Consider the following 57,671-nt stretch of genomic DNA (forward strand, 5'->3'; position numbering starts at 1 on the left):
ACGCCCGCGGTCGCGCTTTGGTAGGAACTGACAGAGCAGCTGCCCAGCGGCGTTGCCACAAAAACCTCGGAGCCAGTCGAAGTCAATGCGTCGGATGGCGTTGCAAGGGCCCCCATGATTGACGCAACGCTCAATACACCGCTTAACCACTTAAACATCATCCATCCCCATCAATCTCACAGCACGCCTCGGTCTGGACACGCACAATTTTCATCACAAATGGGTTAGAATCTTCACAGATGAACAACAACTCATTTTCAGGTTGAGTACGGGTTTCTCCTTTGTTGCGGCAAACGCGCCACATTTTGCGGGGGCGGGTCCTGCTGACACAGACGCTGCGACTCCTTGTCGTAAAGCCGCGTGAAAGGGGCGACGGCATCAAGATTCCCCAGTGGGGCAAAGGGAATTGCCCGCTGAGCGTCTGGGTGTATCTGGCGATGGCCTGGCGGCGTGACGTAATACCCGGCGTCAAGGATGCCCGCGAATAGGGTCGTTGCAGAATGCGAATCTGCGCGCTGGCTTGCATAAAATCCCGCGCACGCCTTCAGCCAAACCAATTGGCCGAGTCGGAAAATCAAACTTTATCCACAGAACGGTATTGCGGGACGCGGGCGTTTTTACCGTCTGGCACTAAGCGCAGAGGGCTTCGGACAGACAGCCAACCCTGTTGTCATTGGTTTCCGCGCGCGGATCACCGCCGGTGCGCGTGTGAAGGCCCGAGCTGAGACGGGCTGCCTGATCAGCGCGGCGGCCTGCAACGAGCGCTTGTTCTTGCGGCAAGCTTGGTGAAGATAGCGCCATGACCTGTGCCCCCTATTCTCCCGGCCTGCACCTGATCCTTGATCTTTTCGGGGCCGAAGCGCTGACAGAGTCCGAGCGGCTGGAGACGACACTGACCGAGGCGGCGCGGCGCGCCGGTGCCAGTGTGCTTGCCACACAGTTTCGCGCGTTCAGCGGCGGCGGGGTGACGGGAATGGTGTTGCTGGCCGAATCCCACATCTCGATCCACACCTGGCCCGAGATGGATTTTGCCGCGGTCGATATCTTCATGTGCGGCGCGGCGAAGCCAGAGGCGGCTCGCGACTGGATCGAGGCGTGTCTGCGCCCCAAGCGGGTTGTCGTGCACCGGATCGCGCGCGGCGCCGTTCAGTTGAACCAGGCGTCCCAGCCGTCGTTGTAATAGCCCAGAAGCGGCTGCGTTTCGAGCTGGTTCACGGCGGCTGGCAGATCGGCCATGTCGGGGGCAAAGACCTGTGACGCCTGCCATGTCGCGGCACTGGCATAGCGCAGCCCGTCGGGGAAAGTCGGCGGGCGCGACGCAAGCGGGTGAAACGTGACCAGCGTGAAGCCCCATTCGCCGAAGCTGGGGATGTAGACGTGATACGGCAGTACTGAAAGTCCCGCACCCGGCACCACCGGATTGCGGGTCGCGGCGAGGGTGTGGACGACGGACCAATAGGCCTGACGGGCAAACAGCGGCGAGCCCGATTGCACCACCATGATCCCCTGTGCCGACAGCCGTTCCGCCGTCAGAGCGTAGAATTCCTGTGAGTAGAGGCGCGACAGCGAAACCGACTTCGGGTCCGGCAGATCGACGATGATGAGGTCAAAGGCCGTGGTGTCATGCTCGACAAATTGCCATGCGTCCTGATTGAGCACCCTCAGGCGCGGATCGTTCAGCGCGCCGTGGTTCAGGGCAACCAGATCGGCGTTGGTCTGGAACAGCTGCGTCACCATCGGGTCCAGATCAACCAGCGTCACCTGTTCGACATCGGCGTGGCGCAGCACCTCGCGCGCGGCCAGACCATCGCCGCCGCCCAGGATCAGGATGCGGTTGCGCCGTGGGGCGAGTGCCATGGCCGGTTGCACCAGCATCTCGTGGTAGCGGTACTCATCCTGACTGTCGAACTGGACCGAGGCATCCAGAAACAGCCGCGTCCGGTCGCGGAACCGGGTCAGGGTTATGTGCTGATACGGGCTGGCGGCGCTGTAGATCACCGAATCGTCGTAAAGCGCGGATTCGGTGACCGAGACCATACGCTCGGCCTGCACCAGCCCGCCCAAGGTCAGGACCAGCGACAGTGCCCAGGTGATCACGATCCCGCGCCCCAGCCAGCCCCGAAACAGCCACAGGGAAAACCCGGCGACCGCGAGGTTCATCAGCCCCACCGCCAGCGACCCGGTCATCAGCCCCAGTTGCGGCACGATCAGCAACGGAAATGCCACCGAAGCGACCAGCGCGCCGACGTAATCGACGCTTAGAACATTCTCGAAGCGGAAAACGGGCGCGCCGATGTCCTTGAGCACGCGCGCGATCAGCGGGATTTCCATGCCACTCAGCGCGCCGGTAAGGATGAGCAGCAGATAGAGCGGCCCCTGCACCACCCCGGCAAAGGCATAGCTGGCAAAGAGCATGGGCGCCATGAAGCCGCCAATCAGCCCCAACGCGATCTGGATCCACACAAAGCCCGCGACGGGCGCGGCCACGAACCGTGACGCCCAGGCCCCCAGCCCCATGGCCGCAAGATACACCCCGATCACCAGCGAGAACTGGCGCACGCTGTCGCCCAGCAGGTAGCTTGAGGCGGTCGCCGCCAGAAGTTCGTAGGTCAGGCCGGCAGCGGCGACCAGAAAGGTTGCCAGCAACAGCCAGACCTCGGCACCGCGCGGTGCCGTGGCGGGCGTCATGACAAGATGACAGCAGAGATGATGAGCGCCAGCGACACAAAGACCGAGCCGATCAGGATGGCGAGGGCAATGTTCTGGTCCTCTTCGATTTCCTTGATGATCGAGAACGGGGCAATGCGGGTGATTGCCCACCAGCTCAAGCCCATCAGCGCAACACCGAGCAGGGAAAAGACGATGGTCGACACGAACTCGGCCGGGTTCAGGGTGGAAAAGAACGACATGGCTGCTCCCTCATTTGACGTTTGAATTGTAAAAAGAATTGCCGCCGCTTCCGACACGGATCGAGCGGTCGAGATCGGCGCTGACGCCGCCGATCCCCCGGTATCCCAGGTATCCCGCCCCGCCAAAGCTCAGCACCGACAGCACCACGAAGAGGACGCGCGCAAGGGTCATTGGTCAGTCCTCCTCGGTCCAGTCCGAGCCTGAAAACCGCTTTGCCCTGCGCAGCGAGCGCCGGGCGAACAGCAGACCCGCGATGATCGCAAAGATCAGGCCCACGACCACGGCGGGTACGATCGACGTCAGGCCCTCGCGGATTTCGATGCTGACCGTCTCCGGGGCAGGCCCGCCCGACTGCTCGCCTTGTCCAGCTTCGGGCACGTCGATTTCGAGCGTGTAGTCACCCGCCACTTCCGGGCGGAAATACACCGAGGTTCTGGTGTTGTTTTCGACCCACGAGCCGTCGTTGTCACGGCCGAAATAATACCCGATCTCACGCCCGGCACCGAACAGCGGGACACCGTCAGGGTCTTCGAGCTCGATGTCGTACCACGCCCAGGAGTTCGGGCGCAGACGGCTTTGCAGATGGATCACCGCCAGCCTGTCGGGCTCGGCCAGCGTCACGGTCACACTGGCCGGCAGGGTTTCACTGCGCGCATAGACCAGACCGCCGCGCGCGATCAGGCCAAAGAGCGCCAGACCGATGCACAGCGCGGCAGTGGTGCAGGCCCCGTACATGATGAAAGGCTCATCGCGCGAGACGGGGATGGGTGTCAGCGGGTGCGACGACGACGCGACAGGCGGTTTGGCCACGCCGAACGACGCCCAGAGCGCGGCCTGATCGGGGTAGCGGCTCATTTCCACTTCGCGTTCGGTCGCCGTCGCCACATAGGTCAGCATTCGCTCGGGACCAAGAAGCGAAACCACCGTGGCCTTGTCGCCCGGATGGGGCCGCCAGGTGAATTCGCCTTCGATCGAGACGATCTCTTCGGTCGATGTCTCGTAATAGTCGAAAATCTCGCCATCGGCATCGCAGTACGGGCGTGTCTCGGCGCTTTCAACCGTGACCGGCGTGATGAAATCAGGGGATACGCCGCTGCGCCAGCGCCGGGTGAAGATCAGATTGCCGTCCTCAAGCGTCAGCCAGGCGTAGCCGTGGGTCGGCGAATAGATCAGGTGATCAACCCATTCCCAAACCCTGCCCTGATAGCGCTCGCGCATGCCCAGGATGCCAATGATCTGGTAGCGGATGCCGTCAACCTCACCCTCTTGCCCCAGCTCAAGCGGGGATCGCGCGCGGGGCATGTCGGTATAGATCTTGATCAGCCGGTAGCTTTCCAGCGCGTCCAGAACGCTGCCGCAGTTCGGACAGATATGGGTGGTCACCCTGCCCCCGCCCAGCACGTTCAGCCCGGCGCCGCAGGTGACGCAGCGGACGGCCTCGCGCTGGCCCCCGGCCCTCATGCTGCGCGCACGCGGAACGGATCGACCCAGCGGCCGAGGAACCACGCCCAGCCATCGGCGCTGACTTCACCGGACAGCAAGGTGCCGCGCGGGCCGGTGCAATTGACGAAGCGGTAGGTCTGGTTCAGGGCAAGCACCTCACCAAAGAGCCCGCGCAGGGCGATGCAGCGCGCGGTTTCAATCTCGCTGACAGTATAGTCGGTCTGGCCGATGCCGATCGTCGTCCCCATGAACGGCATATCCGTGAGCGTCGGGGCGAGGCTGGGCTCAACGGCGCGCTGGATGGCGACGTCTCCCTCATCAACCGAGATCCACGCCGGGCCGCCCTGATCGGTTTCAACCCAGTATTCATCCCATTCACCACGGCCATAGCTGAACCGGGCATGGCCGATTGGCAGGTAAGCGGTGCCATGGATCACGACGCGGGTGCCCAGGGAAATGAGTTGCGGCGCCTCGTGCATCTCGCCGGTGCCGCTGGTCGCCTGCGCCGCCTTGTCGCTGAGAAACGAGGTTGTGCCACAATACGGGCACGAGATCATCCGGATCGCGGTTGACCCGTCTCCGACATACGCACCACAGCTGGGACAGTTCACGCTCGACATAGGCGAAATGTCGCGGAAAACCGGGACAGGTCAACCCGGATTCACGCAGCAACGTCCGAACACGGCAACCGGTCCCGCGCAAACACCAGCACGCGGTGAGCCGACACGGGGGTGTTGCACTGACACCGCACTGGATTTGACAGGGGCGCGATTTCTTAAGTATCTCCGCGCCTTACCCCGAAACACCGCCGAAACGCACACCGCTGAGATCCGCCATTTCGCGCTTCCAGGTGGTCAGGTCGCGCGGGCTGAAGTCCGACAGGCTGGCGTGCCCGCAGGCCCGGGCGAGCACCTGCATCAGATCGACGCTTGCGCCGAAATACCGTGCGAGGCGGTCTGCGCCGACCTGAACATCCAGCCGCTTGCGCAGCTCGGGCTTTTGCGTGGCGATGCCCACCGGGCAATTGTTGGTATGGCAGATGCGCGCCGCGACACAGCCGACCGCCTGCATCGCCGCATTGCTCAGCGCCACCGCATCGGCCCCCAGCGCCAGGGCCTTGGCGAAATCTTCGGCCACCCGCAGCCCGCCGGTGATAACCAGCGTCACCTCGCGGCCCGTTCGCGCGTCCAGATGACGGCGCGCGCGCGCCAGCGCGGGGATCGTCGGCACCGAGATATGGTTGCGGAAAATCAGCGGCGCGGCCCCTGTCCCGCCGCCACGACCGTCGAGAATGATGTAATCGGCACCGGCCTCGAGCGCGAAGTCGATGTCATCCTCGATATGGTTGGCCGACAGCTTGAAACCGATCGGGATGCCGCCCGAGCGTTCGCGCACCTCATCCGCGACGCGGCGGAAATCGGCCGGCGTGTGCAGATCGGGAAAGGTCGCAGGCGACACGGCTGCCTGCCCCGGTTCAAGCCCGCGCACCTCGGCGATGCGGCCCTGAACCTTGTCGCCGGGCAAGTGCCCGCCGGTTCCGGTCTTCGCCCCCTGCCCGCCCTTGAAGTGAAACGCCTGCACCCGTTCCATCAGGGCCGGATCCCAGCCAAACCGCGCCGAGGCGAGTTCATAGAAATAGCGGCTGTTTTCCTGCTGCTCTTCGGGCAGCATCCCTCCCTCGCCCGAGCAGATGCCGGTTCCTGCCAGTTCCGCGCCCCGGGCCAGCGCCGTCTTGGCCTCTTGCGACAGCGCGCCGAAGCTCATGTCCGACACGAACAAAGGGATGGTCAGGGTCAACGGCTTGTTCGCGCGGGGCCCGATGGTCACCGAGGTCGCCACCAGCACATCATCGAGCAGCGGTTTGCGCGCCATCTGCGCGGCAAGGATCTGGATATCGTCCCACTGCGGCAGGTCTTTGCGCGGCACCCCCATCGCGCCCATCTCGCCGTGGTGGCCCAGCTTTGACAGCCCGTCGCGGGCCAGCGCATGAATGCGGGCGACGGTGGGTTCCTCAGGCGTCGGTTGTGCGGTGGGTGTCTCGCTTTTGGTCTGAGGCGAGGCGTCGCCGACCGCGCGGTCGCCAAGCCGGGTGTGCGTCCCGTCACAGAACGGCGCATCGCCGGTCGCCTTGCAGCGGCACAGCACCGCCGATCCGGTCTTTTCAGCGGTGAAGCTGAGCGGGGTGATCCCGGTCCCGGCATGCGAGCCATCGCAAAACGGTTGCGATGACGAGCGGCCACAGCGGCACCACGTATAGGTTTTGCCCGCTTCAAGCTCTACCTTGGCGGGCGATTTGGCAGCGATGATCGGCACGGCGTCGGGCATGGGTCTGTTCCTCCTGTCCGGTGTCCTGTGGACCCGCAAGCCCTGCGCTTGTACCAAAACAACGGCAGTGTCGCAAAGACTGTCCGGGCGCGGCTCGAACCCGCCCCGCCCGGTCGCCCGGTGCTGCGCCGGTCTGCTGTTATCGCCCCGAGGCGATCTGACCCGACGCGAAGGCGAGCAGCGCGGCAGACGAGCGGGCGGTGCGCTGCGCTTCAACCCGTGACAGCTGGGCGTCGTAGAGCATGCGCAGCGCGGTATCGACCTCGCCCACCGTGGCCAGCCCGCGCCCGGCCATCGACCGCGCGGCGTCATAGGTGGTCTGCGCGGTCGAGACCATTTCAACCGCCGCCGTGTTCGCCGCAAGCGAGGCACGCAGCGCCTCATAGGCGGCGATGATCTCGCCCTCTGCCATGGCGCGCAGGTTCTCGGCCTCGGCCAGCGCGGCCTGATGCCCGGCCTGTGCTTCGGCCAGCCGCAACTGGCGGGCGTTGCCGTCCCAGATCGGGATCGACACGCCCAGATAGACGCCCGCGACATGCTGCGAGCGCTCGATCCCGGCGCTGCCAAGGCGGGAGTCATCGATGGTGCCGCTCAGCACCCTCTCGCCCAGCGTGGCGGACGCGACGATACGCGGCCGGAACGAGGCTTCGACGGCCGCGACATTGGCCTCGCTGACGCGGGCGCGGGCAAAGGCGGCTTGCAGATCGGGGCGGCGCTGAAGCGCGTCTTGCAGGAAGGCATCGACCGCCGCAGGCGGGCGCGGCGGCAGGGCCAAGGTACTGCTCAGGCTTACGCGGATCGGCTGGCGCGGCGACAGCCCGCAAAGCGTAGCCAGCCGGGTCGAGGCCGCCGTGGTTTCCGACCGGGCACGGGTCAGATCGAAGCGCGCCTGCGCCACAACCTGTTCGGCCTGCGCCAGTTCGGTCACCGTGGCAACCTGCTGTTCGCGGCGCGCGCGGGCCATACTGGCGATCTCCAGCGCGGCGTCCTGACGCTGGCGCTGGATAGCCTCGCGCTGGGTGGCCGCCTGCAGATCATAGAAGGCCTGCGTGACGTCATGGATCAACGTCTGATGCGCGCCCACAAAGGTCACGTTGCTGGCAAAAGACGCTTCCTGTGCCCCGCGCCGCAGCGCCGACCGGCGGCCAAAGTCGAACAGCAGCCATTGCACCGACAGCACCGCCGCATCCGCCCCGGTTCCCGTCGCCACCGAGCCCGCAGGCAGAACGCCCAGCGGGTCATTGACCGCCGTGCTGTCCGAGGCATGCCGCCCGGCCAGAATTTCGGCGCTGATGCGCGGCAGGTAGGTTGCCTCGACCAGCCCGACTGCCAGCGCGGCCTGCCGCGCCCTGAGCCACGCGGCGCGGGTCACCGGGTTGTTGGTCTGGGCGATGTCGATGAGGCTCGGCAGGTCATAGACCTGACCGGGCACCGCCGCGCGGCTGGCGGTTGCCGCCGGAACGCGGGTATCGGCGGCCAGCGTGAAGCTGCTCATCCCGGCGGGCGGGGCCGAGGGATCGGCGGGGGCAAGACCTGCGGTGTCAACCTGCGCACAGGCGGCGATCAGCAGCATCAGCGGGAACGGGCGAAGTGCCTTAGGCAGCGGCATGCGCAGTGCTCCTGAGAAAGGCGTGATACCGCGCCTTGGCAGCGGCAATCTGGGGGGAAAGATCGGCCAGCCGCTCATAGCGGGCCATCTCGGACAGGCGCATCGCCTGCGCCAGCGGGGCGCGCAGCCGGGCGATGTCGCGCCCTGAGCGCGGCGGCGGGGCGGTGGCAAGGGCGGTGTCCATCTCGTCGATCGCGGCCAGCGCATCATCGCGCGCGGAATCGGGCCAGACCACGGCAAAGACCACCATGATCACCGCGCTGCCAAACAGGATGCCGATCACCCGGCTGACCGCCGCGCCGATCCCGGTCGGCGGGCCAAAGCCGGTGAGCACCACAAGGAAAAAGCACAGCGCAAGCTGCCATCCGGCATAGGAAATCCGCTCGCCGCCCAACCCGATCCACGCCGCTACAAAGGTCGGCACGGCCAGCAGCAGCAACAGCCCGCCGATGTCATCCACCAGCGGCATCAGCCACAGCATGGTGGCGAACCCGGCCACCGCGCCCATCACCGCGCCCGCAAAGCGCAGGGCGATGCGATGATGCGTCTCGCCGCGTGTGCCCAGCGCGACGTAGAAACAGGTGATCATCGCCGTGTGGATCTGGAACAGGCCAAAGGCGGTGTAGAAGGCATAGGTGATCACCACCGCCAGCGAGACCTTCAGCGCAAAGCGCACATGCCGGGGGTCGGTGAACGCGTTGGGCAGCAAGAACGGCACCGGCTCGGGCGGGGGTGCCGCGTGGCTGCGCTGCGGGAAGACCCCGGCCTCGGCCAGCGCGAGCTGGTAAAAGCTGTCATCGGCGCGGTAGGCAAGGCGCGCTGCGTCCTCGCCCCGCGCCTCACCCAACATGCGGGCGAATTTGCGGTAGTCATCCAGCGGTCCCATGCCCTCATCCAGCAAGGCCTGCGCGGATGCCCCCTGCGGATCGGCCAGCGCGCGGGTGCGCGCGGTGATCCGTTCCTCGGCGCAGTGCAGGGGCCGTTTGCCCGCCAGCGCCGCCCAAAACGCCATCAGGCCCAGCGGCAGCGCCAGCACGACCCACATCCATTCCAGCGCGCGGTTCATCAGTTCGGGCACCGGGATGACATCGGCCAGCGTCAGCAGGAAGGCAAAGACGAACCCCGCCGTGCCCGCCAGCGGCCCCAGTTTCGATGCCTGCGACAGAAACATACCCAGAAAGGTGAACCCCACCAGCGCGGCCAGCCGCAGCATCGGTTCCTCGATCACGCCGCGCAGCAAGAGCACGCCGAGGAAAATCCCCAGCGAGGCGGCGATGGTCAGCTTGATCGCGGTAAAGATGCTGTCGCCCGCGTTGTCGCGGTGGGCGAAGAAGATCAGGTAGCATGACAGCGCCGCTTCGGGGACGCGCAGCGCCATGGCGATGGCGCTGGTGACCAGCACCAGTCCGGTGATCGTCAGCGCGCCGGAAAGCCGCCCGTCGCGCGGGGCCAGGTCGGCCAGCAGGGTCTGTGCCGAGGCGTCGGTCATTGCGCCGCGTCCGCGTCCACCCCCAGAATGCGCACCGAGGCCGAGGCGCCAAGCCGGACCAGCCCGGCGGGCGCGTCCTCAAGCTCGATCTCGACGGGGAAGCGGCGCGCGGCGCGCACCCAGTCGAGTTTGCTCGCCACCAGCGGCAAGCCCAGCAGCTGCGCCTCGTCATTCGAGCGCACGCCCCAGCCCACACCCGTCACCCGGCCCCGGATCGGTGTCGACGGGGCGGCCAGCAGGAACACCCGCACGCTGTCGCCCAACGCGATCTGCGGCAGGTCCGTCTCGCGGAACAGCGCGGTCACCCGCCATTCGCTGTCGTCGATCAGCGAGAAGAGCGGAGCGGCGGTGACGACAAACTCGCCCGTCGTCATCGTCAGCCCGGCGATATAGCCCGCGCGCGGGGCGTGGATCTCGGTGTTGCGGCGGTTGCGTTCGGCCAGCGCCACGGCAGCACGGGCGGACTCCACCTGCGCGCGGCGCGTATCCAGCGTGCCGACAAAGGCACCCGTGCCGCTCGCATGGCTGCGCGCCTGTTGCAGCGTCACCTCGGCATCGCGGACGGCGGTGCGGGCGCTGTCCACCTGTTGCGCGGTGACATAGCCCTGCTCCAGCAGCGGTTCGAGCCGCATCAGCGTTTGCCGTGCAAGGGTCAGGTTGGCCTCGGCCCGGTCGATCTGGCTCGAGGCGACATCGGCGTTGGATTGCTCCAGCGCGCGGTTACCCTCGCCCTGACGCAGCTCGGACTCGGCGGCTGCCAGCGCTGCGCGGGCCTGCTGCAGCTCCAGATCATAGACCTCGGGGTCCAGCCGGAACAGCAGCTCTCCGGCCTCGACATGGTCGTTGTTCTCGACCGCGACCTCGATCACCAGACCGGGCACGATGGCGGCAATCTCGACCACCGGCGCGTCCACCGTGGCCGCATCGGTCATCGGATGGCTTTCCGACTGCTGCCAGGCCCAAACAGACAGCCCCCCGGCACCCAGCGCCAGAACCGCAACACCGACCCGAAGAAAGGCGCGCAGCGTCATTGGTAGCCTCCGATCCACAGAACATAGAGCCCGACGCCCGACAGAACGGCGGTCGACAGATGGAAAACCGCCGGGGCAGGCAGATGCCGGGACAGACCCGTGGCGATGAGCACTTCGCGCAGCACCAGCGCCACGACCAACCCGGCCAGAGCCGCGAACAGCCAGACCGGGAAGGACGATCCATACAGGGCTATGACAGGCGCTCGCGGGGTCATGGCGTCCTCATGTCGGGGTCATCCGGCGTCGAAATCTTGAAGACTTGGTTTTGCGCGATCATGGGCGACGGCGCAAGGCAAGCCGCACGCCGGTTACGCGCCGTAACGGGTGCATCGGCTTGCTGACCGGGGGCAAGGGCGCTTTCTCAAGCGCCCTGTTCAGAATGTTTCTCTGTCATTTCCCTGCGTTACGCCGTCGGGAACAGGGGCCTGACGGGGTGCCAGCGGCATGGACCGGGTCCGGTATCCGTTTGGGCCGGGTCCGCCCGGTTTCCCACCCCTCCCCCGCGCACCACAGCGCCGTTGGCGGCACCGTCCCGACGCGCCGCCCCATCGCCCCGGTGCGGACCTCAGGCGCGACGTTCGGCGTGACCGGCGGGTGGTGGGGCGCTTTTGGCGCGTGGCCAGGATGACGGGGGTGCGAAACCATGATCAACGGTCTGTTCGGCATGTTCGGGGATGTCCGCCACCGGGTCGTCAACCCGCCCAGACAGGTCTGCAGTGACGGAAACAGTGATCGCCTCTTCTTGCGCGACAGACAGGCTCAGATGCGCCGCGTCGTGATGAGCGCAGACGCTCAGCTGCACGCCCGGCTGAGCGCGGATCGGGTGATCCAGCAAGAACGCGGTCCGGCCCCAATGGCCGTCAGCCTGCACGCTGTTCGTCACCCGGATACCCGGTGCCAAGCGCATCTCGAAGAACACGAACACCGCGTGGATGGTGCCGGTTGTGGTGCTTGACAGAACCTCGATCCGGTGCGCGGGTTTTGTGTCTGGCCGGGTGAAATCAAACGAAAACAGCGGCTTTGCAGGCCCAAGCGGTTTGAGTCCGCAGGTGGCAAAATCATTCGGGGTAATCTGGGCGATGGTGGCGAAGTGGTGGAACGCCGACAGATCGAACCCCTCGGCCTGATGGGGCCGCCACAGACGCATGAGGGCATCGCTTTCCACCAGCTGCGCCTTGAGCACCCCTTGCTCGGGGATGGTGCGCGCCTCGGGTTTGGCCAGCCGGTGCATGGCGTGAAACAGCGTGTCAAGCGCCCCTTCGCCCAGCAACAGGGTATCGACGATCTCGGAGATCACGGCGTCGGCGGGTTCCGGCAGATCGACGCCAATGACAAGATTGTGCGACATCTTGGGGATCACCGTGATCCGGTCCGCAAGCCCGTTCTCGGCGATCACGCGCGTGGCGGCTTGCGCGATCAGGGGCTGTTGTTCGCAGGTGTAGACGTGCTTGGCCCCGGCCCGCGCCGCCAGCATGGCCGTCAGCCCCGCGCCACAGCCGATGTCGAGCACGATGTCGCCGGGCTTGACCTTTGCGGCGATGGCGGCGGCATAGGCGCGGTTGCGGGCGCTGTCGGCGAGCATGGGGAAATGCCAGCGCGGCACGAACATCTGATAAAGCCGCTGTTGCAGGATTTGCGCCTGATGATGATGCGGCGCGAGGGCGAGCGCATCGGCCAGCAGCTGCGCGGTGCGCAGGCCGCCATCGGTCAGCGGCTCAAGCGTGGCGCGCTGGACGAGGCGATCCGCCTCTTGCAGGCGAAGATAGGCAAACGCCTGTAAACCCTGATGTTTTGCCAAAGAGGTCAGCGCAAGATCTTTTGCCATAGGTCCGATATCCTCGTTCTAAGGAAGGGGTCCGAACAGGCATAGCGGGCGGGCGAATAAGATATGGTAAACGCCCGTCGCAATTGTGGTGGGTGCGGTGCCGACCGCCGGGATCGGCACCGCACCGACGCTCAGTTCGTCGCCGGCTCTGCGCGCAGGGCCGAGACATCGGCGGCGGACACCGGGCCTGCGTCATTGGTCCAGCCCTGTCGCAGGAAACTGGCCAGCGTGGCGACCTCGTCATCCGACAAACGGTGCGCGAAGCCCGGCATGCGCAGCCGCGCGGGGCGTTCGGCGGTCGAGGGCAGTTCTCCGCCGTGCAGGATCATCGAGATCAGGCCGGTCGGGCTGTTGGCGGTGACCAGCGACGAGCCGTCCAGTTCCGGGAATACCTCATCCGCGCCGCGCCCGGTGACAAAGTGGCAGGCACCACAATTGTCGAGGTACAGCCGTGGGCCCAGATCCATCGACGGGTCAGCCGACGTCAGCAGCTGTTCGGTGGCGGTTTCCGTCGGGGCCGCAGGAGCCTGTTCACCACTGTTGAGATGGACCAGATAGCCCGCCACAGCATCGAGATCCTCGTCACTGAGGAACTGCGTGGAATCGCGGATCACCAGCTGCATCTCGCCATTGACGGCGGAATGCGCGTTGCGGCCCGTCGCCAGGATCAGGCGGATGTCTTGCGCATTCCAGCCCCGGATCGCGCTGTTGGCACCGCGCAGGGCGGGTGCGGTCCAGCCTGCGATCTCGCCGCCCGACAGGAACGCGTCGTCCGCGCCGGTCAGCGCGGCTTGCGTCATGATCGGGCTGCGCGGCGTGTGACACGCACCGCAATGGCCCGGGCCGGTCACAAGGTACTCACCGCGCGCAAGCTCGGCGTCGCTGAGGGTGCTGGTGAAGCCCGGATCGCCCAGCGCCAGCCAGTTCCAGCCCCGCAACGCCCAGCGCTGGTTGAAAGGGAAAGACAGCTCGGTTTCCGGGGTCGGGTTGCGGACCGGGTCAAGTTCGTCGTGAAAATACGCGTAAAGCGCGCGGATGTCTTCCTCGCTGAGCATGCGGTAATTTTCATACGGCATGGCAGGATAAAGATGCGTGCCATCACGGCGCAGGCCGTCCACCAGTGCGGCGCGGAAATCGGCCAGCGTGTAATTGCCGATCCCGGTTTCGGGGTCTGGCGTGATGTTGGAGGAATAGATCGTGCCCAGCGGGCTCTCGATGGGCCGTCCGCCCGCGAAGGGCACGCCGTCATCCGCCGTGTGACAGGCAGCGCAGTCAGCCAGCCGCATGGCGTATTCGCCCTGCCCTTCGGGCACCGTATACGTCGCCGCAAGCGCGGTTTGCGGCTCGGTGCGCTGCACCGGGATGAAGATGAAGGCAATCAGCGCCACGACGCCGATGACCGCCAGAACGAGGATGAGACGCAGGAAGGTTTTCATGATGCTCTCCTCACACCAGCGGCCGGGGGTTGGGCAGATAGTCGCGCCGGATCGCATCGGCGGCCCAATAGGCCAGCGCGCCGACCGCACCCGTGGGGTTGTACTGGATGTTCTGCGGGAAGGCCGAGGCCCCCATCACGAAGACATTGTGCTGGCCCCAGGTCTGCAGATAGCGGTTCAGGGACGAGGTTTCGCGGTCCTCGCCCATGATCGCGCCGCCGACATTGTGCGTGGTCTGATAGGGGCGCACGTCGTATTGCGCGCCCTCGCTTTTGTAGGACGAACGCCAGCTGTCGGGCTGCATGGCTTCGGCAATCGGTTCGATCTTGGCGCGCATGAACTGCGTCATGCGGATGTCGTTGTCCTTCCAGTTGAAGGTCATGCGCATCAGCGGGCGGCCATGGCGGTCGGTATAGGTAGGGTCGAGGTCCAGATAGCAGTCGCGGTAGGCCATGTTCGAGCCATGCGAGCCGATGGACATCGAATGCCCGTACCAGTCACCGATCCCCTGTTTCCAGCCCGCGCCCCATGACGGCGTGCCCGCGGGAAGCGAGATGCCCCGGATCGGCTGCCCGTTCGAGATCCCGGCGGTGATATAGCTGCCGCCGATGAAGCCCTCGCGCGCAAAGTCGATCTGGTTGATGGCGTAATCGTCGATGGACACGCCGTTCGAGCCCGCAGCGGCGAAGGGGTTGAATTCGACATCGCGAAAGAACATCGAGGTGCCGCCGTTCATCTGATACGAATAGTTCTTGCCGGTGGTGCCGGTCTGCGTGACCGGATCCCACGGATCACCGATGCCCGAAAGCAGCATCAGGTGGACGTTGTGCAGCGAATATGCGGCAACGATGACCAGATCGGCGGGCTGAAACACCTCCTCCTGCGCGGCCTCGTCGAAATAGGTGACGCCGGTGGCGGTGGCGCGGTCTTCGGCCAGGTCGATCTTCAGCACTTCGGAATTCACCTTGTAGCTGAAATTCGGCATCCGCTTGAGCGCGTCCAGAACGCAGGTCTGCGGGCTGGATTTCGAGTAGTTCAAACAGCCGTACCGCTCACAGAACCCGCAGTAGTTACACGGGCCAAGCTGCATGCCGTATTCATTCGTGTAGGCTTGCGTTGCATTGGCAGCCGGGCGCGGGAACGGGTGCAGACCCATGGCGCGTGCCGCCTGCTCGAACATCTGCGCATCGACGCCCTGTTTCATCGGCGGCATCGGAAATTCCCGGCTGCGCGGGGCCTCGAACGGGTTGCCCCCCGGCTGGATCTCGCCGTTCAGGTTACCGGCTTTTCCGGCGATCCCGGCCATATACTCGAAACGGTCGAAATGCGGTTCCAGCTCGTCATAGCTGACGCCCCAGTCCTGAATGGTCATGCCCTCGGGGATGATGTCGGCGCCAAAGCTTTCCTCGACATAGGATCGCAGGCGGAACTCCTCGGCCATGGGACGCCATGTCTGGCCGTTCCAGTGGATGCCCGCGCCGCCGACGCCATCGCCGGGCAGGAACGACCCCAGACGGCGATAGGGTTGTGCGGTTTCGGTCAGCGAGCGGCGCACCGTCAGGGTGGAGTTGCGCGGCTTTTGCATGAAGCCCATCCGGATGCCGTATTTCAGCTCGTCAATCACGTTGGGATACTGGAAATCCGGCACCGTCTCGCGGTCTGGTCCGCGCTCGAGGGCAAGGATTTCAAGCCCTTCCTGCGCCAGTTCCATGCCAAGGATCGAGCCGGTCCAACCCAGCCCGATGATGACGACGTCTTTCTTGGGATCTGTGCGTGCCATGGTTCAGGCCCTCTCACCAGCGATGTTGACCGGGCCGAGCGGATACGCCTCATCCCGTCCCACCCATTCAAAGAAGCTGCCCCGCGCGCCGGGAAAGCCGATATAGACCCAGGACGCCATCCCGGCATTGCCACCGTATTGCGGGTCGGAAAAATACCCCTCGCGGGTGTTTTGCAGCAGCAGATCCCAGAACTCGCGCAGTTCGGGGTCAAGCGGGACGCCGCCGTCGGACAGCGCGGTGATCGCGGCGTCCTGCGTTTCGGCGTCGAGATCGGCGAAGCTGGCGTTGTGGGTCTGCGCACACCACGCGTCAAAGGCCGCGATCCCGCCGCGATAGATCTGCGCCGGGGTCAGCGGCGACTGCGGCCCGAGGAAGGGATCGGCTGCAGCGTTGAACGGCCCCTCCATGTAAAGATCAGCCGCGGTACCAAAGTCGCCCGCAAGCTGGCGGTCGATGAACACCGGGACGCGGGTTTCCAAGGCACCGGGGCCTTCACCGTCTTCGGGGATGATCCGGTCGGTCGCGGCCATGATGAAGGCGTATTCGGCGGCGGTGAAGTAGTCAGGCTGGTATTGATCCAGCGGCACTTCGCGTGCGGCCTGCGCGCGGGCGTGCATGGCAAAAACGCTCAGCGCGGCCCCCGCAGCGGTTCCGGCAAGGAAGGTGCGGCGGCTTGGTTTGGTAAAGTCTGGTGGCATGACGGTGCGGCCCCTGTTGTGTTCCCGACGCATGATCTGGCTGTCAGGACAAACGCGCGTGGCGCGCTGCGGCACGAAGGGCCGGTGCGGTCGAGGCAGCCACAGAGGCCGCATGCGCGCGAAATGCCCGCGCAGGGGCGGCCCTCATGGGGACTCAACCGGCGGGACGCGCAAGAGTTCCCATAATTGTGCAAAACATGCGGGGAACCCAAGGGGGCGACGGCCTGCGATACTGCGAAGAACCGCCCGCAACCCGCTGACTTTACGGCAATAAGCTGCCCGATCTTACCGACCGGGCCGCCTCATCAAAAGCCAGCGTGTCATGGCTATCGGATACTGTCAGGCACCAAAAACCTGCGTTCCCTCGAACCAAGTCTGACGCGGCTGCACCGCGCCCAGTTCCGCCGCCGTCAGTGTCTCGAGCGGCGCGTCCAGCACGATGAAATCCGCCGACAGACCGGGCCGCAACGCGCCGGTGGTTTGCTCAAGCCGCAGCGCCCGCGCGCCGTTCACGGTGAAAATCGGCAAAGCGCGGTCAAGCGCGATGGCCTGCTCCGCCCCGACATGGCCGGCAAACAGACCCGCCGGGTCGGCGCGCGTGACCATGCCGGCAATCCCGGTCCAGGGGTTGGCATCGGGGGCGGCGGCGGGCCAGTCCGAGCCGTAGATCACCTCGGCCCCGGCATCGAGCAGACTGCGCACCGGATGGCAGCTTTCGGCCCGCGCATCGCCCAACACGGCGCGCTGGCCGGGCGTGACGGGGTTGGGGAACCACAGCTTGGGGGACATCTCGGCCACCGCGCCCAGCGCGGCGAAGCGCGCAAGATCCTGCGGCCGGATGAAATTGGCATGCGCGATCTCATGGCGTAGCCCGCTGGCCCCGTTCGCGCGCCGCGCCGCTTCGATCGCGTCGAGCCCCGCCTGAATGGCGCGGTCCCCGACGGCGTGCATCTTGACGGTCAACCCTGCGGCATCCAGCGCCGTGACATCGGCATTCAGCCGCGCGGGCGGGACCAGCAGCATCGCCTCGGGGTCGTGCAACGCCGGATCTGTACCGGGATACGGATCGCAAAACGCAGCCGTTCTGGCCACCGGCACGCCATCAAGGAACAATTTGGCAAACGCGGTGTGCAGATGCGGGCTGCGGTAGCGCGCCCGCAGGGCCGCGATGTCCTCCATCGGGACCCAATCGCCGGTGATCGCCGAAAACCGCGTCAGATGCGCGCCGACATGCAGGTTCAGCGTGCCCGCCAGATCGGCCTCGGCATAGGCCGCGAGTTCGGGCGCGAAGGCCATCGGCTCTTTGAAGCCGGTGATGCCCTGCGCGTGAAAGTACCCTGCCATATGCAGCACAGCTTGCGACAGTTGCGCGGCAGTCGGGGCGATTTGTGGATGAACCGGCGCCGTGGCCGCCTCGATCAGGATGCCGGTCGGCACGCCGCTGGCGTCGCGCTCGATCTCGCCCCCCGGGATTGCCGGGCTGTCGGGGCCAAAGCCGATACGGCGCAGCCCCTCGGAGTTGAGCCACATGTTATGTTGCGACAGATCCTTCACGACGACCGGATGGTTCGGCGCGATCGCGTCCAGCAGGGCGCGCGGCACGGCCCCCAGCGAGGGGCGCTCGAACGGACGCCACGGTCCGGCGACGATCCACTCGCCCGGCGGGGTCTGCGCCACGCGCGCGGCGATGCTGTCGAGCAGCAGGCGAAGCGATCCGCTGAGGCCGACATAGACCTCGAACAGATCGCGGCACGCCCCCCACAACCCGTGCGTATGGCTGTCGATCAGACCGGGCATCACCGCCCTGCCCCCCAGCCGCACGGTTTTTGTCCCCGGTCCGGCCAGCGCCTCGACCTCATGCGCCGGACCGACCGCGACCAGACGCCCGGCGCAGACCGCCAAGGCCTCGGCAAAGGGGCGCGCGGGGTCCATGGTGCGGATCCGGGCATCGGTCAGTATCAGCGTCGGGGTCTGGGTCATTCGGACGTTTCCTCGGTTACGGGCATGGTCAGCGGGAGTGGCGGCATGGCATCGACAACTTCGCGCAGGCGGTGGAGCATGCGGACCAGTTGCTCCAGCTCTTCGCGCCCATAGGCGTCTTCGATGTCGCGGTAGACCGCTTCCGAAATAACGCCGATACGGGCGAACAGCTCCTGGCCCTTGTCCGTCAGGGTCACCTTGCGACGGCGGCTGTCTTCGCCGGGCAGCACATCGACCAGATCGCGATCTTGCAGCGACTTGAGCAGCCGCGAGACCGAGGGCTGCAACAGCGCACAGCGCGTGGCGATGGTGCCGATGTCCAGCGCCTCGCCATCGCCGAGGGCACGAATCACCTGCCATTGCGGCGGCGTGAGACCGACAGCATGGGTGTGGACCTGAAACTTCTGTGCCGTTGCGGCGCGCGCGCGCGCCAGCGACAGCGGCAAAGCGGATTCAAAACCGCGCATTTTCATAGCCGTTGCCTCCTTGGCTTGCTTCTCATTCTTGCCCGGCATCGCGATCTCCAACGCCATTCCTGAGGTGCCGATCATAGCACTTGACTTGTTCTTGGCTATATATAACGTGTTATATAAATCAAGATCAACAGCCGCAGGAAGCGGTGCAACCCCACGGGAGACTTGCATGAAACCCTTTAAGTACGGGACGTTAGCGGCTACGCTTTTGGCGTCCCAACCCGCCTTTGCGGACACCACCATCCTGTTCAACAACTTCCTGGGGTCGAATGACGCCTTGTGGACAGACGTCCTTGCCCCCTGGATCGGCGACATCGAAAGCGCCACCGAAGGACGCGTGACCTTCTCGGTTCCCGCAGCGTCGCTGGCGCCGCCGCCGGGCCTGCTGAACGCGGTTCAGCAAGGCGTGGTCGACGGCGCATTCCAGATGGTCGGTTTTCTGCGCGAGTCTCATCCTGAGCTTCAGTTGCCCCTGCTGCCGATGACCTATTTCGGCAATGAAGAGACCTCGGTTGCGCTGTGGCGCACCTATGAGCGCTACTTCGCCGGTCACAATGATCTGGAAGACGTGGTGCTGCTGGGGCTGGTCACCACACCGTCGGGCAGCTTCTTCAACATGGCACCTGAGCCGTTCGACAGCGTCGAGGATCTGCAGAACGTCAAGATATGGTCCCTGCCCGGCGTCACCGCCGAGGCTCTGGCGGCGCTGGGCACCGTGGTAACCCCCGGACCGGCGGTGCGGATGTATGAGGTGATCTCGGGCGGGGTGGTGGATGCGTTCTGCTGCATCAACTTCCAGTCGCTCGAAGTGTTCAACGTCGCGCAATACATCGGGTCGGTCACCGAAGTGCCCGGATCGCTCTTTGCGCCCGCCTTTGCCATCTTCGTGCGTCAGGATGTCTGGGACTCGATCGGCCCCGCCGATCAGGAGGCGATTCTGGCCGTTTCGGGCGAGTCTCTGGCGCATCGCGGCAGCTTTGGCGACGCCCCCGAAGCCGCAGCGCGCCAGCGGGCCCTTGATGCGGGCATTCCGGTGATCCAGGCCGATGACAGCTTCACGCAGACCATGACCGACGCCTTTGCGCCGATCCGTCAGGAATGGATCGACTCTGTCGCGGCCCATGGCATCGACGGGGCCGAAGCGCTGGACTTCTACCTGTCCGAACAAGCCAATGTCGTGACCGGGAACTGACCTATGAAACGTTCATGGCGATGGGTCGAGGTCTTCCTGGAGATGGTGATCAGCCTGTGTCTTGTCGCCATGACCGCCCTGACGGTGATTGATGTGGCGGGCCGTTACTTTTTCGGCATGCCCCTGCAAGGCGCGTTTGAAATCTCGGAACTGCTTATGGGGATGACCGTCTTTGCCTCGCTGCCGTTGGCGACGCGCTCGGAAAGCCACCTGACGATCGGGCTTTTCACCGATCAGCTCTACGGTCGCACGCGGCAGATCCACCGGATCACCATCCAGATCATCAGCTTCCTTGCGCTGGCCTTCATCGGCTGGCGCATGGGGATCCAGACCAGCATCTTCTACCACTCACAGATTGCTACCGGCTCGTTGCGGCTGGCGCTTTGGCCGATTGCTGCGGTCATGTCGGCGCTTGGCTGGCTGTCGGCCCTGGTCGCGTTGGTCCTTGTGATCCGCGCGCTTGCCGGGCGCGATCTGGACACCAAACCCGCAAGAGGGACTCTCGAATGATCGTGTCGCTGATCGGCTTTGCCGTCCTTCTTCTGATGATCTTTGTCGGCGTCCCGCTGGGCTTTGCGCTGATGTTCGTCGGGGTCATCGGCTTTGCCTATGTCCGCGCCGATATGGTCGGACAGGCCCTGATGTCCTGGGGCGACGGCGGCCTCGTCTTCAACATGCGTGCGATCAACGGCGCGCTCGTGATGACCGGCCAGCAGATGTACGATCAGGTCGCGTCTTACGGCATGACCGTGATCCCGCTGTTCGTGCTGATGGGGGCGTTCATTCACCGCAGCCAACTGGCGCAAGAGCTTTACGACGCCGCCAACGCCTTTCTGGGACACCGGCGCGGCGGGCTGGCGATGGGCACGGTTGCGGCCTGCGGCGGGTTTGCGGCGGTCTGCGGCTCGTCTCTGGCCACGGCGGCGACGATTTCCAAGGTCGCGATGCCCTCGATGCGGCGCTATGGCTATGACGACAGCCTGTCGACCGGGGTGATCGCGGCAGGCGGCACGCTGGGGATCATGATCCCGCCCTCGGTGCCGATGGTGATCTTTGGCCTGTTGTCCGAAACCGATGTGGCCAAACTGTTCATCGCGGGCATCATCCCCGGCCTGATCCTGATGGCTCTGTTCCTTGCCACCATCGCGATCCAGACCTACCGCAATCCCGACATCGGCCCGCGCGGCGACAAGGTCGCCTGGCCCGAGCGGTTCCGGCTGTTGCTCAAGGTCTGGGGCGTGGTGGTGATCTTTGTCGTCATCATCGGCGGTATCTATTTCGGCATCTTCACCCCGACCGAGGCCGCCGGCATCGGTGTCGCCACCAGCTTTCTGTTCGCGGTCGCGCGCGGAAAAATGGGGCTGCGCGAGCTGCGCGAAAGTCTGGTGGAAACCGGCATCACCACCGGCATGATCTTTGTCATCGCCTTCGGCGCGACGATCTTCTCGAACTTCGTCAATCTTGCCGGCTTCACCACCGCGATCTCGGAAGCGCTGATCGCGCTCGACGTCTCGCCCCTGCTCTTCGTCGCCGCGATCTGCGTCATCTATCTGATCATGGGCTGTGTCTTTGACAGTCTGGCGATGCTCATCCTGACCGTGCCGATCTTTGCCGCGATCCTCAAACCGATGGGCGTGGACATGATCTGGTTCGGCATCGTTGCGGTGATCGCGGTCGAGCTGGGACTGATCACGCCGCCGGTGGGGATCAACGTGCTGGTGGTCAAGTCGGCGGTGCCCGGGGTCAACATCTGGACCGTGTTCCGCGGCGTGTGGCCCTTTGTGATCGCCATGGTGATCGCGCTGATCTTTGTGCTGCTGGTGCCGCAGACGGCGACCCTGCTGCCGGACCTCATGAACCGTTGAGCCGACATTTCGCCTCGGCCCGACGCGGTATCGGTGGCCTGCCCTATTGAAACGGAGAGACGACGTGGCGAGAAACATTCTGTGGATCATGTGCGACCAGCTCAGGTTCGACTACCTGGGCTGCGCCGGGCATCCGACCCTGAAAACGCCCCATATCGACGCGCTCGCCGCGCGGGGCGTGCGCTTCACCAACGCCTATGTGCAATCCACGATCTGCGGCCCCTCGCGCATGTCGGCCTATACCGGCCGCTATGTGCGCTCGCATGGGTCGACCTATAACGGCGTGCCGCTGCGGGTGGGCGAACCGATGCTGGGCGACCATCTGCGCGAGGCGGGGATGGACTGCGTGTTGCTGGGCAAGACGCATATGATCCCCGATACCGACGGCATGGCGCGGCTGGGGATCGAGGCGGACTCCCTGATCGGCGTGCGCAACGCGGAATGTGGTTTTGACCCGTTCGACCGCCACGACGGCCTGCACCCGTCAGAGCATCCCGGCGGCGGTGGCGAGGCCTATCAGGCCTATCTGCGGGCCAAGGGCTATGAGGGCGACAACCTGTGGGAAGAATGGACCAACAGCGCCGACGGCCCGGCGGGCGAACGGCTTAACGGCTGGCTCTGGGCGCATTCCGACAAACCGGCGCGGGTTGCCGAAGAGGATTCCGAAACCGCCTATCTGACCGACCGGGCAATGGCGTTCATCGACAGCGCCATCGCCAAGGGGAAACCCTGGTGCGCGCATCTGAGCTATATCAAGCCGCACTGGCCCTATTTGGCCCCTGCCCCGTATCACAACCTCTATGGCGCCGAGGATCTGCTCGCCCCCGTCCGCAGCGAGTCCGAGCTGGCCGACCCGCACCCGCTCTACGAGGCCTTCACGCAAGAGCGCCACGCCCTCACCCTGTGCCGTGAGGGCGGACGCGAGCGTGTGATCCCGGCCTATATGGGCCTGATCCAGCAAATCGACGACCACCTCGGGCGGCTCTTTGCCTTTCTAAAGGACCGCGGCATCGCGGATCAGACGGTGATCGCCTTTACCTCGGACCATGGCGATTACCTCGGTGACCATTGGCTGGGCGAAAAATACCTCTTTCACGACGCCTCGGTCAAAGTGCCGCTGATCCTGTACGATCCCGCGCCTGAGGCCGATGCCACGCGGGGCACGACCTCGGACGCGCTGGTCGAGATGATCGACATGGCACCGACGTTTCTGGATCTGGCAGGCGCGCCACCCAAGCCGCATGTGCTGGAAGGTCACTCGCTGCTGCCGTTGCTGCACGACCCCAAGGCCGTGCTTGCGCGTGACTATGTGTTCTCGGAATACGACTTTGCCGCCGATCAGGTGCGCATAAAATTGGGCACCAGCGTGCAGGAGAGCCGGCTGACCATGGTCTTTGACGGCCGCTGGAAGATGATCGACTGCCGGGCGTTGCCGCCGATGCTGTTCGACCTCGAAAGCGACCCCGATGAGCTGTTCGATCTGGGCCGGGAACCCGGCTATGGCATGATCCGGGCCCGCCTCTTTGACGCGATCCGACGCTGGTATCACGACGGCCGCAACCGGATCAGCTGCGCGGATACCGATTTTACCCAAGCCGATGATCTGCTGCGGATCGGGGCCGATCCGGTGCTCAAACAGGGCGTTGTCATCGGGTATTGGGACGAAGCCGAGCTTGCCACCGCGCAGGCGTTGTTTGCCCGGGCGGGTGGCTGAACCAAGGTCAGGACACGCACAAAGCCTGCCCAAGGTGCCGCCGGATCAACATCGCGTCGTTTAGCCTAACGCCCGCGACACCGCCCTGCCCTGCGCCGTTGCGACCAGACGCGGCCCTCAACTGATCGAAAAGACGCAGATCCGCCCGTCAGGCGGATCGCGGTCCTGTCTTATGCAAAAAATAGCATTGAACTGACCGGTCCGCAGGGTCATTGTGAGATCAAGGTCAAGACAGTCAGGGAGTGTCGGTTGCAGCGTTTCCTCCGTGTAACCAATATTCCAGCCGCAATTTCCCTTGCGGTCGTCGTGCTGATCTGGACCTTTGCCGAGCTGCAAAACCGCCACGTCTACCAAGAAAGCCTTCGCCATGAAGTTCTGGGCAGCGCCAGCGTGGTGCGCGCGCAGATCGAGGGCACACTGTCGTCCAACATCCAGCTGGTGCGCGGCCTTATCGCCACGCTGATCACCGAACCGGACATGAGCGCCGAGCGTTTCGCCGCGCTTTCCACCGGGCTGATGAGCCAGAACTCGTTGCTGCGCAATCTGGCCGCCGCGCCCGATATGGTGATCCGCTACGTCTATCCGCTTGAGGGAAACGCAGCGGCGCTGGGTCTGAGCTACCTTGACACCCCCGAGCAACGTGAGGGGGCCATTCTGGCGCGCGACAGCGGCGGTCTGGTGGTGGCCGGACCCGTCGCGCTGGTGCAAGGCGGTTCCGGCTTTATCGGTCGCTTTCCGGTGTTTATCCCCGACGGCACAGAACAGGGCCAGTTCTGGGGGCTGGTGTCAGCGGTGATTGATGCGGATCGGTTTTACGCGGAAGTCGGTCTGAACGATGACACCCTCTCGATTGAGCTGGCCTTGAGCGGCCATGTGGGACAGGGCTCGCAGGACGCGGTCTTCTTTGGCGACGCCGCGATCCTTGAAAACGACCCCGTACAGGTGCTTGTCAATCTGCCGTTCGGCACCTGGGAGATCTCGGCGATCCCGCGCGGCGGCTGGCGCGATACGCCATCGAATGCCTGGGGCCTGCGCCTGTGGCTGCTGCTCGGCGCGATGCTGATCGTCATTCCCAGCCTGATCATGGGGCGGTTGCTGGACGAGCGGGCAAGCAATGTGAAACGCTTGCACGTTGCCCTTCGGCGGCGCGGCGAGGCACACAGCCGCTACCAAAGCGTCTCACGCGTGAGCCGGACTTTCGTGTGGGAACAGGATGCCGAACGGGGGCTGACCTATCTGTCGAGCAGCTATCAGCATATTACCGGCCAGCACCGCCAGTCGCTGTTGGGTCACGGGCTTCAGGATCTGGCGAAGAACAGCCCGCATTTCGAGCCAAGGCCCGACTGGGCGGCGCTGGCGGCGCGCATGAGCGCAGAGGAAGACTTCAGCGATTTCGTCTGCCTTGCCGCCACGGCGGACGGCAGCGAGGTCTGGCTGCAGTTGTCAGGCAGCCCGGTCTTTGACGAAGCGGGCGTCCTGCGCGGGTATCGCGGCGCGGGAATGGATATCACCACCGCGCAGCGCGCGCGTCAGGCCGCCGACGATTCCAGCCGCGCCAAGTCGATTTTTCTGGCCAACATGAGCCATGAGATCCGCACGCCGTTGAACGGGGTGCTGGGCATGGCGCAAGTGCTTGAAAGCCTTGTCACCGATCCTGACCAACGGGCCATGGTGACAACGATCCGTGAAAGCGGCCAGAGCCTGCACAATATCCTGAACGATATTCTGGATCTCTCAAAGATCGAGGCAGACAAGCTCGAGCTGGAAAACAACCCCTTCCAGCCGGAATCGACGCTGCAGCGCATCGTTAATCTGCATCAGCTTGGTGCCGAGGAAAAGGGATTGCAGCTGACCACCCACGGCCTGACCCGGCAGGGCCCGGCACGACGCGGCGACACCCATCGCTTTGCGCAGATCCTGCACAATCTGATCGGCAACGCGGTCAAGTTCACCGAGTCCGGTCAGGTCAGCGTCGACATGTCGAACCGGCCGGGCGAGGCCCTGACGGTGCAGATCACCGATACCGGCCCGGGCATGACGGACGAGGCGCTGAACCGGCTCTTTGACGCTTTCGTTCAGGGCGACGGCTCGGTCGCGCGGCGGCATGGCGGAACCGGCTTGGGCATGTCCATCGTGCAACGGCTGATCCAGTTGATGCAGGGCGAAATCGACGTGCAATCCTCCCCCGGCAAGGGCACCACGATCCTGATCACGCTGCCTTTGCCGGAACATGACATGGTCCGTAAGGCCGAGATCGAAAGCGGCGTCGTGCTGAACCTCAGCGGGCTGCGCCTGCTGACGGCGGATGACAACGCCACCAACCGGCGCGTTCTGGAGGCCATGCTGCGTGGCACGGGGATCGTTTTGACGCTTGTCGAGGATGGCCAGCAAGCGATCGACGCCTGGCGCGCGAGCGACTTCGACGTGCTGATGCTCGATATTTCGATGCCGGTGGTGGGCGGGATCGCCGCGCTGAACCAGATCGCCCAGGAGGCTGCCTTAACCGGGCGCCCTATGCCGCCGGCAATTGCCTTTACCGCGAATGTCATGGCGCATCAGATCACCGAATATCTGAACGAGGGTTTTGTCAGCTGTGTCGGCAAGCCGTTGAACAGAGCCTTGCTGCTTGATGCACTCAAGATGGCGAGCCAGCACCAGAACACGCCGCCGACGCCGTAAACCTGCAGCCTCGCCACGGTGGCCGACCTGCGACGTGACATCGTGGTAAATCGCGGGCACACAGAGCAGAGGCCCAACCAGCAAGCAGCAGTAAGCCGCTGTTCTTCCTTATCTTTTATGCGCGTCACGGCCAATGCGCCGTTGCGCCGCCCGACCTGAGCACAAACGCCGCGGGTCGATTCTTCCTGAACAAAGCGTCAAGTTTCACTGGAAAAAGACACAATCCCCTCGTACCAGACCCGCAGCGGCGTCCAACTCCTGTGGGCAAGCGTGACTGTGATCGGAAGGTAAGGGCGATGGAAGGCATCTACGCGGTATATTTTACCGGCTCTGGGGGCGTTGGCCTTGCCGTTCTGGTCCTGATGGACGGTATTGTCACCGGATCTGACGAAATGGGCGGCTCGCTGGACGGCACGTATTCGGTCAGCGACAGCGGTCGGGTGTCGGTAACTGTGGTGTTGAAAACCTCGCCGGGAACCACGCTGGCGACGGGTCAAACCATGTCGTCGATGCACACCCAGACGATCAAGATCGACCTGCCCGCAGACTTCGCCAACGGCCAGTCGATCAACATGCAAACGCCGCTGGGTCCGCTGACCGCCAGTTTCAAGAAACTGCGCGCAATGCGGTAATGCCGGTTCCGCCTTACAAGGTAATGACCGAGGCTCTGGGCTCCGGCTGAACCACGTGATCAGGCTGGTCGACCCCGCCCTGCATTTCGATCTGACAGGCGCGCAGCACCGCCTGCAGCGCATCGCGCCGGATCGGTTTGGGCAGATGGGCGTCAAAGCCTGACGACAGATAATACGCCAGATCCGGCGCCATCACATTCGCCGTGGCCGCGACCGCAAAGGCGCGTAGACGGCTTTCATCCTTCTCGATCTCGCGCAGCTGGTGCAGGGTCTCGATGCCCGAGAATCCAGGCATCGAGATGTCGAGCAGGTAGAGATCGAACGCCTCGGCCTTTGCCGCCCGGACTGCCGCATGGCCATCTTCAACCGTGTGCGGCTCAAGCCCCAGCTGGCGCAGCATTTTGCTGAGCACCATCAGATTGCCCCGGCTGTCATCGGCGCACAGCACCCGCAGCGACGAGAAATCAACGACGGGCGGTGGCGCGACTTCGACCGGGGCCTCGACGGCCCCGGCCTCGACGCGTTCCAAGGGCAGCTGGATGGAAAAGCGCGTCCCCTCGCCCGGGTTGCTGACCACGGTGATTGCACCGCCCATCAGCGTCACCAGCCGGTGCACGATCGCCATGCCCAGCCCGGTGCCCCCAAAGCGCCGGGTGATGCCTTCATCGGCCTGCGTGAATTCGTCAAACATGGCCGCGATCTGCGCTTCGGTCATGCCGATGCCGGTGTCTTCCACGACCAGCAGCACCTGCTCACCGACGCTGGCCGACACCTTGACGCTGCCGGTCTGGGTGAATTTGACAGCATTCCCCACCACATTGTGCAGAATCTGGTTAACGCGGTGCGGATCGCCCAGCCATTGCCCGGCAACCTCGGGCTGGGTGTCGATCACCAGCGCCAGACCACGCTCACGGCATTTCGCGCTGTGGCTGGCCTCGATCTGGCGCAGCAGCGTGTCGATGCCAAAGGCGCGCTGTTCGATGGTGACCGCGTTCGCCTCAAGCTTGGAGACATCGAGAATATCGTTCAGAATGTGGATCAGCAGATCGCCCGAGGTCTGGATATGCCCGACCATCTCGCGCGCTTCGTCGTGCTTGACCATGCCTTCCAGCACATCGGCCATCCCCAGAACCGAATTCAGCGGCGTGCGGATCTCATGGCTCATATGGGCCAGGAAACGCGCCCGGGCGCGGGCCAGTTCCTCGGCCCGCTGGCGTTCGACGTCCAGCGTCATGTTCAGACGCGCCGCCCGCAACGCGATCAGGCCAAAGGCCCATTGCAGCGACGAATAGGCAAAGATGAACGCGTTCAGGGCGGTGATCGTCAGGACAGCGAAGGTCGAGCTGTGGAGTGCAATCATGACCAGTCGCAGGAAAAACCCGGCGGAGATGGCAAAGAACGGCACGCTGACCAGAAGGCCCAGCTCACGCCCATAGCGTTTGGCCGCCCGCAGAACGATGATCCCCATCGCCAGCGCGACGGAACCGTTGATGATCGAGGTTCCGGCAAACAACTGCGTCAAGCCCGGAACGGTGAGCACCGTCACCCATTGCAACGCGATCCCCGCCGCACCGATGATGCCGAACACGGCATAGTAAGGCCGCTGACCAAGACTTTTGTGCATGGCAAAATAGCCAAACAGAAATCCCAGATACGCCCCTGCCATGGTAATGCAGGCGAGCAGCCGCAACGGAGCCACTTGGGTAAAGAGCAAGGCAAGCGCCCCGACCAGCAACGCCGAATTGGCCGCGATCATCCAGGCGGCGCCGTTTTCCAGATCCGAATCCACAATCCGGCTGCGGCGGGCCAGCAGGCAGATCAGCAGTGAGAACACCACCATGATGGCCGCGATCAGGACAACGACGCTGATATCAACTGTGGTGTTCAAACAAGTTCCCTCGTTGAGTCATAAGTGACCCTTGAAACGCCTGACTCTCGGACCCATTGCATCAGGAAACCAGAACAGAAGCTCTGGCCCTGAACGATCGAAGAAAAACTGTCGTCTAAAAAACAAGCACAAACGTCCAAGCGCGCCACCAAAATGGTAACGACTTTTCGCGGCTCTCACACTAGGACCGCAAGGCCGCTGCCAAAGATGAGCCTGCGGTACAAAATCGACGCAAACAGATGCACAGGGTTGCCGGAATTGTCGCCATATTCAAGGGTATTCTATTGTTAACTGCCTGCAGTGTGCCGTTCCGGCACCCGTGCCCGAGACCGCTTTGGGACGAAAGCCGAACCGGCGCTCGAAACCAAAAATCTCGACGCGACAGCCGACCCTTTGTCCAGACTCCGATTTTGAAGCTTTTTTGCGAACGCAGCATTGTGTTAATTTCTCAGCAATCCTTGCGGATTTCGTTCGATGAATGATCGCCCTTTAAGACCAAGGCGCCCTCGGGCAGCTCTTGTGCGGTAGCTATTACCCCTGACCCCAGCTTGAAACCTGCACGGCAGGGTGTTTCGGCCATTCCAATGGTCGCGGACGCGCCGCCATGCAGCTGCGTTATTCCCTCACCCCGTCCCTGACCGCGGCCCGCGCCTTCGCGCGCCTGAGCCATGACCGGGCCTGACGGATCATCTTTTCCCACAGCGTCCAAGGCACCCGGTGCCTGCCCCCCCAAGCGGCAAGACCCCCATGGGCAACGCCGCACTGCAAAGCCATGGGCAAATTTTAGCCATGGCGCTCAATATCTTAACCCAAAGCGTGGTGCTCCTCCTATGAAAATTGCCATGATCGGCACTGGTTACGTAGGCCTTGTGTCTGGTGTGTGCTTCTCGGACTTTGGTCACGAAGTCATTTGCGTCGACAAAGACCCTGCCAAACTGGCCAAACTGAAGGCAGGCCAGGTTCCGATCTACGAACCGGGACTTGATGACCTGATGGCCAAGAACGTCGCTGCCGGGCGGCTGACCTTTTCGGATAGCCTCGCCACGGCCGTCGACGGTGCCGATGCAGTGTTCATCGCCGTCGGCACGCCCGCGCGCCGGGGCGACGGCCACGCCGATCTGACCTATGTGATGGCTGCGGCCAAAGAAATCGCACAGGCCTTGACCGGCTATGCGGTGGTGGTGACCAAATCGACGGTGCCCGTCGGCACCAACCGGCTGGTCAAGCAAGCGATCCTCGACGCAAACCCGCAGGCGGAATTCGACGTCGCCTCGAACCCCGAATTCCTGCGCGAAGGCGCGGCGATTGACGACTTCATGCGCCCCGACCGCGTTGTCGTCGGTGCCGAAACGAAACGCGCCGCCGAAGTGATGAGCGCGATCTACCGCCCGCTCTATCTGCGTGACTTCCCGATCATGACCACCGATCTGGAAAGCGCCGAGATGATCAAATACGCCGCCAACGCCTTTCTGGCGACCAAGATCACCTTCATCAACGAGATCGCCTCGCTGTGCGAACGCACCGGCGCGGACGTCAAGATGGTATCCAAGGGAATGGGGCTGGATGGCCGGATCGGCAGCAAGTTCCTGCACGCCGGGCCCGGCTACGGCGGCAGCTGCTTTCCCAAGGACACACAGGCGCTGGCCCGGATGGGGCAAGAGCACGGCGTGCCGATGCAGCTGACCGACATGGTGATCAAGGTCAACGACCAGATCAAACGCCGCATGATCGACAAGGTTTTCGACCTCTGTGGCGGCTCGGTCAACGGCAAGGTGATCACCGTCCTGGGCGTGACCTTCAAGCCCAACACCGATGACATGCGCGACGCCCCCAGCTTGACCATCATTCCCGCGCTCATCGGCAACGGGGCCAAGGTTCGCGTTGTCGATCCGCAAGGCCGGCGCGAAGGCGAAGCACTGCTTCCGGGCGTGACGTGGGAAGAAGACGTCTATGCGGCCGTCAAAGGTGCCGATGCGCTCGTCCTGCTGACCGAGTGGAACGAATTCCGCGCGCTGGATCTGAACCGGATTGCGGGCGACATGAACGCGGCCGCCATGGCCGACCTGCGCAACATCTACAACGCCAGCGACGCAAAGCTGGCCGGGTTTGAACACTACATGTCCGTCGGGCGCTGAGGACATGACCTTCCCCCTGCCCGCCCCTCTCTCACATAAAACGAGCGCTCCGCTGTGAAAAAGATCCTCATCACCGGCACCGCTGGCTTCATCGGCTTTCATCTGGCCAAACTCCTGCTTGCCGAGGGCTTTCAGGTCCAGGGCTATGACGGGATGACCGATTACTACGATGTGACGCTGAAACAGCGGCGTCATCAGATCCTGTTGCAGAACCCCAATTTCGCGATGGTCGAGGGGATGCTCGAGGATCAGGCGACCTTCGACGCGATGGCCGACGCTTTCCAGCCCGAGGTGATCGTCCACCTCGCGGCGCAAGCGGGCGTGCGCTACAGCCTTGAAAACCCCCGCGCCTATCTCGACAGCAACGTCATCGGCACGTTCAACGTGATGGAGGCCGCGCGCCGCCTGAAGGTCTCGCACCTGCTGATGGCGTCGACCTCATCGGTCTATGGGGGCAACGACGAGATGCCGTTCAAGGAAACCGAAAAGGCCGACACACAGCTGACCATCTACGCGGCGACAAAGAAGGCCAGCGAAAGCATGGGCCACGCCTATGCGCATCTCTACGATCTGCCCACAACGATGTTCCGCTTCTTCACGGTCTACGGCCCCTGGGGCCGCCCGGATCTGGCGCTGTTCAAATTCGTCGACGCCATCCTCGATGGCCGGCCGATTGATATCTACAACAATGGCGACATGTATCGCGACTTCACCCATGTGGATGACATCGTCCGGGGCATCCGGCTGTTGATCGATGCCGTGCCCGTCCGGCCATTGGACGGCACTGTGCCCGACGGAGACAGCCTGTCAAAGGTTGCACCGTACCGTGTGGTGAATATCGGCAACTCCGACAAGGTTCGCCTGCTGGACTTCGTCGATGCGATCGAAGAAAGTCTGGGGCAGAAGGCAATCCGCAACTACATGCCCATGCAGATGGGCGATGTTCCCGCGACATGGGCGGATGCCGATCTGCTCAGCAGCTTGACCGGCTATCGCCCGAAAACCGACTTTCGGGAAGGCATTGACCGGTTTGTGACGTGGTTCCGCGAGTACTACGGAAAATAGCAAGCCTCTGGTTGCAGCAGACGGCCGATGGTACCGCGCCGTCAGTCTGCCATCAGCTCGTAACCTTTGCCCCCTTCATCTGACAAAATCGCAGCGACCAGTTTCGCCTCGTCGGGATATTCATCGTGAAACGCATCGCCGCAGCTCTCACTGGCATGTTTGCGAAAATGGGGGCGTCACAGGTTGCACGGGGCATGCTGAAACTCGCCTTTGGCAGCGGTGTTGCCCGGCTGATCAGCATTGCATCGATCCCCATCCTGTCGCGCCTTTATACGGTCGAAGATTTCGGCCTGCTTTCGGTATTTTCATCGTCAATGCTGCTGCTGATGCCCTTGACGACATTCCGTTACGCCGTTGCAATTCCTCTGCCCCGTAGCGAATCCGCCGCCTTCTCACTTGTCGCGCTTTCGGGTCTGCTGATAACTGCGTCCACTATAGTGATCGGCGTCGTGTTGTTCTTGTTTGCCGAACCGATGCTATCGGTTCTAGGCGCCGAGAAAATAGCGCCGTGGTGGTGGCTCTTGGTTCTGGGCTCGGCGGCGGGGGCGGTTTACGAGGTCCTGATCATGTGGGGCACCCGACACCGCCATTACGGGATCATCGCACGTGCGCAGGTCGTGCAAGCGGCCATGAGCGAAGCGATCAAGATCGGTCTGGGCCTGTTGTCGGTACAACCTTTGGGCCTGATGATCGGTCAGGCGGTGGGATACAGCGGCGGAACGGGGCGGCTGCTCCGGCTTTTCCAGAGCGATTTCAGACGCCTCGCCCGCCGAACCACGCTTTACCGCATCAAGATCATCGCACGCCGCTATATCGGCTTCCCCAAGTTCCGCCTGATCGCGCAGATCATCCTGGTCTTATCGACACAGGCCCCGATCTTTTTCACGTCGGCAATTTACGGGGTCGAGAGTACCGGAAATCTTGGTCTGGCGATGATGGCCGTGTCCATTCCGTTCCTTCTGATTGGACAGGCAATCAGCCGCTCGTACTTTGGCGAGATCGCCCATCTGGCATTGAAGGAACCACAGCGCATCAAATCGGTGTTCTACGGGACACTTTTGCAACTTCTTTTCATCAGTCTTGTACCTTCCTTGATCCTGATCTTCTTCGGAGAACCCATTCTCACGTTCTTCCTGGGCGCGAATTGGGTGGTTGCGGGCGAAATGGCCTCGATCCTGGCGTTGATGATCACACCGCAACTCATCTCATCGTCCCTGCTGCGCACTTTTGACGTGATGGATAAACACCATCAAGTTTTGTATCTTTATATCCAGCGTTTTGCGCTTATCGCTTGTGTCTATCTTACAGCGTATTGGCTGGAACTGGATGTTCTGACCACACTTTGGATTTATGCCATCGTCACGTCACTTCACTACGGCATTCAATTGCTTGCCATCATCAAGACAGCAAAAGGCTGGTGGACATGATACTCTCCAAGACGCTCCATCTGGGCCTCGGGCTCATTCCGGGCGCGGAATTGCGGCACCTCCTTCGCCGGGGGAAAACCGACAAATTCAGCCCCAAGTTCGTGCGCCCCGGCTTTGATCTTCTGATTGATGGTTTTCCACGCTCGGCAAATACCTATTCCTACTATGTGATCCAGTTGTCGTACCCCAACGCCAAGATCGCGCATCACATCCATTCATGGCAGCAGTTTCTGTTTGCAAGGCTCTGGGGCGTGCCATCGATCCTTTTGTTACGCGATCCTGATGCCACGGTCGCTTCGCTGTTAACGAAAAAGGGCGGATCACCCACCCTGTGGTTTATCGATTACACGTTGACCACAGCCCTGTCCGCTGTGTTTGCCAACCGCTTCATCCGATCTCGAAGAAGCAACCGATCTTCAAGCACTGCGCCGCAAGGCATTGGAACTGTCGCCAGTTCTGGGGATGTCGCCGGTTGAGGTGACCGAAGACGACGTTCGTCAATTGCTGCAAGAACGAACCAACTGGAAGAACAAACCGACGGCCCCCTTAATCACCGGCACTCTGTCGGGCCCGGCAAAGTTCGCCCGCTCGCTCGCCCGCCGCGCGTTTGGGTTCGCAAAGGCAAGGAGCGAAAGATGAGCAAGCGCGTATTGGTTTGGGGCTTTTACGACCAGGGAAACCTGGGTGATGACCTCATGGCGCTGATGATGGCCGAACTGGCAAAACAGGCCGGAGCGGTTCCGGTTATTTGCAGCTCGAACAGAGATTTTGCCGACGCAGGCTATGAAATTTGTGCCACTCCGGCTGATAGCCGTGCCGACCTGGTGCTTTTGGGCGGTGGCGCGTTTTTCAAGGCAAATACCGCGTCGAAATCTTCGATCGAAGACAAGATATGCCTGCTCGCAACGTTTCTGCACAACACATCGACGCCGGTTTATGGGCTGTCGCTGGGCAGTGATGGCATCGAAAGCATCGAGGACGCAAGCCCGGCGCGTCAATCCGTCGTGGACGCACCGGGTTTCAGCGGGGCGGCCATCCGGTTGCAACAGGATCTGGCGCTTGGCGTTCGCGATCTGACGTTTATTCCCGACATTGTCCTTTGCACCGCTCATTTCTGCCGCGAGGTCATGGGCTGGAAAACGCCCGGTCCGAGCACACCCAAACTTGGCACCTTGCTGAACTTTTCGCGCCGCTCTCTGCCAAGTCTGTTGAAGACGTTGTGGAAGAAACGCGGCAAGCGGATTTCGATGTTTCAGGCCCATGCCAGAAAATCCCATAGCGGCGGTGAGATCGTTTTTCCCGGCCTGAGGAATTTCAGAGCCGATGACATTCCTGCCTCGCTGAGCGCTATCGCAGCGTCGGACGGTATCGTCTCGTCGAAACTGCACCCCGGAATTATTGCCCTGTCTTTCGGCGTGCCGTTTGAACCCAAGGGCTCTCGCCCGAAGACGATCGCGTTTTTTGCCGAATTTGATCGGCAGGATTTCCAAAAGAACGCCGCGGCCCGGCAACGGGAGATCTGGGAGCAATACCGCGCGCGTCTGGTGACTGTGCTGAACGGAGGCTGACCGCCTTGGAAGGCTTGATCATTAGCTGGATCTTGATGCTGTACGGCGTCCTCAGACGCGATCAGAACGCGTTGGTTCTGGCGTCGCTGCCGGTGGTCATGACAACCTATTTCATCGTCGGCACACGCGTTTTCCAGTTTGCAACAGATATGCCGTTTACCTTCTACGACGAAGCGAAGGCGCCGGTTTATGACACTGTTCTGCTGGCAATGGCGCTGCATTTTCTGGCGATTTATCTCGGCATCCGCACCAAGCACTGGCTTATTCGCGACCGCGCCGTGATCGAGCGTCGCCTGACGCTCAAAGTATTCGGGTTGAGCCGCTTCCTGAACTGGCCCTATGCCTTTGTGATCGCCGCGCCGATCTTTTTTATTCTGATGGCGGTAGATTTCAGCAGCTTGCTGGCGCGTCAGGGCTTTGTTCCTGACAGTCTCAATGGCTCGTGGATGCGGTTCGCCGATATCACTTTCTGGCTCTCCGCCTTTGCCTTGCCCTTTCTGCGTGCGGCTACGTTGCGGTATATCATCCTTTTCTCCGTAGCCTTTCTTTTCACGCTGCTTGGCTCAAGATCAGGTCCGATCTATATACTTGTCTATGTGATGATTGAACGGTTCATCATTGGTGACCGCAGTGCAACGCGGCATTTGGTTCTGACAGCATTGCCCCTGTATCTGCTGGCAATCATCATCGACCTGCGAGCCACGAATGATGGCGGCATGGCTGCGATCATCAGCAAGATGCTATCGATCCAGTTTTCAGACCTTCTTGACGCACTCCTCTATAGCATCAACTACATCTTGAGCTTCTCTGTCGTTTCCGCGGCGGAAGTGATCTATTCCGTCACCGCCGAGGCGCGGTGGTTTTACTACTCGATCCTGCCCCTTCCATCGTCGCTGTATGACCTGTCCGCAGAGTACGACCTGAACAGCCGCTTCCGGACCAACATTCCCTATTCCGGCTTTGGCTATGCGCTGCAATTCCTTGGGCTGACGCTGTACAGCCTTCTGGTCGGTGCCACGGCATTTTGTTACGAGCTGTTCCGCGGGATCTTTGCGACCCGGCGGGACATGATCGAAAAGTCCCTGTTCTATGCCAGTCTGCTTGTCCCGTTCCTGGTCATGCTCCAGTACAATCTGCGCACGTCATCGCGCCTGATTTACGTTTTTATCGCGCTTTATTTCCTGTTCGCAATCGGACGGCGCATACGTTTTCATCTTCCCGGCACAAGGCGAAATTTGACGTGAAGGTTCTTGTCGTTTCGAAAAGCTTCACCAAAGGTGGTTCGGCCTCTGGTGCCTCAAATTTGGCGCAGGCGCTGAATGCAGCGGGGGCCGAAGTGGTGCGCGTGGATGCGCAAGAGGCAATCGCCGGTCGCCCTTTGGCCGCCGTTCGGTTCGTCGAGCGCGTTTATGAGCGGCTGGCCCATGACGCCGAGACCCATTGCCTGCGGCTTGGCCCTGCATCGGTTGACCTGCTTGCGCTCTGCAAAATCCACAAGCCCGATGTCGTGCAGCTCTGCGACATCTCCGCCAATACGATCTCGTTCAAGGCCCTGCGGCGGCTACCCTGCCCCGTGTTCCACCGGATGAGCGATTTCTGGCCCTATCACGGGGCCCGGCACTACGCACCCAGTCCGCCCACGCGCCCGGCGCTGGCGGATCGGGTGCTGCGCTGGACAGCGTTCTCTGGTGCGCCGGTGCCCGATATCCGGGTCGCGCCGTCGCACTGGCTGGCTGATCACCTTGTCAGTGGCGGTGTCGCGCGGGACCGGTTGCGCGTGATCCGCAACGCGGTCACCAGCCCCGATGAGGTGCAGCCCCGTGCGCACTGCGCCCCCGGTTTGCGGCTGGGGTTCATTGCCGGTTCAATCACCGACCCCCGCAAAGGGTTCAAGAACCTGTTGCCGTTCCTTGCCGCGCTTCCGGGCGGCGCGCAGGTCCATCTGTACGGACATCCCTCCAAGACCGACCTGCCCGCTGTGCCGGGCATTGAATGGGTGTCGGGTGGTCGGTTTACGCGCGACCAGAAGGCCGGGGTCTATGGCAGCTTTGACATTCTGCTGTGCCCGTCCTTGCTGGATAATTCGCCCAACGTGCTGACCGAAGCCTTTTCCTTCGGCGTCCCGGTCATCGCCCAATCCGGCACCGGGATGGACAGCTACGTTCTGCCCGGAACGGGGGCCTTGATTGATTTCAAGCACCTGACCTCCTCGGCACTCGAGCGCTTCAACGCCAGCGTCGCCGAAATCGTTAGCACCTACACCGCCTGCTCCGCCGCCGCGCTGAGCAGTGCGCGCGATGATCTGGCCCCGGCCGTCATCGGCGCAGCGTATCTGAACCTGTATCATGAGATACTGACCCAGAGGCATGACTGAAGCCGGTCCGCAGTTTCCGCACCCGACACAACACCGCCCCTCGTGATCGAGCGGCGGTGTTTTTTTGTGATCAATCGGCCAGAGTGGTGGCGAAGTCCCCGCGCAAGGCGACTTCGAGCAGTTCGAGATCCTCGGACGCCTCGGCATAGGTGACAACTATCCCCGGCGGGATGACAAAGGCATCACCGGCTTCCAGATCGCGGGGCTCCTGCCCGTCGGCGTCCAGCCGCAGCGTGCCGTCCATGACAAAGGTGAAATGGATATCGGCGTCATGGCGCGATGCAACGGGTGTGCCGTCACCCTTGCGGATCACCTGGATCCCCGCCACCCCCTTGGTGCCTGCCGCCATGCCCGTGTCGCGCGCGGTAAACCCGGGGATGCGGAACGGTCCCCAACTGGCTTTGTCTTTGATGTGATGGACGAATGTCTGGCCGTCCCATTCGCGCGCAGGATCCCCCTTGCCGTTGGGCAAGGTCAGGGAATGGTCAATCGTCGTCACATGCTCGGCCGGGACGCCGATCTCGATCACTTCGATATTCGGCGAGGCCTCGACCACGCGGTGGCGGATACCCGGCGGCTGGTTGACGCAATCGCCCGCGTGCAGGCGGATCATCTCACCCTGATCCTCGTAGAGCACGTCGACCCAGCCGCGATAGCAAAAGATCAGCTGGAACCCGACGGTGTGGTAATGGACCATGTCGGGAACCGGGCCGCCATCGGGGATGCGGATGTGACTGGCAATGACCGACCCGCCCAGCCGGGTCGGGATCAAGTCGCGATAATGCATGCCCGCCCGCCCGATCACCCACGGCGCTCCGTCGCGCAGGCGGCGCACGACGAAGGCGTGCTCGGCCGCAATCGGCAAGGCAACCGGGGTCAGCGGCACGACATCAATCCGGGTGCCGTTGGGCGCGGTCAACTGGCGCTGCCCGCCAGCAAAGCTTGCCGGATCATCGGTCAGGATGCGCAGATGACCGGGCGGTGTGGCGGCCCCCTTCTCGATCCTTACGCGCAGCCCGTGGCCGGAGAAACTGGCGACTGACGGATCGTCCGCAGGAAAGATCGTCTCCAGCCGCATGCCCAGTGTTTTGGTGAAGAACGGGATGTCGTTGCGCAACTCCTGCGTCGGCAACACGACTTCGGCAAGGATGGGCCCGGCAAGGAGGGGACGATCAGTCATGGCGGATCTCGGCTTCCTGAAAGTGAAGGATACGACCTACAAAATGGCCCGCCGCGGCGGCAGACGCGGGTCCAGAGTGCACCGGTTTGCCGGGCCAACGCAATTGCTGCGGTGCTGCGAACGCAGCGACGGACGAAGGGGACGGGTTGAGAGTACCCCTCGACCACAAATCACCCGAAGCATCGCCCGCGCAATTCTCGCAGACGTCGCCTGCCCGCTCACAGGCAACCCGCGGTCCACGGGAAGTCAGCAGGGGGATTTGCGATAGGGGGAAGATGGCGGAGAGACAGGGATTCGAACCCTGGGTGGGCTCTCACCCACAACGGTTTTCGAGACCGCCCCGTTCGACCGCTCCGGCACCTCTCCGCGCTTAGATGGTCAACGTGAGGGGGATTTAGCGGGGTTCGGGGGCGGGTGCAAGAGGGTCTGGCGGGGAAAATCACACCATTCGCGGGATGTCGAAACCGGGCGGGGCCAGGGTGAAGCCGGCGAAGTCGAAACCGGGAGAGACGGTGCACGAAACCAGCGTGAAGGCACCCTGACTGCGGGCGGCTTGCCAGTGGTGGGGCGGGACGATCAGTTGCGGGGATTGGCCGGACAGGACATCGGGGCCGAGGGTGTGGTCCGTGGCGGGACCGGTGTCGGTGGGGCTGAGCGAGAGGGTCAGGGGGGAACCGGCGTGGAACAGCCAGATCTCGGTCGCATCGACGCGGTGCCAGTGGGAGGTCTCGCCTGCCCCCAGCAGAAACAGGATCGCGGTGCCGGTGGGGCGCTGGCCGGGGGCGGAGGGGGCGACCCAGGTCTCGCGGTAGTGGCCGCCTTCGGGGTGGGGTTTGAGGTCGAGGGCGGTGATGAGGGCTTGCGCGTTCATGGGGGGAGGATGCCGATGGATTTGGGTGGGGGCAAGGGGGTGTCCCCTGATGGGACATCGGGCCGCGTTGTGCATTTTCAGGCGGTTAGGCGGGGCCGTTAAGGTTTTGTTGAGGGATGTCCCCGGGTTCCGGACACCCGTAGGGTGGGTTTTCAACCCACCCTCGCGGTGACGGCCGGCGCACGCCGTCCGTGGCAAAGCTTTGTTAACCAGAATCACGGTACCACGCCCCATGTCCTCCTATCGCCGCCCCCTCATACCCGGCGCCCGGGTGTTCTTTACGGTGACCCTCGCCGAGCGCGGGGCGGATTTGCTGACCCGCGAGATCGCGGCGCTGCGCGACGCGGTGCCGCGCACGCGGATCGAACGCCCGTTCGGCATCGACGCTTGGGTGGTCTTGTCGGACCATATGCATTGTGTCTTGGCGCTGCCCGAGAGGGACGCGGGATATACCGTGCGGATGGCAGCGATCAAGGCGCGGTTCACAAGGGCGGTGCGCAGGTCGGGGTTCACCCCGGCTCCCTTTCCCCACAACCCTTACGGCGCCGGTGGCGCGCGGCTGCGGGAGGGTGGGGAGAGTCGGGAAGAGAGTCGGGGTGGGGAGAGTCGGGGTGAACCCCGACCTACGCGGTCCGAGCGGGGGGTGTGGCAGAAGCGGTTTTGGGAACACCACATCCGCGACGAGACGGATTGGGCCAATCACATCCGGTATTGTTGGTTCAACCCGGTGAAACACGGATTGGTCGAGCATCCCCGCGATTGGCCGTATTCCAGTTGGCATCGCGATAACCCGTAGGTCGGGGTTTACCCCGACTCGGCGGGACGCGTGGGGGATTCGGGGTGATGGGGTGGTCGAGAGGGAGTCGGGGTGAACCCCGACCTACGCTTGCTCTTTGTGAATATGCCGCGAAGCGCAGTTTGCTGACGACAAACTCAACTCTGGGCGGCTATGGGCTTGTGAGGAATGCAGGCTAGGTGGGTGTCGTGTATCGCTCTGTGCGCGAAGACGTTTCTGATGAGGCTCGACAATGGCACCTTTCGAACTTCAATTGACGAGCATTCGCATTCAGCGAGCATTGCGATACCAGGGGAGGGCCACGAGGCCAGCTGCAACCTAAACTTAAGTCAGGCTTCGCGCGCACGAGTGCTGTAGCTTGATGGTGTTCTCGTTCTCAACAATGTTTGGAAGGAACAATCTTGACGACTTTCGGCCGTAAGGCATTTAATTTCATTATTCTGCTAATAATCATGGTGATTTCCTTGATTATTGGCTTCTTGATAAGTGAGGTCTCCCTTCAGTTTCTTTATTCAATCTCCTCAGGAAGGGACGTCGACTTGTCCAACCTGATTGGCTCGGTCTTTTTCTTTCTCGGCTTGTTGTTTCTCCCTGGCTGGATCGTAATCCTAATCTCTTTGTTCCGCTTGAAGTCCCTTGTGACGTTGCGTGATCAGCCACTTTGGTTTCAGATCTTCGCGCTAATTGCCTTTGGCTTCACATTGTTCTCTCTTGAAGTTATCTTGGAATTTGGCAAACCCGAAGTGAGCATAATACTACCATGAGATATTCTAGGCTCAGGACCCATTAATCGGCTTGCGACTGCCCTGCCTGTGTGATTCACGCTCCCGAACTGATGGGGTCATGATGAGCAATCTCTTCTGGCTGACCGACGAGCAGATGGCTCGGCTTCAGCCGTTCTTTCCAAAGAGCCATGGCATGTCGGCCGTCGCACTCGCCGCAACTGTCATGTTCTGGTTATGAGTCCTGACCCTGGTGACTCAGCAGTCCTAATCTTGGACAGGCCTGCCTCTCCACTCTCATCAATAAAAACACGAAACTTGGCGGTCATCACAAAGCCCTCCGCTTACGCTCCGGGCGTTCGCGCCTGAAAAGGCTCCACTGGAGCCTTTTCGCCCCGGCAAGAGCCGGGGCCATCACTCACTCCCAAACCCCCTTAAATTCCCGCCACTCGCCCACACTCATCCCCGTGCTCTCGCGCGTCACGTCTTCACCCTTCAGCATCCGCTTCAACGCGTCAACGGCCTTGCCTGACAGGTTCACCCCGCCCATCCGGTAATCCTCGAACGCCCCGAACGCCAAAGGCACCCAATCCGCCACCATCGCGGCAATCGCCTCGGCGTAGACGCGGATTTCGTATTGGGCGTGGGGGTCGGCGCGCAAGCGCAGGAAATGGAAGAGGTTGTGCAGATCGGTCTTCCAATACCATTGCGTATAGATGTTCATCGGCAGGTTCATCCGGGCCAATTCGCGCGCCAGACCCTGCTGGCCGTCCTGGGACAGCATCTCCTCGTAATGGTCGTACATCTGCGAGGCGTCGGATTTCAGCATTGCCAGCACGCGGGCGGCCTCGGCCCCTTCCAGCACGGCCCCCCTGCCCTGATTGTTGACGGTGGATTGCGCGGCGAGTTGGGCGGGTTCGGGGATATAGAACTCGCGGTCGAGGATCGAATAGCGCGCCGAGTACTCATTCACGTTGGCGGTGCGGTGGCGGATCCACTGGCGCGCGACGAAGACCGGGAGTTTGACGTGCAGCTTGATCTCGCACATCTCGAACGGGGTCGAGTGCCAATGGCGCATCAGGTAGCGGATCAGCCCCTCGTCGTTGGAGACGTGTTTGGTGCCGGCGCCATAGCTGACGCGGGCGGCCTGCACGATGGCGGCATCGTCGCCCATGTAGTCGATGGCGCGCACGAAGCCGTGGTCCAGCACGGGCTGGGCGGTGTAGAGGTGCTTTTCCATCCCCGGGGCGACTGACCGCAATGTGAGTTGCGGGGTTGCGCGCGATGCGGTGATCTCGGCCAGTTGTTCGTCGCTGAGCGGCATGGGGTATCTTTCTTTTACGGGATTCGTTTTGACTACATTTTGCATCACAGCGGGCATGGACCGCAAGAAGAAGGGTCTTGATTGATGCAAGACCGGGGAACGGCGTTTCTGGAGCGCCGGTTGGGGACTTGGGTGCGCTCACGGATGGGGCGGCATTCGGCGGCGTTTGTGATGTTTGCGCTCAAGCAGGGTTGGGCGGCGCTGTTCGGCATCCTGTTTCTGGCGGCGCTGATCGTGAGCCGGGCCTTGTGGCAGCCGGACTGGGTGGTGAGCCGGTATGACGCGCTCTTCGTCTTCGCCATCGGCACGCAGGCGCTGTTTCTGTGGCTGCGGCTGGAGGAGTGGGAGGAGGCCCGCGTCATCGCGCTGTTCCATGTGACGGGCACGGTGATGGAGGTGTTCAAGCTGGCGCAGGGCTCGTGGGATTACCCCGATGCGGGGGTGTTCGAGATTGCCGGTGTGCCGCTCTTCAGCGGGTTCATGTATGGCTGCGTGGGGTCGTTCATGGCGCGGGTGATCCGCATCTTTCACATGCAGTTCGCGCCCTACCCGCCGTTCTGGGCGACGGTGGTGTTGGCGGGCGCGATCTATGCGAATTTCTTCACGCATCATTTCGGGCCGGATATCCGGGTGGTGCTGTTCGCCGCGACGGTGCTCATGTTCTGGCGCACGCGGATCTGGTTCTTTCCCGGCGCGCGTGCCTACTGGATGCCCCTGCCGGTCGCCGCGTTCCTGTCGGCATTCTTTCTGTGGCTGGCCGAGAATGTCGGCACGCTGACGCAGACTTGGGTCTATGCCGGGCAACGACATCTGGATCTGGTGTCATTGGGCAAGCTGGGGTCGTGGTATCTGCTGCTGTATGTCAGCTTTGTCACCGTCACGCTGGTGATGCGGGATGCGCTGCACCGCGAACCGGTGCGGCCTGCGGACCGGGAACTTTCTGGCGAAGAGGGGGGCGACATTGCGCGCGGGCGCGTTATCTTCCCCGCACACGGCGTTAAGGAGACACGCATGAGCACGAAATACCTGCACACCATGGTCCGGGTAAAGGATCTTGAGGCGTCGATGGCGTTCTATGCGCTGCTGGGGCTGAAGCAGACGCGGCGGATGGACAGCGAACAGGGGCGGTTCAGCCTGATTTTCATGGCCCCCGAAGGCCAGGAGGAATGCCCGGTCGAGCTGACCTGGAACTGGGACGGCGATGACGGGCTGCCTTCGGACGGGCGGCATTTTGGCCATCTGGCCTATGAGGTCGATGATATCTACGCGATGTGCCAGCATCTGCAGGACAATGGCGTGCTGATCAACCGCCCGCCGCGGGATGGCCGCATGGCCTTTGTGCGCAGCCCCGACAACATCTCGATCGAACTGCTGCAAAAGGGTGAGGCGAAAGCCCCGGCCGAACCGTGGTCGTCGATGCCCAACACCGGCCACTGGTGACCGTGCAATGAACGGGCGCGCGGCCCCTGCCCTGTTGCTCGCGGCGCTGATCGGCGCGGCAGGGCCGGCGGGGGCCGCGTGTCGACTGGCCTTGGCGCTGGCGTTTGATGTGTCGGCCTCGGTCGATGCACGCGAATACCGGCTGATGATGGACGGCACCGCCGAGGCCTTGCGCGACAGCCAGGTGCGGCGGGCGGCGCTGAGCGATCTGCCGATCGCGCTGGCCGCCTATGTCTGGGCCGGGCGGCGCGAGCAGGCGATTGCCGTGGACTGGGTGCTGATCGAGAGTGAGACGGATCTGGCCGAATTCGCCGACCGGCTGGGGGCTTTCCGCGACCGACAGGCGATCCCCTGAGCATCTGGGGCGGGCGCACCGGCGTCGGGGCGGCGCTGGCGGCGGGCGGGCGGCTGCTGAGCCGCGCGCCGCTGTGCGATGCGCAGACGATTGATCTGGCGGGGGATGGCGAGTCCAATGACGGGCCGGCCTCGGTCCGGCTGGAGGCGGTGACGGTGAATGCGCTGGCCGTGGCCGGGAACATGCCGCTCGATTATGACGGCGCGGTGGACGGGCTGGTGGGCTGGTACGAGGTCAACATTCTGCAAGGCCCGGGCGCATTTGCGCTGGAGGCGCAGGGGTTTGGCGATTTCGCGCGGGCGATGCGGGTGAAACTGCTGCGGGAGTTTTCGCCGTTGTTGTTAGGGGCAGTCGGCGGCGGGACGAGGGTGCGGTGAAACCACACCCCAGGGTGGGCGGACGATGGTGCGTTGAAAACGCACCCTACGGCGGGGGGGCTACGGTCCGAACGCACCCAACGGGCGTGCATAGGTAGGGTGCGTTTTCAACGCACCGCCGTTCGCGCCCCGCTCCCCGGCAACCGCTGCGTGTCATCGTCCAGCCGCAGCCCGCCTTCGGCGTGGGCGCGGGCGCGCTGGCCCATCGCGCGCGCCGCCGCAGCGAGCCCATCATCGCCGCCCTCGCCCAGCGCGTTCAACGCGTCCAGCAGTTGTGTCGCAACCTCCAGCATCCCTGCCCCGTCGCGCGCGATGGGGGCAAAAGCGGCCTCGACCATCTCCTCGGCGGTCCAGGGACGCACATAAACCTCAGGATGGTCAATCACTTCGCGCGGGTCGGCCTGAGACCAGTCCCACAACAGCCGCTCAAGCCGGGTAATCACCGCAATCGCCGTGCCCGGATCGTTGACAGCAGGCGAGAGCGCGCGCGAGGCGATCTCGCTGAGCACGGTCAAGGTATAGGCCGGGTCCTGCTCGAACGTGCGGTCATCACCGATCACCAGACAGGACAAAAGCGCGTCGGGGTCGCCGTCGCCGGTGACCTGCAGCACCGGCGCACCGCGCAGCACCGCCTGACCGGGACGGCGCAGCACCCAGACCGGGCCCTGCGCGCATTCGGCCAACCCCTTGACGTCGATCACCTGCAAGATGCCCGAGCGCCGGGCGGTCAGCGTCGTGACCACATCGGGCGTGACGATATCGTCACCCATCGGCGTCGCCCCCAGCGCGGGCTGGCGTCGGTGCGATTTCAGCGCCTTGCGCGCCTGCCCCTCGGCCCGGTCCAGCGCATCGCCAGTGGTGCCCATCGTGGTCAGATACGAGATCCAGCGGATCAGTGCGAACACCACGGAACCGATCACGGCAAGGGTGACACCCAGCACCAAGGGCGCCCCCCTGTCGAAACCGGCCTGAAACAGGATGAACGCGGTCAGCGCATAGACAAAAGCCCCGATGAAGATCCCCAGCACCGTCTGGGTCAACGGGTCCGAGATCATCAGCGTCAGGACGCGCGGCGTGGTGGTCTGCTGCGCCGAGCGGTGCGATTGCACCATGATGCCCAGCGAAAACGTCGACACCGCCAGCATGGACGAGGCGAGGATCTCCAGCACCGGCAGCACCGCCTTCGCGCCGATGCGGTCATCCAGCCAAGCAGGCACGAGGGGTGCCGCCAGATGTGCCGCCATCACGGCAAGCAAGGCGAGCACTGCAAAACCCGCAACGCGGAGCCAGAGCGCACGACCCAGCCTGCGCAACCAGAGGAGGAGGCGAAACAACGGGCTAGACGCGCTGTGCCGGGAAGCCGATCGCATCGAGCGCGGCGATCACTGCCGGTTCGGGCGCATCACCGCTGACGGTGACCCGGCGGTGCTCCATATCGAAGGCGGGCTTGGCCGCCAGCGGCGCAAGCGCCTTGTCAATCGACGCGCGGCAATGGCCGCAGCTCATATCGGGGACGGACAGCGTATAGGCGTGTGCCATGGCGGGCTCCTTTGTTGACGCAACGCTGCGCCGCCGGGCGCGGGGCGTCAAGTCTTCCACCCAGTGGAACGCCCGGACCTGCAGCCGGGTTCCTCAACTGCCAAACAACCGCGTCGTGCAATCGGCGATGGCGGCTGCGGTCGCGGCGGGAACCGGATAGAGGATATCGGCGACCATGACGCTGCCCTCGGGCAGATCGCCCTGAATCCACGCGGCCATCTGGTGCAGCGCCTGCGCGGCTTGCGGGCCGTAACGGCTCGGGTCTGCCTGCGGTGTACCCAGCCGCATGTCGTGCATCGGCGCGGAGAGGGTGGCCAGATGCGCGGTGAACCCTTGCCACAGCGCCGCATCCGCGTGCAGCGTCGTCACGCCACAAATGCTGCGCGCGATGTCGCGGCCACCAACCGTGAGGTAGTCATAAAGCTGCTCGGGCACCTCGGGCGCGACCTGCAGCCAGATCCGCATCAGCGGCACCGAATTGCCGTTCACGCTGGCCTCGCGCATCGCCATCAACCGCCGGTCCTGACTGATAATCGACCACGCCCCGCCCGGCAGCGCCAGAAACGGCCATGTCGCCACATCGGGGAACGGTGAGGCGTCGGCCTCGTCCGCCGTGAACTCGAACGTCACCGCCTCCACGCTGATCGCGCCCGAGGCACTGGGCAGCGGCATCGCGCAGCCCTCGGCCGCCGGGCTGGCGGCGCAGGCCTCCGTCGGTGCGCGCCACAGCACCGAAGCGGCGTGGCCCCCCTCGATGGTCAGCGCCTCGATATTGCCGGGCGCGAGGCCCAGCATATCGCCGACGGCCATCCAGTGACCGTCCAGAGTCTGGGCCTGAGCCGGCAGTGCCGCCCCGACAAGGGCAGCGAAAACGGCGGTGGGAACGATTCGGTACATAGCGGGCCTCCTGTGCGCCCTGATAGCAGCCCGGCCCGTTGTCAGCGAAGGGATTAGCGGCTAGGACGCGGCAGATCCCCGCTTTGCCCCCGATTGCCGCAGGAGTGCCCAGATGATCCCCGCCACGCACATTGATCCAGCCGTCATGGCCCGCCTCACCGCCCGCATGCTGCTGGATATTCAGGCCGTGCACTTCAACGCGCGCGAGCCCTTCACCCATGCCAGCGGCAACAAGGCCCCGACCTATATCGACTGCCGCAAGCTGATCAGCTTTCCGCGCATCCGCTCAACGCTGATGGATTTTCTGGTCGCCAAGGTGATGGGCGACGCCGGGTTTGAAGCCTTCGACAACATCGCCGGTGGCGAGACGGCGGGCATCCCCTTTGCTGCGCTGGTGGCCGAGCGCATGGCGCTGCCGATGACCTATGTGCGCAAGAAGCCCAAAGGCTACGGGCGCAACGCCCGCATCGAAGGGCTGATGTCCGAGGGCCAGCGCGTGCTGTTGGTCGAGGATCTGACCACCGACGGCGGCTCGAAACTCTCCTTCGTCGACGCGATCCGGGAAACCGGGGCCAGCTGCGGCCATACGGCGGTGATCTTCTACTACGACATCTTCCCCGAGACCGAACCGCGTCTGGCCGAGCACGGCGTGGCCCTGCATTACCTGTGCACCTGGTGGGACGTTCTGGCCGAAGCCCGTCGCGGCGGCGATTTCGACACCGAGACGCTGGATTCGGTGGAAACCTTCCTCAAGGCCCCGCGCGACTGGACGCCCCCCAGCCTCTGAGCCGGTCCAGTTTCTTTCGCAACCCCGCCAGCGGCTTGCGACTTATCCACAGCTCTGCCCCCAAAGATTTCACCCCGGCGCGTTGCCCCACGCGCCGGGGTTTGGCATAACGGGGCACGCCCCCCAAAGCCCCCCTTTTGCTTGGATGTCCAGATGACCGAGATCACCGCGATCTCGTCCCAACGCTGCCCCCTCGGCCGAACCGCTCGATGTCCTGCCCCATAACGTCGAGGCCGAGCAGCAGCTCATCGGCGCGATCCTGACCAACAACGAGATCTTCGACCGCGTGTCCTCGATCGTGAAGGCCGAGCATTTCTTCGAGCCGGTGCACAAGCGCATCTTCGAGATCACCGCCGCGCGCATCCAGAAGAACGCGCTCGCCTCGCCGGTGACGATCAAGGCCTTCATGGATGACGACGCCGGGCTCAAGGAACTGGGCGGCGCCGCCTATCTGGCGCGCATCGCCGGCGCCGCCATCGCCTCCTATGCGGCGCGCGACTATGCGCAGATGATCTACGATCTGGCCGTGCGCCGCGATCTGATCCAGCTGGGCCGCGACATCGCCGCCAAGGCGGCAACGGTGGATATTTCCAGCGAGCCCAAGGAACAGATCATCGAGGCCGAGCAGGCGCTCTACAAGATGGGCGAACAGGGCGTGGCCGAGCGGGGCTTCCAAAGCTTCCTGCGCGCCGCGACCGAGGCGGTCAACGTCGCCAACGCCGCCTATCAGCGCGATGGCGGGCTGTCGGGGATTTCGACCGGGCTTGACGATCTGGACAAGAAGCTCGGCGGGCTGCACCCCTCGGACTTGCTGATCCTCGCCGGTCGCCCGTCGATGGGCAAAACCTCGCTCGCCACCAACATCGCCTATAACATCGCCAAGGTGTACAAACGCGGGCTGCGGCCTGATGGCACCGAAGGTGCGATCAACGGCGGCGCTGTGGGCTTTTTCAGCCTCGAGATGTCCGCCGACCAGCTTGCTACGCGGATCCTGTCCGAGGCCGCCGAAGTGCCCTCGGAACAGATCCGCCGTGGTACGCTCAGCCAGGACGAATTGCGCCGCTTCATCGAGGCCGCCAAGACGCTGGAAAACTGCCCGCTCTACATCGACGACACCCCCGCCCTGCCGATCAGCCAGGTCGCCGCCCGCGCCCGCCGCCTGAAACGCACGCATGGGCTGGATGTGCTGGTCATCGACTACCTGCAACTGCTGCGCGGCTCGTCCAAGGAAAGCCGCGTGCAGGAAGTGTCCGAGATCACCCAGGGGCTCAAAGCCATCGCCAAGGAACTGATGATCCCGGTGATCGCCCTGTCGCAGCTCAGCCGCGCGGTGGAAAGCCGCGAAGACAAACGCCCGCAGCTGTCGGACCTGCGCGAATCCGGCTCGATCGAGCAGGACGCGGATTCGGTGATGTTCGTGTTCCGTGAAGAATATTACGCCGAGCGCGAGAAACCCTCGGACGACAAGCTCGACGAAATGGCCAAATGGCAGGAACGCATGGAACGCCTGCATGGCCGCGCCGAGGTGATCATCGGCAAGCAGCGCCACGGGCCCATCGGCACGGTCAACCTCAGCTTCGACGGCCAGTTCACCCGCTTCGGCAACCTTGTCCAAAGCTGGCAAGAAGGCGCCAACGACTACTGATCGCCTTTCATCTTGCTGAAAATACGCTCTTTTTCTCAAAGCCCGCCTGCGGGCTTTGAGCGGCGCGAGGGGGCTCGATGCCCCCGAGCGCCGGGGCCCGTCAGCCGAAAAGCGGCGCCATGGCCCGGGCAAAGGCGTCTGACAAAAGCCAGTCGTGCAGCCGGTCGAAGGCCGATGACGCAATCCGCTCGCGCAGCGCGTCATCGGCGCAGACCTGGCGGGTGACCTTGTCGAAATCCGACAGATCCCAGGCGACGGGGACATAGGTCTCCCAGGCCTCGAAAATATCCGGCGCGGTCTCGATATGGCTCATGTCGGGCTTCAGCAGCACCGCCCCGGCCATGATCGCTTCGTAATCGCGCCAGCAGACCTCGCCATAGCCGAAGGGCGAGAACCCCAGCTTCGAGCGGCTCATCTCGACCATGAAGCGCGGCAGCGGTACGCCTTCGCCCTTGAGCACGCTCAGCCCGTCCAACTGCGCCAGCGCCGTCTCGGCTTCACCGCGCATCCCCGCGTACCACGGCGTCCCACCCACTGCGAAACGGCCGTGCAGGTCGATGGGGCGCAGCCCGCGCGGGCGGCGGCTGGCCAGGGCGGGCAGGATGCCGGGGGCGGTCAGGAAAGACGGGCCGAGCACCAGCTTGTCCAGAAAACCCGGCGGGATTTCATGGCATTGCTCGGCTTCGTTGATATCATAGCGTCGGTTGAAATAGTCGGTCAGGTTGGTATCGCCGCGCGTCGGCTGACCATAGCGGCTGCGGTCGCGCAGCAGGTGTTTCTTGACATAGAGATCCACCAGCGGGTCCATGCGCGCGGCGTTGCGCAGATCGGTCGGCGCGAACCAGTCCAGACACACGATCCGCGCGCCGGGGTTCTGGGCGCGCAGGGTTTCGACCAGCCGGGTCAGGTCGGCATCGGCGATGTCAAAGGGGGTCTGAAACGCCACCACCGTGGCCCCGGTTGCCCGTGGCACCTCGCCGCGCAGCACGGCCCAGGTATCGGCCTCGCGCACTGACGCGCCGTAGAGGCGGTCAAGATCGGCGGCGTAGTGATGAAACGGATAGATCTGGCTTTGCGGGATCCGCTCGGGCTGGGTGACCAGCAACAGGCGTTCCGTCGCCCCTTTGGGGAAACCGCTGGCCATCGCACGCGCGCGCGCTGTCTCGGCGCGACGGCGGCGGGCGTAAAGCCGCACCCGGTTGGCAAAGACCTCAGTGGTCGGAATGGACATGGCTCACCACTTCCTCGCCTTTGGCTGCCGCCGCGGACAGACGGGTGGACAGGGCAATCAGGCGGCGCGCCTCGGCCGCATCCATGCCGCGCACGTAGCCGTTATGCAGCCGCAGAATATCCGACGGGATCCGGTTGAGCGGCGTTTCATGCAGTGTCGCGCGCACGCCTTGCAGCGCATTGCCCGGCCCGGCGATGGCGGCGATGCGCAGCGTATCCACTGCGTTGGCGACCCGGTGCAGCCGGACCTTGCTGAGCGGCTGGTTGCGATACCCCGAAGCGAAAGGAATATCGGCATAGGCCGGATAGGCGCGGAAGATGGCATCGTCATGCAGTTTCTGATCGCACGTCACGTCCCAGGGCAGTGACAGGCCCAGGTCGACGAAATCGGGGTCCAGATACGGGTTGAACACCATCGCCGCCCCGCCCATCACGGCGGTCGAGGTAAAGGAAATCTCGCGCCGCGTCCGGTGCCAGAACCAGAAGGCCTGATAGGGATCGGGCGCGTCGTCGTAGAGCTTCACCGCATCGGCAATCCGCGCGATGGCGGCGGCGTCCAGCGCGGGCGAGAACACCGCCCCTGCCCCGCCCTGATGGCCGGGACGGCTGATCACGCCGCCATGCCCCTCGGCCATGCCGCGCGCGATGCCGGTGTAATCGCCGCGCCGGGCGCGTTCCATGAAGCCCGCCGCCCAGTCGTCGGGGTTGGTCAGGATGTCGCCGCCGATGCCGTCGATGGCAGCATAGGCGCTGCCGCTGAGGAAATCATGCATCGGCATCATCTGCGCGTGTTCGTCGGCGCAGAGCTGGGTCATCAGCAACCCGCGCACGCAGTCGCGCAGGCGCAGGCGGGGATGGCCAAGGATGCGGTGGGTGACGCCGACGCGCCCGGCGACGGCGCGGGCCGACTGGACCTCGGCATTCAGGGCGCGGCCGCCGTGGTGGAAGGTCAGGCAGGTGTCGGGCTTGCGCCCCTGATGCGCCATCTCCAGCAGGATATGCCGCGAGTCGCGCCCGCCGGTCAGCGGCAATGCGATGGGGCCATCCCAGCTGCCCAGAAACCGGCTGATCGCGGCGCGGGGCAGTTCGATGAAAGCCTCGACCGCCTGCTCGCGGCTCAGGTCCAGCGTTTTGGGCGCAGGCGGGCCGCCGGTGATGCTCAGCTTGCCCGCGCGCCAGACCAGCCGTGAGTTCGGCGGCAGGGTGCGGATATGGCGGAAGGGCGTATCGTCGCCGACAAAAAAGCCGACCCGGTGAAAGACAGCCAGCGCCAGCTCATCGGGTTCAGGATCAGCCCCGGCTTGCAACAGGTGCAGGATCGACGGCGAGAGGCCGATCTGGCCACCCTTGGCATACACATAGAGGCTGAAATAGCCCATCGGATCGACGGCAGCCGACAGGGTTTCGCCGTCCCACGACCATTCCCCCCACAGCCCGCGCGGGCGCGCATCGCCGGGGACGCGCATGCGGTGACCGACCAGCGCGGCGGGGGTGCCGTCGACCTGCACGCGACCCTGCGACTGGGTGAGGAAGACAAAGGGCACCTGCGCCCCCGCGTCGATCCACGGCCGCGATTGCGCACTGGCCCCGGTCTGCAACGCGCCCGGGCTGGACTTGATGTGGTTCACTGCCTTGATCCCAACGCTCGGCCCGGGTCTTTGCCCGCTTGGTGACAGACTACCCCGACCGGCTGCGATCCAGCAAGCATAACCCCCGGTTTTGGGTTAATCGCGCGAAAAACCATCGCCGAAACCGCCATAAAGCCCGCCATGGAACACCAAAGGGGCACCGGCGCGATGGCGCGCCGACAGCACCCGGCCCACGACGATGGCGTGATCGCCACCCTCGTGCACCGCGTCCAGCGCGCATTCAAACACCGCCAGACAGCCCGGCAGCACCGGAATGCCCTGCGCGTTCAGCGCCACGCCCGGCAAATCGAACGCATGGCCTTGCTTGGCGAAATGGCGACCCAGCGCCATCTGATCGGCCCCCAGCACATGGATGGCGAAATGCGGCGCGGTGGTGAAGGCCTCGAACCGGCGCGAGAAGCGCGCGGGCGACCACAGCACCAAGGGCGGGTCGAGCGAAAGCGAGGCGAAAGAATTGGCCGTGATGCCCAACGGCCCCAGATCGCTGTTGGTGGTGATCACGGTCACGCCGGTCGCATAGGCCCCGAGCGCGTCGCGAAAGGCGCGTTCGGTTGCCGGTCCGGGCACAAAGGTCGAGGGCTCGGTCAGGTCAGTCATCCGGTCTGCGCGTGCGAAACTCATCAGGGTCTTCCTAGCGTAACTGCCCCCCTGAAAGCCAGAGAAACGGGGCCATTTTACGGCAAGATAAGCCGACGGCGGGGCGTTGCCAGTCGCCCTCGACATCGGAGGGGAGATTTCCTAGGGTCGTCGCTTCGCAAATTGAGAAGGCACCATGGCCCGCAAGATCATCATCGACACCGACCCCGGACAGGACGACGCTGTCGCCATTCTGCTGGCGCTGGCCTCGCCGGAGCTGGAGCTGCTGGGCATCACCTGCGTTGCCGGAAACGTGCCGCTGTCGCGCACCGTCATCAATGCGCGGATTGTCTGCGAACTGGCCGGACGGCCGGAGGTGAAGGTGTTTGCCGGCTGCGACCGCCCGCTGGCGCGCCCGTTGGTGACCGCCGAGCATGTGCATGGCAAGACCGGGCTGGATGGCACCGACCTGCCGGACCCGGTGATGCCGCTGCAAGACCAGCACGCGGTTGATTTCATCATCGACAGTTGCCGGACGCAGGAGGCTGTGACGCTGGTGCCGATCGGCCCGTTGACCAATATTGCCACGGCGCTGCAACGCGCGCCCGATATTGCCGCGAAGATCGACGAGATCGTCATCATGGGCGGGGCGTATTTCGAGGTCGGCAACATCACGCCCGCGGCCGAGTTCAACATCTACGTCGACCCCGAGGCGGCGCAGATCGTGTTCCGCTCGGGCATCAAGCTGACGGTGATGCCGCTGGATGTGACGCATAGCGTGCTGACCACCCGCGCGCGGATCGACGCGTTCCGCGCCCTGCCCGGTGCGGTGGGTCCGGCGGTGGCGGGCTGGACCGATTTCTTCGAGCGTTTCGACATGGCGAAATACGGCAGCGAGGGCGCGCCGCTGCATGATCCCTGCACGGTGGCGTGGCTGTTGCAGCCCGCGCTGTTCTCGGGCCGTCAGATCAACGTCGAGATCGAGACGGTATCCGAGCTGACCTTGGGCATGACGGTGGCCGACTGGTGGGGGGTTACCGACCGGCCGAAGAACGCGTTCTTTGTCGGCGGCTGCGATGCGGACGGGTTTTATGCGCTGCTGACCGAGAGACTGGGGCGGCTTTAAGCCTCTCGCCGCCCCAGGTCTCTTGTTAGTGCGGGGGCTGCCGCCCCCGGGCCCCCTGCTTCAAGGGGGACGCACGCGCCCCCCTTGAAAATCCCCCCGTGGATATTTCTCGACAGAAAATGCGCCGGTCTGGTGAAATGCTGGGCGATGTTGCCTTATTTTGCTGGCTACGTTTTTTATCAGTTGATAAAATTTTGAACCGTGGCAGTCTGGGAGAAAACAAGCACAAGCCAACCCGGAGGTAGCCCGTGACCCATTCCCCACAGACCGACGGCATCGTCGCCGCGCGTCTGGACAGCCAGACGCTGGCGGCGCATTTCGATGACATCTATCCCGATCTGGACCCGCATGAGGCGCGGGTGGCGGCGGATCGGTGCTATTTCTGCCATGATGCGCCCTGTGTGACCGCCTGCCCGACGGCAATCGACATTCCCCTGTTCATCCGCCAGATCGCCACCGGCATGCCCGAAGCGGCGGCGCGCACCATTCTGGGGCAGAACATTCTGGGCGCGATGTGCGCGCGGGTCTGCCCGACCGAGACGCTGTGCGAGGGCTCATGCGTGCGCGAGGTGGCCGAGGGCAATCCGGTCGAGATTGGCCGTTTGCAGCGCTATGCCACCGACGGGTTGCTGGCATCGAACGAGCATCCGTTCGAGCGCGCAGCCCCGACCGGCAAGCGGGTCGCCGTGGTGGGCGCGGGGCCGGCAGGGCTGGCCTGTGCGCACCGGCTTGCGATGCTGGGGCATGAGGTGGTGATCCATGATGCGCATGCCAAGCCCGGCGGGCTGAATGAGTACGGCATCGCCAGCTATAAGGCCGCCAACGGGATCGCGCAGGAAGAGGTTGACTGGCTGCTGCGGATCGGCGGGATTTCCATCGTGACCGACAGTGCTCTGGGCCGGGACGTGTCGCTGACCGAGCTGCAGGAGAGCCATGACGCGGTGTTTCTGGGCATGGGGCTGGCGGGCGTGAACGCGCTGCGCGCGCCGGGTGAGGATCTGGACGGGGTGCGCGACGCGGTCGATTTCGTCGCTGAGTTGCGCCAATGTGAGGATCTGAGCGCGCTGCCCATCGGCAGGCATGTGGTGGTGATCGGCGGCGGGATGACGGCGGTCGATGCGGCGGTGCAATCGCGGCTCTTGGGCGCCGAGCATGTGACGATCGTCTATCGGCGCGACCGGGGGGCGATGTCGGCCTCGGATTACGAGCTGGACCACGCCGCGACCGAGGGCGTGACGATCCTGACAAACGCGATGCCGGTGGCGGTGACTGGCACGGGCAAGGCGCAGGCGGTCGAGTTTGCCTATACCCGCAGCGGGCCGAAGGGGCTGGAGAAAACCGGCGAGACCTTCACCCTGCCCGCCGATCAGGTGTTCAAGGCGATTGGTCAGACATTGGCCGGTGCGCCCGAAGGCCTGACACTGGAGGGCGGCAAGATCGCGGTTGACGCGGCGGGCCGGACCTCGGTCGGCGGGATCTGGGCGGGGGGCGATTGCGCGGCAGGCGGCGAGGATCTGACGGTCACCGCCGTGGCGCAGGGGCGCGATGCGGCGCTGGATATTCACCGGGCGCTGACATGAGCGCCTATGCCCTGCCCGCCGAGGGCGGCTGCCGGTGCGGCGCGATGCGGTTTCGCGTGACAGCGCAGCCGATCATGAGCGCGGTGTGCCATTGCACGGGCTGTCAGAAAATGTCCGGCGGGGCGTTTTCGACGACGCTGATGGTCCCGGTGGCGGGATTTGAGGTGACCAAGGGCAACCCTGTGCGCGGTGGGACCAAAAAGCCCGGGCTGGTGCACAACCATTGCCCGGAGTGCCTGAGCTGGGTCTTCACCCGCATCGAGGGCGTCGACGCGTTCCTGAACCTGCGCGCGACCCTGCTGGACGATGCCACAGGCTTTGACCCGTTTATCGAGACCTACACCTCGGAGAAGCTGGCCTGGGTCGAAACCCCTGCCCCGCACAAATACGAAACCTTCCCCCCCATGGACGCCTTTCCGGCGTTGCTCGGGGACTACGCGACGCTGATCGCGTCAGAGGAGCGCTGAGATGGCAAACCTGACCTCTACTTTCGCCGGGATCAAATCCACCAACCCGTTCTGGCTGGCCTCGGCCCCGCCGACGGACAAGGAATACAACGTACGCCGCGCCTTTGAAGCGGGCTGGGGCGGCGTGGTGTGGAAGACGCTGGGCGAGGCCGGCCCGCCCGTCGTCAACGTGAACGGCCCGCGCTATGGCGCGATCTGGGGGGCGGACCGGCGGCTTCTGGGCCTTAACAACATCGAGCTGATCACCGACCGGCCGCTGGAGGTGAACCTGCGCGAAATGAAGGCGGTGAAACGCGACTATCCGGACCGCGCGCTGATTGCCTCGCTGATGGTGCCCTGCGTCGAGGAGGCGTGGAAAGCGATCCTGCCTTTGGTCGAGGAAACCGGCGCGGACGGGATCGAGCTGAACTGCGGCTGCCCGCACGGGATGTCCGAGCGCGGCATGGGCGCGGCGGTGGGGCAGAACCCCGATCTGATCGAAATGATCACCCGCTGGTGCAAGCAGAACACGCGGATGCCGGTGATCGTGAAGCTGACGCCGAACATCACCGATGTGCGCAAGCCCGCGCTGGCGGCCAAGAAGGGCGGCGCGGATGCGGTCAGCCTGATCAACACGATCAACTCGATCACCTCGGTCGATCTGGATGACTTCTGCCCGGAACCGGCGATCGACGGCAAGGGCACGCATGGCGGCTATTGCGGCCCGGCGGTCAAGCCGATCGCGCTGAACATGGTGGCCGAGATCGCGCGCTCAGCCGATACGGCGGACCTGCCGATCAGCGGGATCGGCGGGATCACGACATGGCGCGATGCGGCGGAGTTTCTGTCGCTGGGGGCCGGGAATGTGCAGGTCTGCACGGCGGCGATGACTTATGGCTTTGGCATCATTAAGGAAATGACGGCGGGGTTGAGCCTGTGGATGGACCGCAAAGGGTTCACCGAGGTTGAGCAGGTGGTGGGTCGCGCGGTGCCGAACGTGACCGACTGGCAGTATCTGAACCTGAATTTCGTGACCAAAGCGAAGATCGACGCCGAGAAATGCATCGGCTGCGGGCGGTGCTTTGCGGCCTGCGAAGATACCAGCCATCAGGCGATCTGGCAGAAGCCGGACCGTGTGTTCGAAGTGAACGATGCAGAATGCGTGGCGTGCAACCTGTGTGTGAACGTCTGCCCGGTTGAGGATTGCATCACCATGGAGCGCGTGGCGCCCGGCAAGACGGACGAGCGCACCGGCAAGGTCGTGTCGGCCGAGCCGGGCAACTGGACGCAGCATCCCAACAACCCGATGGTTCCGGCGGCTGAATAAGCCAGCATGCGACATCAAGACCGGCGCGTATCCCCTTCGCGCCGGTCATTTTCTTGCCGATTTCGGGGGTTAGAATGTCGTCTGTGCACGGTGCTGGTGGCGTGGGTGTCACGGAACCGGCACCGCTGGCGAAAGACCCGGTGACAACGGGATTAACTTGGATTTAGAGTGCCCCTATGTTCATTCCTGATCTCGCCCCCGACCTGACCTTTCCGCGACTCGACCCGACGCAGGCTAATCTCGATTTTGCCTTTGCGGTGAAGCG

Annotated in this window: 50 protein-coding genes, 1 tRNA gene and 3 pseudogenes (1 of these 54 cut by a window edge); 27 read left to right on the forward strand and 27 right to left on the reverse strand. The window is 63.9% G+C overall.

The genetic code is table 11. The features are described 5' to 3' along the window. The first annotated feature begins 799 nt into the window (after positions 1-799). Positions 800-1,180: an adenosylmethionine decarboxylase gene (speD, locus tag OKW52_RS16170; protein ID WP_264506625.1), complete on the forward strand. Its 381-nt coding sequence runs from the start codon at positions 800-802 to the stop codon at positions 1,178-1,180. Here speD and OKW52_RS16175 read toward each other — a convergent pair. The 16 genes from OKW52_RS16175 to OKW52_RS16250 all read right to left on the reverse strand — a co-directional run bounded on the left by OKW52_RS16175 (position 1,147) and on the right by OKW52_RS16250 (position 19,078). Beyond that, positions 1,147-2,688 carry a polyamine aminopropyltransferase gene (locus OKW52_RS16175; protein ID WP_264506626.1) on the reverse strand — a complete coding sequence of 514 codons (1,542 nt, stop codon included), beginning with the start codon at positions 2,686-2,688 and terminating at the stop codon, positions 1,147-1,149. The genes speD and OKW52_RS16175 overlap by 34 nt on opposite strands. After that, positions 2,685-2,909: a DUF350 domain-containing protein gene (locus OKW52_RS16180; protein ID WP_264506627.1), complete on the reverse strand. Its 225-nt coding sequence runs from the start codon at positions 2,907-2,909 to the stop codon at positions 2,685-2,687. Before OKW52_RS16180 ends, OKW52_RS16175 begins: the two co-directional genes overlap by 4 nt. Before the next feature lie 10 nt (positions 2,910-2,919). Next, positions 2,920-3,081: a hypothetical protein gene (locus tag OKW52_RS16185; protein ID WP_264506628.1), complete on the reverse strand. Its 162-nt coding sequence runs from the start codon at positions 3,079-3,081 to the stop codon at positions 2,920-2,922. Positions 3,082-3,084: 3 nt separating this feature from the next. After that, a complete protein-coding gene (locus OKW52_RS16190) occupies positions 3,085-4,371 on the reverse strand; it encodes a DUF4178 domain-containing protein (RefSeq protein ID WP_264506629.1) in 1,287 nt (428 codons plus the stop codon). Beyond that, positions 4,368-4,910 carry a DUF4178 domain-containing protein gene (locus tag OKW52_RS16195; RefSeq protein WP_264506630.1) on the reverse strand — a complete coding sequence of 181 codons (543 nt, stop codon included), beginning with the start codon at positions 4,908-4,910 and terminating at the stop codon, positions 4,368-4,370. The genes OKW52_RS16190 and OKW52_RS16195 overlap by 4 nt, the downstream gene beginning before the upstream one ends. A gap of 235 nt (positions 4,911-5,145) precedes the next feature. Then, positions 5,146-6,678 carry a glutamate synthase-related protein gene (locus OKW52_RS16200; RefSeq protein ID WP_264506631.1) on the reverse strand — a complete coding sequence of 511 codons (1,533 nt, stop codon included), beginning with the start codon at positions 6,676-6,678 and terminating at the stop codon, positions 5,146-5,148. A gap of 139 nt (positions 6,679-6,817) precedes the next feature. After that, positions 6,818-8,287 carry a TolC family protein gene (locus tag OKW52_RS16205; RefSeq protein ID WP_264506632.1) on the reverse strand — a complete coding sequence of 490 codons (1,470 nt, stop codon included), beginning with the start codon at positions 8,285-8,287 and terminating at the stop codon, positions 6,818-6,820. After that, the gene (locus OKW52_RS16210; RefSeq protein ID WP_264506633.1) at positions 8,274-9,776 is read right to left on the reverse strand and encodes an FUSC family protein; all 1,503 of its coding nucleotides are present in this window, start codon (positions 9,774-9,776) and stop codon (positions 8,274-8,276) included. Before OKW52_RS16210 ends, OKW52_RS16205 begins: the two co-directional genes overlap by 14 nt. Beyond that, a complete protein-coding gene (locus tag OKW52_RS16215; RefSeq protein WP_264506634.1) occupies positions 9,773-10,807 on the reverse strand; it encodes an HlyD family efflux transporter periplasmic adaptor subunit in 1,035 nt (344 codons plus the stop codon). Before OKW52_RS16215 ends, OKW52_RS16210 begins: the two co-directional genes overlap by 4 nt. Continuing rightward, positions 10,804-11,022: a DUF1656 domain-containing protein gene (locus tag OKW52_RS16220; RefSeq protein WP_264506635.1), complete on the reverse strand. Its 219-nt coding sequence runs from the start codon at positions 11,020-11,022 to the stop codon at positions 10,804-10,806. The genes OKW52_RS16215 and OKW52_RS16220 overlap by 4 nt, the downstream gene beginning before the upstream one ends. A gap of 350 nt (positions 11,023-11,372) precedes the next feature. Further along, positions 11,373-12,632: a 50S ribosomal protein L11 methyltransferase gene (locus tag OKW52_RS16225; RefSeq protein WP_264506636.1), complete on the reverse strand. Its 1,260-nt coding sequence runs from the start codon at positions 12,630-12,632 to the stop codon at positions 11,373-11,375. Between the two features lie 131 nt (positions 12,633-12,763). Beyond that, a complete protein-coding gene (locus OKW52_RS16230; protein ID WP_264506637.1) occupies positions 12,764-14,068 on the reverse strand; it encodes a cytochrome c in 1,305 nt (434 codons plus the stop codon). A gap of 10 nt (positions 14,069-14,078) precedes the next feature. Further along, the gene (locus OKW52_RS16235; RefSeq protein ID WP_264506638.1) at positions 14,079-15,848 is read right to left on the reverse strand and encodes a GMC family oxidoreductase; all 1,770 of its coding nucleotides are present in this window, start codon (positions 15,846-15,848) and stop codon (positions 14,079-14,081) included. Positions 15,849-15,851: 3 nt separating this feature from the next. Continuing rightward, positions 15,852-16,547: a gluconate 2-dehydrogenase subunit 3 family protein gene (locus tag OKW52_RS16240; RefSeq protein ID WP_264506639.1), complete on the reverse strand. Its 696-nt coding sequence runs from the start codon at positions 16,545-16,547 to the stop codon at positions 15,852-15,854. Positions 16,548-16,886: 339 nt separating this feature from the next. Continuing rightward, the gene (locus tag OKW52_RS16245) at positions 16,887-18,527 is read right to left on the reverse strand and encodes an amidohydrolase (protein ID WP_264506640.1); all 1,641 of its coding nucleotides are present in this window, start codon (positions 18,525-18,527) and stop codon (positions 16,887-16,889) included. Beyond that, positions 18,524-19,078, reverse strand: coding sequence for a MarR family winged helix-turn-helix transcriptional regulator (locus tag OKW52_RS16250; protein WP_264506641.1), 555 nt, complete (start codon positions 19,076-19,078; stop codon positions 18,524-18,526). Before OKW52_RS16250 ends, OKW52_RS16245 begins: the two co-directional genes overlap by 4 nt. Before the next feature lie 91 nt (positions 19,079-19,169). Between OKW52_RS16250 and OKW52_RS16255 the strand changes: the two genes are divergently transcribed. The 6 genes from OKW52_RS16255 (at position 19,170) to OKW52_RS16280 (ending at position 27,082) form a co-directional block, all read left to right on the forward strand. Beyond that, complete coding sequence (locus OKW52_RS16255; protein ID WP_264506642.1) at positions 19,170-20,192, forward strand: type 2 periplasmic-binding domain-containing protein; 1,023 nt, start codon at positions 19,170-19,172, stop codon at positions 20,190-20,192. A gap of 3 nt (positions 20,193-20,195) precedes the next feature. After that, positions 20,196-20,702: a TRAP transporter small permease gene (locus tag OKW52_RS16260; RefSeq protein WP_264506643.1), complete on the forward strand. Its 507-nt coding sequence runs from the start codon at positions 20,196-20,198 to the stop codon at positions 20,700-20,702. After that, positions 20,699-22,057 carry a TRAP transporter large permease gene (locus tag OKW52_RS16265; protein ID WP_264506644.1) on the forward strand — a complete coding sequence of 453 codons (1,359 nt, stop codon included), beginning with the start codon at positions 20,699-20,701 and terminating at the stop codon, positions 22,055-22,057. The genes OKW52_RS16260 and OKW52_RS16265 overlap by 4 nt, the downstream gene beginning before the upstream one ends. Before the next feature lie 64 nt (positions 22,058-22,121). Beyond that, on the forward strand, positions 22,122-23,771 hold the full coding sequence (locus tag OKW52_RS16270; RefSeq protein ID WP_264506645.1) for a sulfatase-like hydrolase/transferase: 1,650 nt from the start codon (positions 22,122-22,124) through the stop codon (positions 23,769-23,771). 249 nt (positions 23,772-24,020) lie between these two features. Then, positions 24,021-26,450 carry an ATP-binding protein gene (locus tag OKW52_RS16275; protein ID WP_264506646.1) on the forward strand — a complete coding sequence of 810 codons (2,430 nt, stop codon included), beginning with the start codon at positions 24,021-24,023 and terminating at the stop codon, positions 26,448-26,450. Between the two features lie 296 nt (positions 26,451-26,746). Next, positions 26,747-27,082, forward strand: coding sequence for a hypothetical protein (locus OKW52_RS16280; protein WP_264506647.1), 336 nt, complete (start codon positions 26,747-26,749; stop codon positions 27,080-27,082). A gap of 13 nt (positions 27,083-27,095) precedes the next feature. On the opposite strand, the gene OKW52_RS16285 is transcribed toward OKW52_RS16280, so the two are convergent. Next, positions 27,096-28,970 carry an ATP-binding protein gene (locus tag OKW52_RS16285; RefSeq protein ID WP_264506648.1) on the reverse strand — a complete coding sequence of 625 codons (1,875 nt, stop codon included), beginning with the start codon at positions 28,968-28,970 and terminating at the stop codon, positions 27,096-27,098. Between the two features lie 830 nt (positions 28,971-29,800). Here OKW52_RS16285 and OKW52_RS16290 point away from each other — a divergent pair. From OKW52_RS16290 to OKW52_RS16320, 7 genes are all read left to right on the forward strand, one after another. Then, a complete protein-coding gene (locus OKW52_RS16290) occupies positions 29,801-31,105 on the forward strand; it encodes a UDP-glucose dehydrogenase family protein (RefSeq protein ID WP_264506649.1) in 1,305 nt (434 codons plus the stop codon). A gap of 54 nt (positions 31,106-31,159) precedes the next feature. After that, the gene (locus OKW52_RS16295) at positions 31,160-32,170 is read left to right on the forward strand and encodes a GDP-mannose 4,6-dehydratase (protein WP_264506650.1); all 1,011 of its coding nucleotides are present in this window, start codon (positions 31,160-31,162) and stop codon (positions 32,168-32,170) included. 125 nt (positions 32,171-32,295) lie between these two features. Continuing rightward, complete coding sequence (locus OKW52_RS16300) at positions 32,296-33,597, forward strand: lipopolysaccharide biosynthesis protein (protein ID WP_264506651.1); 1,302 nt, start codon at positions 32,296-32,298, stop codon at positions 33,595-33,597. Next, on the forward strand, positions 33,588-34,073 hold the full coding sequence (locus OKW52_RS16305) for a hypothetical protein (protein WP_264506652.1): 486 nt from the start codon (positions 33,588-33,590) through the stop codon (positions 34,071-34,073). Before OKW52_RS16300 ends, OKW52_RS16305 begins: the two co-directional genes overlap by 10 nt. Before the next feature lie 159 nt (positions 34,074-34,232). Then, positions 34,233-35,165: a hypothetical protein gene (locus OKW52_RS16310; RefSeq protein ID WP_264506653.1), complete on the forward strand. Its 933-nt coding sequence runs from the start codon at positions 34,233-34,235 to the stop codon at positions 35,163-35,165. A gap of 5 nt (positions 35,166-35,170) precedes the next feature. Beyond that, on the forward strand, positions 35,171-36,409 hold the full coding sequence (locus OKW52_RS16315; protein WP_264506654.1) for a hypothetical protein: 1,239 nt from the start codon (positions 35,171-35,173) through the stop codon (positions 36,407-36,409). Continuing rightward, positions 36,406-37,539 (forward strand): glycosyltransferase, encoded by a 1,134-nt coding sequence (locus OKW52_RS16320; RefSeq protein ID WP_264506655.1) that lies wholly within the window; start codon positions 36,406-36,408, stop codon positions 37,537-37,539. The genes OKW52_RS16315 and OKW52_RS16320 overlap by 4 nt, the downstream gene beginning before the upstream one ends. Positions 37,540-37,609: 70 nt before the next feature. Here OKW52_RS16320 and OKW52_RS16325 read toward each other — a convergent pair whose 3' ends face one another. The 3 genes from OKW52_RS16325 to OKW52_RS16335 all read right to left on the reverse strand — a co-directional run bounded on the left by OKW52_RS16325 (position 37,610) and on the right by OKW52_RS16335 (position 39,590). Then, positions 37,610-38,719 (reverse strand): cupin domain-containing protein, encoded by a 1,110-nt coding sequence (locus OKW52_RS16325; RefSeq protein ID WP_264506656.1) that lies wholly within the window; start codon positions 38,717-38,719, stop codon positions 37,610-37,612. 276 nt (positions 38,720-38,995) lie between these two features. Then, positions 38,996-39,085: transfer RNA gene (locus tag OKW52_RS16330), tRNA-Ser, on the reverse strand. 73 nt (positions 39,086-39,158) lie between these two features. Further along, positions 39,159-39,590 (reverse strand): cupin domain-containing protein, encoded by a 432-nt coding sequence (locus OKW52_RS16335; RefSeq protein WP_264506657.1) that lies wholly within the window; start codon positions 39,588-39,590, stop codon positions 39,159-39,161. A 232-nt stretch (positions 39,591-39,822) separates the two neighbouring features. Here OKW52_RS16335 and OKW52_RS16340 point away from each other — a divergent pair, with 232 nt between their 5' ends. Further along, complete coding sequence (locus OKW52_RS16340; protein ID WP_264506658.1) at positions 39,823-40,386, forward strand: transposase; 564 nt, start codon at positions 39,823-39,825, stop codon at positions 40,384-40,386. A gap of 846 nt (positions 40,387-41,232) precedes the next feature. Next, positions 41,233-41,316 (forward strand): annotated as a pseudogene (locus OKW52_RS23315) (IS5/IS1182 family transposase); the annotation flags it as partial. Between the two features lie 210 nt (positions 41,317-41,526). Here OKW52_RS23315 and thyX read toward each other — a convergent pair. Beyond that, positions 41,527-42,432 (reverse strand): FAD-dependent thymidylate synthase, encoded by a 906-nt coding sequence (gene thyX, locus OKW52_RS16345; protein ID WP_264506659.1) that lies wholly within the window; start codon positions 42,430-42,432, stop codon positions 41,527-41,529. Positions 42,433-42,603: 171 nt separating this feature from the next. Between thyX and OKW52_RS16350 the strand changes: the two are divergent. The 4 genes and pseudogenes from OKW52_RS16350 to OKW52_RS16365 all read left to right on the forward strand — a co-directional run. Next, positions 42,604-43,290, forward strand: a pseudogene (locus OKW52_RS16350) (DUF817 domain-containing protein); the annotation flags it as partial. Between the two features lie 153 nt (positions 43,291-43,443). Continuing rightward, a complete protein-coding gene (locus OKW52_RS16355) occupies positions 43,444-43,872 on the forward strand; it encodes a VOC family protein (RefSeq protein WP_264507725.1) in 429 nt (142 codons plus the stop codon). A 7-nt stretch (positions 43,873-43,879) separates the two neighbouring features. Further along, on the forward strand, positions 43,880-44,227 hold the full coding sequence (locus OKW52_RS16360) for a DUF1194 domain-containing protein (RefSeq protein ID WP_264506660.1): 348 nt from the start codon (positions 43,880-43,882) through the stop codon (positions 44,225-44,227). Positions 44,228-44,283: 56 nt separating this feature from the next. Then, complete coding sequence (locus OKW52_RS16365; protein ID WP_264507726.1) at positions 44,284-44,604, forward strand: DUF1194 domain-containing protein; 321 nt, start codon at positions 44,284-44,286, stop codon at positions 44,602-44,604. Positions 44,605-44,711: 107 nt separating this feature from the next. On the opposite strand, the gene OKW52_RS16370 is transcribed toward OKW52_RS16365, so the two are convergent. The 3 genes from OKW52_RS16370 to OKW52_RS16380 all read right to left on the reverse strand — a co-directional run bounded on the left by OKW52_RS16370 (position 44,712) and on the right by OKW52_RS16380 (position 47,040). Further along, positions 44,712-45,974 (reverse strand): DUF2254 domain-containing protein, encoded by a 1,263-nt coding sequence (locus tag OKW52_RS16370; RefSeq protein ID WP_264506661.1) that lies wholly within the window; start codon positions 45,972-45,974, stop codon positions 44,712-44,714. Next, positions 45,943-46,143, reverse strand: coding sequence for a heavy-metal-associated domain-containing protein (locus tag OKW52_RS16375; RefSeq protein WP_264506662.1), 201 nt, complete (start codon positions 46,141-46,143; stop codon positions 45,943-45,945). The genes OKW52_RS16370 and OKW52_RS16375 overlap by 32 nt, the downstream gene beginning before the upstream one ends. A gap of 93 nt (positions 46,144-46,236) precedes the next feature. Beyond that, positions 46,237-47,040, reverse strand: a complete 804-nt coding sequence (locus tag OKW52_RS16380; protein ID WP_264506663.1) for a hypothetical protein — start codon at positions 47,038-47,040, stop codon at positions 46,237-46,239. Between the two features lie 112 nt (positions 47,041-47,152). On the opposite strand from OKW52_RS16380, the gene OKW52_RS16385 reads away from it, so the two are divergent. Then, positions 47,153-47,827 (forward strand): orotate phosphoribosyltransferase, encoded by a 675-nt coding sequence (locus OKW52_RS16385; RefSeq protein WP_264506664.1) that lies wholly within the window; start codon positions 47,153-47,155, stop codon positions 47,825-47,827. A 208-nt stretch (positions 47,828-48,035) separates the two neighbouring features. Then, positions 48,036-49,472, forward strand: a pseudogene (locus OKW52_RS16390) (replicative DNA helicase); the annotation flags it as partial. Positions 49,473-49,572: 100 nt separating this feature from the next. Here OKW52_RS16390 and OKW52_RS16395 read toward each other — a convergent pair. The 3 genes from OKW52_RS16395 to OKW52_RS16405 form a co-directional block, all read right to left on the reverse strand. Beyond that, on the reverse strand, positions 49,573-50,703 hold the full coding sequence (locus OKW52_RS16395) for a glycosyltransferase family 1 protein (RefSeq protein WP_264506665.1): 1,131 nt from the start codon (positions 50,701-50,703) through the stop codon (positions 49,573-49,575). After that, the gene (locus tag OKW52_RS16400; protein WP_264506666.1) at positions 50,684-52,330 is read right to left on the reverse strand and encodes an asparagine synthetase B family protein; all 1,647 of its coding nucleotides are present in this window, start codon (positions 52,328-52,330) and stop codon (positions 50,684-50,686) included. The genes OKW52_RS16395 and OKW52_RS16400 overlap by 20 nt, the downstream gene beginning before the upstream one ends. Positions 52,331-52,426: 96 nt before the next feature. Beyond that, the gene (locus OKW52_RS16405) at positions 52,427-52,972 is read right to left on the reverse strand and encodes a flavin reductase family protein (protein ID WP_406622278.1); all 546 of its coding nucleotides are present in this window, start codon (positions 52,970-52,972) and stop codon (positions 52,427-52,429) included. A gap of 151 nt (positions 52,973-53,123) precedes the next feature. On the opposite strand from OKW52_RS16405, the gene OKW52_RS16410 reads away from it, so the two are divergent. The 5 genes from OKW52_RS16410 to OKW52_RS16430 form a co-directional block, all read left to right on the forward strand. After that, a complete protein-coding gene (locus OKW52_RS16410) occupies positions 53,124-54,053 on the forward strand; it encodes a nucleoside hydrolase (protein WP_264506667.1) in 930 nt (309 codons plus the stop codon). Between the two features lie 248 nt (positions 54,054-54,301). After that, a complete protein-coding gene (locus OKW52_RS16415) occupies positions 54,302-55,633 on the forward strand; it encodes an NAD(P)-dependent oxidoreductase (protein WP_406622279.1) in 1,332 nt (443 codons plus the stop codon). Further along, entirely contained in the window at positions 55,630-56,100 is a 471-nt protein-coding gene (locus tag OKW52_RS16420) for a GFA family protein (RefSeq protein WP_264506668.1), read from the forward strand. Before OKW52_RS16415 ends, OKW52_RS16420 begins: the two co-directional genes overlap by 4 nt. A 1-nt stretch (position 56,101) precedes the next feature. Next, a complete protein-coding gene (gene preA, locus OKW52_RS16425) occupies positions 56,102-57,406 on the forward strand; it encodes an NAD-dependent dihydropyrimidine dehydrogenase subunit PreA (protein ID WP_264506669.1) in 1,305 nt (434 codons plus the stop codon). 176 nt (positions 57,407-57,582) lie between these two features. After that, a protein-coding gene (locus OKW52_RS16430) for a GNAT family N-acetyltransferase (RefSeq protein WP_264506670.1) crosses the window boundary here: on the forward strand, positions 57,583-57,671 show its 5' end (the start). The gene runs 394 nt beyond the window's last position; the window shows 89 of its 483 coding nt (coding positions 1-89); the start codon lies at positions 57,583-57,585; its stop codon lies off the right edge, out of view.

The organism is Pararhodobacter zhoushanensis, from assembly GCF_025949695.1.
GTDB classification, from domain to species: Bacteria; Pseudomonadota; Alphaproteobacteria; order Rhodobacterales; family Rhodobacteraceae; genus Pararhodobacter; species Pararhodobacter zhoushanensis_A.

Coding starts and splice junctions, on each gene's coding strand:
- OKW52_RS16335 (WP_264506657.1), bottom strand. CDS start 39,590: ATGAACGCGCAAGCCCTCATCACCGCCCTCGACCTCAAACCCCACCCC.
- OKW52_RS16185 (WP_264506628.1), bottom strand. CDS start 3,081: ATGACCCTTGCGCGCGTCCTCTTCGTGGTGCTGTCGGTGCTGAGCTTT.
- OKW52_RS16280 (WP_264506647.1), top strand. CDS start 26,747: ATGGAAGGCATCTACGCGGTATATTTTACCGGCTCTGGGGGCGTTGGC.
- preA (WP_264506669.1), top strand. CDS start 56,102: ATGGCAAACCTGACCTCTACTTTCGCCGGGATCAAATCCACCAACCCG.
- OKW52_RS16385 (WP_264506664.1), top strand. CDS start 47,153: ATGATCCCCGCCACGCACATTGATCCAGCCGTCATGGCCCGCCTCACC.
- OKW52_RS16250 (WP_264506641.1), bottom strand. CDS start 19,078: ATGATCGGCACCTCAGGAATGGCGTTGGAGATCGCGATGCCGGGCAAG.
- OKW52_RS16380 (WP_264506663.1), bottom strand. CDS start 47,040: ATGTACCGAATCGTTCCCACCGCCGTTTTCGCTGCCCTTGTCGGGGCG.
- OKW52_RS16205 (WP_264506632.1), bottom strand. CDS start 8,287: ATGCCGCTGCCTAAGGCACTTCGCCCGTTCCCGCTGATGCTGCTGATC.
- OKW52_RS16370 (WP_264506661.1), bottom strand. CDS start 45,974: ATGCGATCGGCTTCCCGGCACAGCGCGTCTAGCCCGTTGTTTCGCCTC.
- OKW52_RS16240 (WP_264506639.1), bottom strand. CDS start 16,547: ATGCCACCAGACTTTACCAAACCAAGCCGCCGCACCTTCCTTGCCGGA.
- OKW52_RS16180 (WP_264506627.1), bottom strand. CDS start 2,909: ATGTCGTTCTTTTCCACCCTGAACCCGGCCGAGTTCGTGTCGACCATC.
- OKW52_RS16420 (WP_264506668.1), top strand. CDS start 55,630: ATGAGCGCCTATGCCCTGCCCGCCGAGGGCGGCTGCCGGTGCGGCGCG.
- OKW52_RS16255 (WP_264506642.1), top strand. CDS start 19,170: ATGAAACCCTTTAAGTACGGGACGTTAGCGGCTACGCTTTTGGCGTCC.
- OKW52_RS16195 (WP_264506630.1), bottom strand. CDS start 4,910: ATGATCTCGTGCCCGTATTGTGGCACAACCTCGTTTCTCAGCGACAAG.
- OKW52_RS16260 (WP_264506643.1), top strand. CDS start 20,196: ATGAAACGTTCATGGCGATGGGTCGAGGTCTTCCTGGAGATGGTGATC.
- OKW52_RS16395 (WP_264506665.1), bottom strand. CDS start 50,703: ATGTCCATTCCGACCACTGAGGTCTTTGCCAACCGGGTGCGGCTTTAC.
- thyX (WP_264506659.1), bottom strand. CDS start 42,432: ATGCCGCTCAGCGACGAACAACTGGCCGAGATCACCGCATCGCGCGCA.
- OKW52_RS16190 (WP_264506629.1), bottom strand. CDS start 4,371: ATGAGGGCCGGGGGCCAGCGCGAGGCCGTCCGCTGCGTCACCTGCGGC.
- OKW52_RS16245 (WP_264506640.1), bottom strand. CDS start 18,527: ATGACCCAGACCCCGACGCTGATACTGACCGATGCCCGGATCCGCACC.
- OKW52_RS16375 (WP_264506662.1), bottom strand. CDS start 46,143: ATGGCACACGCCTATACGCTGTCCGTCCCCGATATGAGCTGCGGCCAT.
- OKW52_RS16325 (WP_264506656.1), bottom strand. CDS start 38,719: ATGACTGATCGTCCCCTCCTTGCCGGGCCCATCCTTGCCGAAGTCGTG.
- OKW52_RS16225 (WP_264506636.1), bottom strand. CDS start 12,632: ATGGCAAAAGATCTTGCGCTGACCTCTTTGGCAAAACATCAGGGTTTA.
- OKW52_RS16175 (WP_264506626.1), bottom strand. CDS start 2,688: ATGACGCCCGCCACGGCACCGCGCGGTGCCGAGGTCTGGCTGTTGCTG.
- OKW52_RS16210 (WP_264506633.1), bottom strand. CDS start 9,776: ATGACCGACGCCTCGGCACAGACCCTGCTGGCCGACCTGGCCCCGCGC.
- OKW52_RS16230 (WP_264506637.1), bottom strand. CDS start 14,068: ATGAAAACCTTCCTGCGTCTCATCCTCGTTCTGGCGGTCATCGGCGTC.
- OKW52_RS16310 (WP_264506653.1), top strand. CDS start 34,233: ATGAGCAAGCGCGTATTGGTTTGGGGCTTTTACGACCAGGGAAACCTG.
- OKW52_RS16355 (WP_264507725.1), top strand. CDS start 43,444: ATGAGCACGAAATACCTGCACACCATGGTCCGGGTAAAGGATCTTGAG.
- OKW52_RS16200 (WP_264506631.1), bottom strand. CDS start 6,678: ATGCCCGACGCCGTGCCGATCATCGCTGCCAAATCGCCCGCCAAGGTA.
- OKW52_RS16405 (WP_406622278.1), bottom strand. CDS start 52,972: ATGAGTTTCGCACGCGCAGACCGGATGACTGACCTGACCGAGCCCTCG.
- OKW52_RS16235 (WP_264506638.1), bottom strand. CDS start 15,848: ATGGCACGCACAGATCCCAAGAAAGACGTCGTCATCATCGGGCTGGGT.
- OKW52_RS16410 (WP_264506667.1), top strand. CDS start 53,124: ATGGCCCGCAAGATCATCATCGACACCGACCCCGGACAGGACGACGCT.
- OKW52_RS16215 (WP_264506634.1), bottom strand. CDS start 10,807: ATGACGCTGCGCGCCTTTCTTCGGGTCGGTGTTGCGGTTCTGGCGCTG.
- OKW52_RS16265 (WP_264506644.1), top strand. CDS start 20,699: ATGATCGTGTCGCTGATCGGCTTTGCCGTCCTTCTTCTGATGATCTTT.
- OKW52_RS16360 (WP_264506660.1), top strand. CDS start 43,880: ATGAACGGGCGCGCGGCCCCTGCCCTGTTGCTCGCGGCGCTGATCGGC.
- speD (WP_264506625.1), top strand. CDS start 800: ATGACCTGTGCCCCCTATTCTCCCGGCCTGCACCTGATCCTTGATCTT.
- OKW52_RS16290 (WP_264506649.1), top strand. CDS start 29,801: ATGAAAATTGCCATGATCGGCACTGGTTACGTAGGCCTTGTGTCTGGT.
- OKW52_RS16340 (WP_264506658.1), top strand. CDS start 39,823: ATGTCCTCCTATCGCCGCCCCCTCATACCCGGCGCCCGGGTGTTCTTT.
- OKW52_RS16220 (WP_264506635.1), bottom strand. CDS start 11,022: ATGACCCCGCGAGCGCCTGTCATAGCCCTGTATGGATCGTCCTTCCCG.